The 56,007-nt window shown below is 70.3% G+C and carries 51 protein-coding genes (2 of these 51 only partly in view); 25 read left to right on the top strand and 26 right to left on the bottom strand.

The features are described 5' to 3' along the window. Together ABE438_RS09010 and ABE438_RS09005 are read right to left on the bottom strand one after the other, a co-directional pair. Window positions 1-16, bottom strand: partial view of a type I restriction endonuclease gene (locus ABE438_RS09010; protein WP_346502263.1) — the beginning only. 1,100 nt of this gene lie to the left of the window's left edge; the window shows 16 of its 1,116 coding nt (coding positions 1-16); the start codon lies at window positions 14-16; the stop codon falls past the left edge of the window. Between the two features lie 293 nt (window positions 17-309). Next, a complete protein-coding gene (locus ABE438_RS09005) occupies window positions 310-1,281 on the bottom strand; it encodes an L-threonylcarbamoyladenylate synthase (protein WP_346502262.1) in 972 nt (323 codons plus the stop codon). Window positions 1,282-1,442: 161 nt separating this feature from the next. On the opposite strand from ABE438_RS09005, the gene ABE438_RS09000 reads away from it, so the two are divergent. Next, window positions 1,443-3,218, top strand: a complete 1,776-nt coding sequence (locus ABE438_RS09000; protein ID WP_346502261.1) for an acyl-CoA dehydrogenase — start codon at window positions 1,443-1,445, stop codon at window positions 3,216-3,218. 23 nt (window positions 3,219-3,241) lie between these two features. On the opposite strand, the gene ABE438_RS08995 is transcribed toward ABE438_RS09000, so the two are convergent. Further along, complete coding sequence (locus ABE438_RS08995; RefSeq protein ID WP_346502260.1) at window positions 3,242-4,030, bottom strand: class I SAM-dependent methyltransferase; 789 nt, start codon at window positions 4,028-4,030, stop codon at window positions 3,242-3,244. Window positions 4,031-4,137: 107 nt separating this feature from the next. Here ABE438_RS08995 and ABE438_RS08990 point away from each other — a divergent pair, with 107 nt between their 5' ends. The 4 genes from ABE438_RS08990 (at window position 4,138) to ABE438_RS08975 (ending at window position 8,779) form a co-directional block, all read left to right on the top strand. Beyond that, a complete protein-coding gene (locus ABE438_RS08990; protein ID WP_346502259.1) occupies window positions 4,138-4,983 on the top strand; it encodes an SDR family NAD(P)-dependent oxidoreductase in 846 nt (281 codons plus the stop codon). A gap of 34 nt (window positions 4,984-5,017) precedes the next feature. Continuing rightward, window positions 5,018-5,878 carry an SDR family oxidoreductase gene (locus ABE438_RS08985; RefSeq protein ID WP_346502258.1) on the top strand — a complete coding sequence of 287 codons (861 nt, stop codon included), beginning with the start codon at window positions 5,018-5,020 and terminating at the stop codon, window positions 5,876-5,878. 92 nt (window positions 5,879-5,970) lie between these two features. Continuing rightward, complete coding sequence (locus tag ABE438_RS08980) at window positions 5,971-6,960, top strand: magnesium transporter CorA family protein (protein ID WP_346502257.1); 990 nt, start codon at window positions 5,971-5,973, stop codon at window positions 6,958-6,960. A gap of 40 nt (window positions 6,961-7,000) precedes the next feature. Next, entirely contained in the window at window positions 7,001-8,779 is a 1,779-nt protein-coding gene (locus ABE438_RS08975; RefSeq protein ID WP_346502256.1) for an SLC13 family permease, read from the top strand. 4 nt (window positions 8,780-8,783) lie between these two features. On the opposite strand, the gene ABE438_RS08970 is transcribed toward ABE438_RS08975, so the two are convergent. Next, entirely contained in the window at window positions 8,784-9,827 is a 1,044-nt protein-coding gene (locus tag ABE438_RS08970; protein WP_346502255.1) for a cysteine synthase A, read from the bottom strand. A gap of 187 nt (window positions 9,828-10,014) precedes the next feature. Here ABE438_RS08970 and ABE438_RS08965 point away from each other — a divergent pair, with 187 nt between their 5' ends. From ABE438_RS08965 to ABE438_RS08955, 3 genes are all read left to right on the top strand, one after another. After that, a complete protein-coding gene (locus tag ABE438_RS08965) occupies window positions 10,015-11,274 on the top strand; it encodes a class I SAM-dependent RNA methyltransferase (protein ID WP_346502254.1) in 1,260 nt (419 codons plus the stop codon). Between the two features lie 16 nt (window positions 11,275-11,290). Then, complete coding sequence (locus ABE438_RS08960) at window positions 11,291-12,694, top strand: FAD-binding oxidoreductase (protein ID WP_346502253.1); 1,404 nt, start codon at window positions 11,291-11,293, stop codon at window positions 12,692-12,694. 130 nt (window positions 12,695-12,824) lie between these two features. Beyond that, window positions 12,825-14,036 (top strand): FAD-dependent oxidoreductase, encoded by a 1,212-nt coding sequence (locus ABE438_RS08955; protein WP_346502252.1) that lies wholly within the window; start codon window positions 12,825-12,827, stop codon window positions 14,034-14,036. A 9-nt stretch (window positions 14,037-14,045) separates the two neighbouring features. Here ABE438_RS08955 and ABE438_RS08950 read toward each other — a convergent pair whose 3' ends face one another. Then, window positions 14,046-14,807 carry an SOS response-associated peptidase gene (locus ABE438_RS08950; RefSeq protein WP_346502251.1) on the bottom strand — a complete coding sequence of 254 codons (762 nt, stop codon included), beginning with the start codon at window positions 14,805-14,807 and terminating at the stop codon, window positions 14,046-14,048. Window positions 14,808-14,894: 87 nt separating this feature from the next. On the opposite strand from ABE438_RS08950, the gene ABE438_RS08945 reads away from it, so the two are divergent. Further along, window positions 14,895-15,389, top strand: a complete 495-nt coding sequence (locus ABE438_RS08945; RefSeq protein WP_346502250.1) for a hypothetical protein — start codon at window positions 14,895-14,897, stop codon at window positions 15,387-15,389. Here ABE438_RS08945 and ABE438_RS08940 read toward each other — a convergent pair. The 3 genes from ABE438_RS08940 to ABE438_RS08930 all read right to left on the bottom strand — a co-directional run bounded on the left by ABE438_RS08940 (window position 15,386) and on the right by ABE438_RS08930 (window position 19,071). Then, window positions 15,386-16,135 (bottom strand): TlyA family RNA methyltransferase, encoded by a 750-nt coding sequence (locus tag ABE438_RS08940; protein WP_346502249.1) that lies wholly within the window; start codon window positions 16,133-16,135, stop codon window positions 15,386-15,388. The genes ABE438_RS08945 and ABE438_RS08940 overlap by 4 nt on opposite strands. Continuing rightward, window positions 16,132-18,042 (bottom strand): 1-deoxy-D-xylulose-5-phosphate synthase, encoded by a 1,911-nt coding sequence (dxs, locus tag ABE438_RS08935; protein ID WP_346502248.1) that lies wholly within the window; start codon window positions 18,040-18,042, stop codon window positions 16,132-16,134. Before dxs ends, ABE438_RS08940 begins: the two co-directional genes overlap by 4 nt. Before the next feature lie 108 nt (window positions 18,043-18,150). Beyond that, complete coding sequence (locus tag ABE438_RS08930; RefSeq protein ID WP_346502247.1) at window positions 18,151-19,071, bottom strand: pirin family protein; 921 nt, start codon at window positions 19,069-19,071, stop codon at window positions 18,151-18,153. Between the two features lie 134 nt (window positions 19,072-19,205). Between ABE438_RS08930 and ABE438_RS08925 the strand changes: the two genes are divergently transcribed. Both ABE438_RS08925 and ABE438_RS08920 read left to right on the top strand, forming a co-directional pair. Further along, entirely contained in the window at window positions 19,206-19,889 is a 684-nt protein-coding gene (locus ABE438_RS08925; protein WP_346502246.1) for a GntR family transcriptional regulator, read from the top strand. A 93-nt stretch (window positions 19,890-19,982) separates the two neighbouring features. Beyond that, window positions 19,983-20,567: a biotin transporter BioY gene (locus ABE438_RS08920; RefSeq protein WP_346502245.1), complete on the top strand. Its 585-nt coding sequence runs from the start codon at window positions 19,983-19,985 to the stop codon at window positions 20,565-20,567. A gap of 106 nt (window positions 20,568-20,673) precedes the next feature. Here the strand turns inward: ABE438_RS08920 and ABE438_RS08915 are convergent, their stop codons facing one another. From ABE438_RS08915 to ABE438_RS08895, 5 genes are all read right to left on the bottom strand, one after another. Continuing rightward, entirely contained in the window at window positions 20,674-21,267 is a 594-nt protein-coding gene (locus ABE438_RS08915) for a hypothetical protein (protein ID WP_346502244.1), read from the bottom strand. Between the two features lie 11 nt (window positions 21,268-21,278). Further along, complete coding sequence (locus ABE438_RS08910; protein ID WP_346502243.1) at window positions 21,279-22,526, bottom strand: YcxB family protein; 1,248 nt, start codon at window positions 22,524-22,526, stop codon at window positions 21,279-21,281. Between the two features lie 16 nt (window positions 22,527-22,542). Next, complete coding sequence (locus tag ABE438_RS08905) at window positions 22,543-22,800, bottom strand: exodeoxyribonuclease VII small subunit (RefSeq protein ID WP_346502242.1); 258 nt, start codon at window positions 22,798-22,800, stop codon at window positions 22,543-22,545. Between the two features lie 64 nt (window positions 22,801-22,864). Beyond that, window positions 22,865-23,329 (bottom strand): Lrp/AsnC family transcriptional regulator, encoded by a 465-nt coding sequence (locus tag ABE438_RS08900; protein ID WP_346502241.1) that lies wholly within the window; start codon window positions 23,327-23,329, stop codon window positions 22,865-22,867. A 213-nt stretch (window positions 23,330-23,542) separates the two neighbouring features. Continuing rightward, the gene (locus tag ABE438_RS08895) at window positions 23,543-27,115 is read right to left on the bottom strand and encodes a hybrid sensor histidine kinase/response regulator (protein WP_346502240.1); all 3,573 of its coding nucleotides are present in this window, start codon (window positions 27,113-27,115) and stop codon (window positions 23,543-23,545) included. A gap of 186 nt (window positions 27,116-27,301) precedes the next feature. Here ABE438_RS08895 and mscL point away from each other — a divergent pair, with 186 nt between their 5' ends. The 3 genes from mscL to ABE438_RS08880 all read left to right on the top strand — a co-directional run bounded on the left by mscL (window position 27,302) and on the right by ABE438_RS08880 (window position 30,207). Further along, the gene (gene mscL, locus ABE438_RS08890) at window positions 27,302-27,727 is read left to right on the top strand and encodes a large conductance mechanosensitive channel protein MscL (protein WP_346502239.1); all 426 of its coding nucleotides are present in this window, start codon (window positions 27,302-27,304) and stop codon (window positions 27,725-27,727) included. 133 nt (window positions 27,728-27,860) lie between these two features. Next, the gene (locus ABE438_RS08885) at window positions 27,861-29,048 is read left to right on the top strand and encodes a pyridoxal phosphate-dependent aminotransferase (RefSeq protein WP_465248586.1); all 1,188 of its coding nucleotides are present in this window, start codon (window positions 27,861-27,863) and stop codon (window positions 29,046-29,048) included. Between the two features lie 91 nt (window positions 29,049-29,139). Then, entirely contained in the window at window positions 29,140-30,207 is a 1,068-nt protein-coding gene (locus tag ABE438_RS08880; protein WP_346502238.1) for an AbrB family transcriptional regulator, read from the top strand. Between the two features lie 16 nt (window positions 30,208-30,223). Here the strand turns inward: ABE438_RS08880 and ABE438_RS08875 are convergent, their stop codons facing one another. Both ABE438_RS08875 and ABE438_RS08870 read right to left on the bottom strand, forming a co-directional pair. Beyond that, entirely contained in the window at window positions 30,224-31,150 is a 927-nt protein-coding gene (locus ABE438_RS08875; protein WP_346502237.1) for an SMP-30/gluconolactonase/LRE family protein, read from the bottom strand. 111 nt (window positions 31,151-31,261) lie between these two features. Continuing rightward, a complete protein-coding gene (locus ABE438_RS08870) occupies window positions 31,262-32,167 on the bottom strand; it encodes a LysR family transcriptional regulator (protein WP_346502236.1) in 906 nt (301 codons plus the stop codon). A 119-nt stretch (window positions 32,168-32,286) separates the two neighbouring features. Between ABE438_RS08870 and ABE438_RS08865 the strand changes: the two genes are divergently transcribed. From ABE438_RS08865 to glcF, 4 genes are all read left to right on the top strand, one after another. Beyond that, window positions 32,287-33,723 (top strand): FAD-binding oxidoreductase, encoded by a 1,437-nt coding sequence (locus tag ABE438_RS08865; protein ID WP_346502235.1) that lies wholly within the window; start codon window positions 32,287-32,289, stop codon window positions 33,721-33,723. 168 nt (window positions 33,724-33,891) lie between these two features. Next, window positions 33,892-34,179 carry a GIY-YIG nuclease family protein gene (locus ABE438_RS08860; protein WP_346502234.1) on the top strand — a complete coding sequence of 96 codons (288 nt, stop codon included), beginning with the start codon at window positions 33,892-33,894 and terminating at the stop codon, window positions 34,177-34,179. A 166-nt stretch (window positions 34,180-34,345) separates the two neighbouring features. Further along, complete coding sequence (locus ABE438_RS08855; protein ID WP_346502233.1) at window positions 34,346-35,533, top strand: FAD-binding protein; 1,188 nt, start codon at window positions 34,346-34,348, stop codon at window positions 35,531-35,533. 259 nt (window positions 35,534-35,792) lie between these two features. After that, entirely contained in the window at window positions 35,793-37,157 is a 1,365-nt protein-coding gene (gene glcF, locus ABE438_RS08850) for a glycolate oxidase subunit GlcF (RefSeq protein WP_346502232.1), read from the top strand. Window positions 37,158-37,259: 102 nt separating this feature from the next. Here the strand turns inward: glcF and ABE438_RS08845 are convergent, their stop codons facing one another. Both ABE438_RS08845 and ABE438_RS08840 read right to left on the bottom strand, forming a co-directional pair. Continuing rightward, on the bottom strand, window positions 37,260-38,135 hold the full coding sequence (locus ABE438_RS08845; RefSeq protein ID WP_465248585.1) for a L,D-transpeptidase: 876 nt from the start codon (window positions 38,133-38,135) through the stop codon (window positions 37,260-37,262). Window positions 38,136-38,306: 171 nt separating this feature from the next. Next, window positions 38,307-39,731 carry a lipopolysaccharide biosynthesis protein gene (locus ABE438_RS08840; RefSeq protein WP_346502231.1) on the bottom strand — a complete coding sequence of 475 codons (1,425 nt, stop codon included), beginning with the start codon at window positions 39,729-39,731 and terminating at the stop codon, window positions 38,307-38,309. A gap of 168 nt (window positions 39,732-39,899) precedes the next feature. Here ABE438_RS08840 and ABE438_RS08835 point away from each other — a divergent pair, with 168 nt between their 5' ends. The 3 genes from ABE438_RS08835 (at window position 39,900) to ABE438_RS08825 (ending at window position 42,046) form a co-directional block, all read left to right on the top strand. Continuing rightward, window positions 39,900-40,373 carry a GNAT family N-acetyltransferase gene (locus ABE438_RS08835; RefSeq protein WP_346502230.1) on the top strand — a complete coding sequence of 158 codons (474 nt, stop codon included), beginning with the start codon at window positions 39,900-39,902 and terminating at the stop codon, window positions 40,371-40,373. Continuing rightward, window positions 40,370-41,212, top strand: a complete 843-nt coding sequence (locus ABE438_RS08830) for a DMT family transporter (RefSeq protein WP_346502229.1) — start codon at window positions 40,370-40,372, stop codon at window positions 41,210-41,212. Before ABE438_RS08835 ends, ABE438_RS08830 begins: the two co-directional genes overlap by 4 nt. A 153-nt stretch (window positions 41,213-41,365) precedes the next feature. Continuing rightward, entirely contained in the window at window positions 41,366-42,046 is a 681-nt protein-coding gene (locus ABE438_RS08825) for a DUF930 domain-containing protein (RefSeq protein WP_346502228.1), read from the top strand. A 22-nt stretch (window positions 42,047-42,068) separates the two neighbouring features. On the opposite strand, the gene ABE438_RS08820 is transcribed toward ABE438_RS08825, so the two are convergent. Both ABE438_RS08820 and ABE438_RS08815 read right to left on the bottom strand, forming a co-directional pair. Then, window positions 42,069-42,548, bottom strand: coding sequence for a PaaI family thioesterase (locus ABE438_RS08820; RefSeq protein ID WP_346502227.1), 480 nt, complete (start codon window positions 42,546-42,548; stop codon window positions 42,069-42,071). 67 nt (window positions 42,549-42,615) lie between these two features. Beyond that, complete coding sequence (locus tag ABE438_RS08815; RefSeq protein ID WP_346502226.1) at window positions 42,616-43,098, bottom strand: MarR family winged helix-turn-helix transcriptional regulator; 483 nt, start codon at window positions 43,096-43,098, stop codon at window positions 42,616-42,618. Between the two features lie 221 nt (window positions 43,099-43,319). On the opposite strand from ABE438_RS08815, the gene groES reads away from it, so the two are divergent. From groES to ABE438_RS08800, 3 genes are all read left to right on the top strand, one after another. Further along, window positions 43,320-43,607 carry a co-chaperone GroES gene (gene groES / locus ABE438_RS08810; protein WP_346502225.1) on the top strand — a complete coding sequence of 96 codons (288 nt, stop codon included), beginning with the start codon at window positions 43,320-43,322 and terminating at the stop codon, window positions 43,605-43,607. Window positions 43,608-43,654: 47 nt separating this feature from the next. Beyond that, window positions 43,655-45,292, top strand: a complete 1,638-nt coding sequence (gene groL, locus ABE438_RS08805) for a chaperonin GroEL (RefSeq protein WP_346502224.1) — start codon at window positions 43,655-43,657, stop codon at window positions 45,290-45,292. A gap of 217 nt (window positions 45,293-45,509) precedes the next feature. Next, window positions 45,510-47,609, top strand: a complete 2,100-nt coding sequence (locus ABE438_RS08800; RefSeq protein WP_346502223.1) for an ABC transporter ATP-binding protein/permease — start codon at window positions 45,510-45,512, stop codon at window positions 47,607-47,609. 118 nt (window positions 47,610-47,727) lie between these two features. Here the strand turns inward: ABE438_RS08800 and ABE438_RS08795 are convergent, their stop codons facing one another. The 7 genes from ABE438_RS08795 to ABE438_RS08765 all read right to left on the bottom strand — a co-directional run bounded on the left by ABE438_RS08795 (window position 47,728) and on the right by ABE438_RS08765 (window position 55,572). Then, window positions 47,728-48,174, bottom strand: a complete 447-nt coding sequence (locus ABE438_RS08795) for an META domain-containing protein (RefSeq protein WP_346502222.1) — start codon at window positions 48,172-48,174, stop codon at window positions 47,728-47,730. A gap of 209 nt (window positions 48,175-48,383) precedes the next feature. After that, complete coding sequence (gene hisG / locus ABE438_RS08790) at window positions 48,384-49,358, bottom strand: ATP phosphoribosyltransferase (RefSeq protein ID WP_346502346.1); 975 nt, start codon at window positions 49,356-49,358, stop codon at window positions 48,384-48,386. A gap of 23 nt (window positions 49,359-49,381) precedes the next feature. After that, on the bottom strand, window positions 49,382-50,509 hold the full coding sequence (locus ABE438_RS08785; RefSeq protein ID WP_346502221.1) for an ATP phosphoribosyltransferase regulatory subunit: 1,128 nt from the start codon (window positions 50,507-50,509) through the stop codon (window positions 49,382-49,384). 121 nt (window positions 50,510-50,630) lie between these two features. After that, window positions 50,631-52,214, bottom strand: coding sequence for a histidine--tRNA ligase (gene hisS / locus ABE438_RS08780; protein ID WP_346502220.1), 1,584 nt, complete (start codon window positions 52,212-52,214; stop codon window positions 50,631-50,633). Between the two features lie 183 nt (window positions 52,215-52,397). Next, window positions 52,398-53,168: a DUF2076 domain-containing protein gene (locus ABE438_RS08775; RefSeq protein ID WP_346502219.1), complete on the bottom strand. Its 771-nt coding sequence runs from the start codon at window positions 53,166-53,168 to the stop codon at window positions 52,398-52,400. Window positions 53,169-53,266: 98 nt separating this feature from the next. Then, entirely contained in the window at window positions 53,267-54,571 is a 1,305-nt protein-coding gene (locus tag ABE438_RS08770) for a UDP-glucose dehydrogenase family protein (RefSeq protein ID WP_346502218.1), read from the bottom strand. Between the two features lie 245 nt (window positions 54,572-54,816). Continuing rightward, window positions 54,817-55,572, bottom strand: coding sequence for a L,D-transpeptidase (locus ABE438_RS08765; protein ID WP_346502217.1), 756 nt, complete (start codon window positions 55,570-55,572; stop codon window positions 54,817-54,819). Window positions 55,573-55,948: 376 nt separating this feature from the next. Here ABE438_RS08765 and ABE438_RS08760 point away from each other — a divergent pair, with 376 nt between their 5' ends. Beyond that, a protein-coding gene (locus tag ABE438_RS08760; protein WP_346502216.1) for a methyl-accepting chemotaxis protein crosses the window boundary here: on the top strand, window positions 55,949-56,007 show its 5' end (the start). Its footprint extends 2,053 nt past the window's final position; 59 of the gene's 2,112 nt are visible here — the first part of the coding sequence; its start codon is at window positions 55,949-55,951; the stop codon falls past the right edge of the window.

Below are 56,007 nucleotides of genomic sequence, written 5' to 3'. Positions count from 1 at the left end.
CGTTGATCGTCGCCATCGTGACATCCCCCCGGATACTGTTCCGGCGAGCATAGCAATCCGCAGGATGAATTCTCAACCGCTCTTCCCACCAAATCGGAGCGTGCGACTTTGCGTCATTCAACAGGTGGTTCGGCCGGATCCAACGAAATACTTGTTCCGCCGAAGCAGGCGCGCCTGAGGAATACTCTTCGTTATCGGCCGGCGACGACACACGCGTTGAAGGCCCGAAGTCTCTCAGGCACCTGCTTCGGAGGGCATCGTCGCCGCTTCGCGCGAGGGAGTTCGTTTCGCTGCGCGGCGGTCTCGCCCTTACCGCGGGGCGGCGGCGCGGCGGAGGCGGTCGTTGATTGCGTCGCCCAGGCCGCTGGCGGGAATGGGGGCGACGGCGATGACCTGCGGGGCGCCGTCGTCGAGGGCGCGCATGAAGGCGAAGAGGTTGGCGGCGGCTTCGGCGAGATCGCCCGCGGGGCTGAGATTGCGCGCCAGCGCCGGCAGGGGCGCGCCGGCGGGCTCGGGGCCGAAGCCCAGCCAAGCCTCGCCGGGCAGGGGCGCTGCGGCGTCGATGCGCATATGGGCCTCCGGCGCGTAATGCGAGGCGAGCAGGCCCGGCGCGATCGGCGCGGCGCCGCCCTCCTCGTCGACGGCGAGCGGCCGGCCGAGCACCGCTTCCAGCGCCGAGCGGGGTACGCCGCCATGGCGCAGCAGGCGCGGGCCGTCGGCGAGGCAGGCGACGATGGTCGATTCCACCCCGATCGCCGTTGGCCCGGCGTCGAGCACCGCGTCGATGCGGCCGTCGAGGTCGGCCAGGACGTGCTGTGCACTGGTCGGGCTGATGCGGCCCGAGCGGTTGGCCGACGGGGCGGCGACGGGCCGCCCGGTCGCGGCGAGCACGGCCTGCGCCACTGGGTGGGCTGGCACGCGCAGCGCCAGCGTCTCGAGCCCGGCACGTGCCAGCTCGCTGACGCTGCACGCCGCCGAGATAGGCACGACCAGCGTCAGCGGCCCCGGCCAGAAGGCCTGCGCCAGCGCCTGCGCGTCGGCGTCGAAACGGCCCTCGCGCAGCGCGCTCTCGGTGTCGGGAAGATGGGCGATCAGCGGGTTGAAATGCGGCCGGCCCTTGGCCTCGTAGATGGCGGCGACGGCGCGGCCGTCGGTCGCGTCGGCGGCGAGCCCGTAGACGGTCTCGGTCGGCAGGCCGACCAGGCCGCCTTCGCGCAGCAGCGCGGCGGCCTCGGCGATCGCCGCCGCGTCGGCGCCGAGCAGGCGGGTGTGGCGCGGCATCGTCAGGCTCGCTCTTGATTGTTCATATGTGAACTCTCAAACTGCCCAGGCGGCATGCGTCCTAGGGTGCATGGCGAAGCGCATAGTTCGTCGTTAACATCGCCGTCAAACGCAGCCATGCCTGAAGCCCGCGATTTCGCGGGTGTCGAGTGGAGACCGCCATGTCGTATCGCGCCCCCGTCGAGGACATTCTCGCCACCATGCGCCATGTCGCGGGGCTCGACGCGCTGATCGAGGACGGGCTGACGCCCGAGCTCGCCGACGGCGTCACCGAGGCGGTGGTCGAGGAGGCGGCGAAGTTCGCCGGCGACGTGCTGGCGCCGCTCAACGCGATCGGCGACCGGCACGGCTCGGCCCTGAAGGACGGTGTCGTCGTCACGCCGCCGGGCTGGAAGGAGGCCTATCACGCCTGGGCCGAGGGCGGCTGGAACGCGCTGCCGGCGCCTGAGGCCTATGGCGGGCAGGGCCTGCCGACGCTGGTGCAATCGGCCTGCACCGAGATGTGGAACTCGGCCGCCTTCGCCTTCGCGCTCGGCCCGCTGCTGACGGTCGGCGCCATCGAGGCGCTCAACGCCCATGGCTCGGATTATCTCAAGCAGACCTATCTCGCCCGCCTCGTCTCCGGCGAGTGGATGGGCACGATGAACCTGACCGAGCCGCAGGCCGGCTCCGACCTCAACGCGCTGCGCGCCAAGGCCGAGCGCACCGGCGACGGCACCTACCGCATCTCCGGCCAGAAGATCTTCATCACCTATGGCGATCACGAGATGACGGAGAACATCGTCCATCTCGTGCTGGCGCGCCTGCCCGAGGCGCCGGCCGGCACGCGCGGCATCTCGCTCTTCCTCGTGCCGAAATATCTGGTGAACGCCGACGGCTCGCTCGGCGCCCGCAACGACGTGCGCTGCACCGGCGTCGAGCACAAGCTCGGCATCCACGCCTCGCCGACCTGCGCGATGAGCTATGGCGACGAGGGCGGCGCGATCGGCTGGCTGATCGGCGAGGAGAATCGCGGCCTCGCCTGCATGTTCACCATGATGAACAACGCCCGCCTCAACGTCGCGGTGCAGGGCGTCGCCATCGCCGAGCGCGCCTATCAGCAGGCGCTCGCCTTCGCGCAGGAGCGCAGGCAGGGCACGGCGCTCGATGCGCCCAAGGGCGCCGCCATGAGCCCGATCATCGTGCATCCCGACATCCGCCGCATGCTGATGGAGATGCGCGCCAAGACCCAAGGTGCGCGTGCCCTGACCATGCTGCTCGCCGCCAGCCTCGACCGGGCCCATCGCGAGAGCGACGAGGGCCGGCGCAAGGCGGCCTCCGAGCGCGCCGCGATCCTGACGCCGGTCGCCAAGGCCTATGCCACCGATATCGGCGTCGAGGTCGCCTCCACCGGCGTGCAGGTCCATGGCGGCATGGGCTATGTCGAGGAGACCGGCGCCGCCCAGCATCTGCGCGACGCCCGCATCGCCCCGATCTACGAGGGCACCAATGGCATCCAGGCCATCGACCTCGTGCTGCGCAAGCTGCCGCTTTCCGGCGGTGCCGCGGTCGCCGCGCTGATCGGCGAGATGCGCGAGGCCGTCGAGGCGCTGCGCGAGTCCAATACGCCGGGCTTCGGCCATGCCGCCGACAGGCTGGGCGCGGCGGTCGACGCGCTGGAGCGCGCGACACAGTGGATGCTGAAGACCATGGGCGCTGACCAGGCGAGCGTGCTCGCCGGCGCGACGCCCTATCTCAAGCTGTTCGCGCTGGCGCAGGGCGGCACCGGGCTGGCCCGCAAGGCGCTCGGCCTGCGCGGCGAGGGCGAGGCTGCGGCCGCGATCGCCACCGCGCGCTTCTATGCCGAGCATCTCGCCACCGAGGCGCCGGCGCTGGAGCTGGCGGTCACCGAGGGGGCGGGCGCCGTCGCCGACGCCGCGGCGGTCTTCGCCGCGTGAGCCGCCGGGCCGCGCCCGCTCGGTCAGGCCGGCTTGCGTACCCTGACGTGCAGGAACAGCGGCGCCACGCGCGTGTCGTCGAGATAGGGCAGGCGCCGCGCCGTCTCGGCGTCGCAGCCCGGTTCGTGCAGGTGCTCGATGACGAAGCCGGCGGCGATCAGCAGGTTGAGCCAGGCGCTGAGCGTGCGGTGGAAGCGCGGCACGCGGAAGGGCGCCACGCGCGCCTTCTCCTCGGCCGGCGCCGCGCCGAAGCGCCAAGTCTCGACCTCGCCATCCGTCAGGTCGAAATAGGCGCGCACCTCGATGGCGGTGGTGCGGCCCTCGGCATCGCGCACCACCTGTCGCCCGGGCGTGGCGAAGCAGGGATGCAGGATCGAGAACTGCAGGAAGCCGCCGGGCTTCAGCACGCGCAGCGCTTCGGACACGGCGCGCTCGGGCCCGGGAACGTCCATCAGCGACATGAAGGCGGTGGCGAAATCGAAGTGTGCCGCGGGGAAGGGCAGCGCCATCGCGTCCGCGACCTGGTAGGCGATGCCGAGCGGCTGCGCCTCCTCGGCCTCCCGCGCATGGCGGATGAAGGTCGGCGCCACGTCGATCGCGCTCATCCGGGCGCCGGCCTGCGCCAGCTTGCGGGTGTTGCCGCCTTCGCCGCAGCCGATGTCGAGGCCTTCCAGCCCGGCGACCGGCGGCAGATGGGCGAAGAAGGCGGGCGTGTTCTGGGCGTCCCTGTACAGGTCGTAGCCGGCGCGCGCATGGCGCGTCCACACCTCGGCATTGGCCTCCCAGCAGGCCGCGACGTCGTTGGCGTCCATCGTCTTTCTCCGGTTGCGGGGGACGGGGCTTCTAGCGCGGGCCGCTGCCGCGCGGAACCCCCGAAGCGACCTCGTGGCGACCGCCGTGGCCGGCCGGGCGGGCGACCATGACCGAACCTGCGCTTTCGGGCCGCGTCTGCCTCGTCGCCGGTGCCTCGCGCGGTGTCGGGCGCGGCGTGGCGCGGGCGCTGGGCGAAGCGGGCGCGACGGTGATCGTCAGCGGCCGCTCCAGCGAGGCCGGGCCGCGCACCGAGCAGCGCCTGGAGAGCATCGAGGATGCGGCGCGCGAGGTCGAGGCCGCCGGCGGCTCGGGCCATCCCTATCGCTGCGACCACACCAGCGAGCGCGAGGTCGACCAGCTCACCGCCTGGGCGCTCAGGCGCTTCGGCCGGCTCGACTGCGTGGTCTGCGCCGTCTGGGGCGGCAATGAGGGCTATGACGGCGAGCGCTATCGCGACGGCTCCGGCTTCGGCACGCCGTTCTGGCGGCGCCCCGCCGCGCGCTTCGGCACGGTGCACGAGAGCGGCGTCTATGCGCAGCTGCTGCTGGCCCGCTCGGTCGCGCCGGCCATGGTGCGGCTCGGCGCTGGGCTGTTCGTCACGCTCGGCTTCGACACGCAGGAAGGCTATCTCGGCGACGTCTTCTACGATCTCGCCAAGGCCGCGGCGAACCGGCTGACGCTCGCCATGGCGGCGGAACTCTCGCCGCATGGCGTCACGGCGCTCGGCCTGTCGCCGGGCCATGTCCTGACCGAGCGCGTCCGCGAGGCGGGGCTCGCCGACCTCGCCACCGAGACGCCGCTCTATGCCGGGCGCGCGGTCGCGGCGCTGGCCGCCGATCCGCAGGTGGCGCGCCATGCCGGGCAGGTGCTGGCGGTCGCCGATCTGGCGCGGCTCTACGGCTTCACCGATGCGGACGGATCCCGGCCCGGGCGCTTCGCGCTGCACGGCTGAGGGGCCAAAAGGACACAACAGGGAGGAGACCACCATGTCGCTCAAGGGCAAGACGCTCTTCATCACCGGCGGCTCGCGCGGGATCGGGCTCGCCATCGCGGTGCGTGCCGCCCGCGACGGCGCCAACGTCACCATCGCCGCCAAGACGGCCGAGCCGCATCCCAAGCTCGAGGGGACGATCTACACCGCCGCCGCCGAGATCGAGGCGGCTGGCGGACAATGCCTGCCGCTGGTCGTCGACGTGCGCGAGGAGCAGAGCGTCGCCGAGGCGATCGCCAGGACGGCGGAGACCTTCGGCGGCATCGACATCGTCGTGAACAACGCCAGCGCGATCTCGCTGACCAACACGCAGACGACCGACATGAAGCGCTTCGATCTGATGCAGCAGATCAACACGCGCGGCACCTTCATGGTCTCGAAATACGCCATCCCGCATCTCGAGAAGGCGCAGAACCCGCATATCCTGATGCTGTCGCCGCCGCTCGACATGAAGACGCGCTGGTTCGCGCCGCATCTGGCCTACAGCATCGCGAAATATGGCATGAGCCTGTGCGTGCTCGGCCTGTCCGGCGAGCTCGCGCCGAAGGGCATCGCGGTCAACGCGCTCTGGCCGCGCAGCACGGTCGCGACGGCGGCGGTGCGCAACCTGCTCGGCGGCGAGAAGATGGTGCAGGCCAGCCGCACGCCGCAGATGCTGGCCGAGGCCGCCCGGATGGTCTTCAACAAGCCCGCCCGCGCCTTCTCGGGCCAGTTCCTGATCGACGACAGCTTCATGGCCGGCGAGGGCGTCACCGACTTCACGCCCTACCGCGTCGACCCGTCGGTGCCGCTGATGCCGGATTTCTTCGTGCCGGAGGACGATCTGCCGCCGCAGGGCGTCAAGGGCGGCTTCTAGTCCCCGTCGCCATGGCGGGACGGCGCCGGAGGGTTTGACAGCGCGCGCCGCTTCGGCGTTTTTGTGCGCGCTGCCGCCGGAACGGGACCGCCATGCTGCTGATTCACCGGATCTGCCCCGAGCATGGAGACCGGCTCGCCCATGGCGGCCTCGCAGCCGACGCGCCCATCCCCGAGGGCGCGATCTGGATCGACCTCGTCGCGCCGACGCCCGAGGAGGACGCCAAGATCGAGGCGCATCTCGGCATCGCCATCCCGACGCGGGAGGAGATGCGCGACCTCGAGCCCTCGGAGCTGATCTACACCGAGGGCGGCGCCCATTACATGACGGCGCGGGTGATCTGCCAGTCGGACACCATCGTGCCCAAGCTCGCCGACGTCACCTTCATCCTGACGCCGCAGGCGCTGGTCACGGTGCGCTATGACGAGCCGGGCGCCTTCCGCATTTTCGCCAACCGCGCCGCCAAGCCCGGCGGCTGCGGGCTGGTGCCGCAGGCGGTGATCGCCGGGCTGATCGAGGCGATCGGCGACCGTGCGGCCGAGGTGCTGCGCGGCGTCGGCGACGAGATCGACACCGCCTCGCGCCGGCTCTTCGCCGGCCGCGCCCGCGATGTCGAGCAGGGCGGCGCCTATCAGGGCGTGATCCAGCGCATCGGCCAGCACGAGCACATCATCTCCAATGTGCGCGAGAGCATGGTCTCGGTCGAGCGGGTGCTGCTGTTCCTGTCGGCCGCCTATCCCAAGCCGAAGAAGCCGGAGGCCGGCGCCGTCGCCGAATGGCGCGTGGCGCTGCGCGACGTGCAGGCGATCGAGCAGCATGCGGCCTTCCTCTCCAACAAGCTGCAGTTCATGCTCGACGCCACGCTCGGCCTCGTCAGCATCGAGCAGAACAAGATCATCAAGCTTTTCTCGGTCGTCTCGGTGGCGCTGATGCCGCCGACCCTGATCGCCTCGATCTACGGCATGAACTTCAAGGCGATGCCGGAGTTGGACTGGAGCCTCGGCTACCCGATGGCGCTCGGGCTGATGGTGCTGTGTGCGGTGCTTCCCTATCTGTTCTTCAGATGGAAGAAGTGGCTGTAGGCGGGGCGCGGCCGGCCATGCTTGCGACGAACGGGCTTCCATGACGCTTCCCCAGATCCTCTCCTGCGCTCTGGTCTGCGCCATGATGGGCGCCTTTCTCTGGGGCAGGCTGCGCTACGACGTGGTGGCGCTGATCTCGCTGCTGGTCGGTATCGTCATCGGCGTCATCCCGGCGCAGGACGCCTTCAAGGGCTTCTCCGACGACATCGTCATCATCGTCGCCAGCGCGCTGATCGTCAGCGCCGCGGTGGCGCGCTCGGGCCTGGTCGAGAGCGCGCTGGGACGCATCGCGCCCTCGCTGCGCTCGACTCAGCTCCAGGTCACCGTGCTGGTCTTCACCGTCGCGATCATGTCGGCGATCATCAAGAACATCGGCGCGCTGGCGATGATGCTGCCGATCGCCTACCAGCTGGCGCGCCGCGACGGGAAGTCGCCCTCCGTCTTCCTGATGCCGATGGCCTTCGCCTCGCTGCTCGGCGGCATCGTCACCCTGGTCGGCACCTCGCCCAACGTCATCGTCTCGCGCGTTCGGCAGGAGCTCGGCGGCGAGCCCTTCGCCATGTTCGACTTCACGCCGGTGGGCATCGGCATCGCGGTGGCGGGCTGCCTCTTCCTCGGCGTCGCCTATCGCCTGCTGCCCAAGGATCGCCAGGGCGCCCGCTCGCTCGACGAGGCGCTCGACATCAAGGACTACGTCACCGAGGCCCGCATCCCGGAGAAGGCGCCGGTCTCGGGCCGCACCGTCGCCGGGCTGAAGAAGCTGGTCGACGGGGGCGTCGAGGTCGTCGCCATCATGCGCTCGGGCGAGCGCCGCCGTGCGCCCCTGCCGGACGCCAGCCTGCATGCCGGCGACCTGCTGCAGCTGCGCGGCGACCCGAAGGCGCTGGAGCGCGTCGTTGCCGAGGGCGGGCTCGAACTCGTCGGCCAGGACCGGCCGATCGAGGCCGAGGGCTCGATCGATCCCGTCCGCACCGGCGAGGCCATCGTCACCCAGGGCTCGATCCTCGAGGGCGCCAGCGCGGCCGAGATCGATCTGCACGCCCGCTATCGCGTCAACCTGCTCGGCATCAGCCGCGCCGGCGAGCGCTTCACCGAGCGCCTGCGCGATATCCGCCTGCGGGCCGGCGACGTGGTGCTGCTGCGTGGCGACGAGGCCTCGCTGCCGGAGCGCCTGCGCGAACTCGGCCTGCTGCCGCTCGCCTCGCGCAGCCTGGCGCTGGGCAGCACGCGCCGGCGGCTGATCACCGGCACCATCGTCGTCGCGACGGTCGCCGTGGTGGCGCTCGGCCTCGTGCCGGTGGCGATCGCCTTCTTCGCGGCAGCCGTCCTGCTGCTGGCGACGCGGGCGCTGTCTCTGCGCGACGCCTACGAATCCGTCGAGGCGCCGATCCTCGTCATGCTGGCGGCGCTGATCCCGGTCTCGGACAGCCTGCGGGCGACCGGCACCACCGATCTCTTCGCCGGCTGGCTGGCGCAGGCGGGCGCCGGGCTGCCGGGCTGGGGCGCGGTCGGGTTGATCCTGATCGCCGCCATGGCAGTGACGCCCTTCCTCAACAACGCGGCGACGGTGCTGGTGATGGCGCCGATCGGCGCCGGCTTCGCCACATCGCTCGGCTACCGGCCGGACGCCTTCCTGATGGCGGTGGCGATCGGCGCGGCCTGCGATTTCCTCACGCCGATCGGTCACCAGTGCAACACGCTGGTGATGGGCCCCGGCGGCTATCGCTTCGGCGATTATGCCCGGCTGGGCGCGCCGCTCTCGCTGCTGGTGATCCTGCTCGCGGTGCCGCTGATCCTCTGGGTCTGGCCGCTACGCTGAAGGCTCAGCCGAGCACGCGCGCCATCACCGCGTCGAGCCCGCCCTTGCGCTCCAGCCAGCCCGGCACCGGCAGGTTGCGCGCCCGGAGGAAGGCGGGGTCGAACAGCTTCGACTGATAGCGCGTGCCGGAATCGCACAGGATGGTCACGACCGTGTGGCCGGGGCCGAGCTCGCGCGCCAGCCGGATCGCGCCGGCGACGTTGACGCCGGACGAGCCGCCGACGCAGAGGCCTTCCTCCTCCAGCAGCCCGAACACGATCGGTAGCGCTTCCTCGTCCGGGATGCGGAAGGCGGTGTCGATCGGCGCGCCGGCGATATTGGCGGTGATCCGGCCCTGGCCGATGCCCTCGGTGATCGAGGAGCCTTCCGACTTCAGCTCGCCGGTGGTCACCCAGGAATAGAGCGCCGCGCCCATCGGATCGGCCAGCCCGATGCGGATCGACGGGTCGAACCCCTTCAGCGCCATGGCCGTGCCGGCGAGCGTGCCGCCGGTGCCGACCGCGCAGACGAAGCCGTTGATCCGGCCGCCGGTCTGGGCCCAGATCTCCGGCCCGGTGGTCTCGGCATGGGCCTGCCGGTTGGCGACATTGTCGAACTGGTTGGCCCAGACGGCGCCGTTCGGCTCGCTGGCCGCCAGCTCCTCGGCGAGGCGGCCGGAGACCTTCACATAATTGTTGGGATTGGCGTAGGGCACGGCCGGCACCTCGACCAGCGTCGCGCCGGCCAGCCGCAGCATGTCCTTCTTCTCCTGCGACTGCGTCTCGGGGATCACGATCACGCTGCGATAACCGAGCGCGTTGCCGACCAGCGCCAGCCCGATGCCGGTATTGCCGGCGGTGCCCTCGACGATCACGCCGCCGGGCTCCAGCGCGCCGCGGCGCTCGGCGTCGCGGATGATGCCGAGCGCCGCCCGGTCCTTGACCGACTGGCCCGGATTCATGAACTCCGCCTTGGCGAGGATGGTGCAGCCGGTCTCGCGGGAGGCGCGCTCCAGGCGGATCAGCGGTGTCTGCCCGATGGCCTCGACGACGCCGTTGCGGATTGTCATGCTGCTGCTCCTGCGGCCTTCGGGCCGCCCGCCTTGCCGGGCCGCCATGCTGTTTGCGCTAGCATAGCGGCCGGCACGAAGTCTTCATCCGCAGGCCGTTCCAAATCGCGCGCGCGACGAGGATGAGTATTCTTTCGGGGGCAGGGCTGGTAGGGCAACCCTCCGAACCCACGGAGCCGCGAACCGAATGCCCGCTCTCGCCATGAACGAAACGCTTGCCGTCACCCGGCTGGGCCAGCGCGGCGACGGTGTGGCCGAGACTGCGGACGGCCCCGTCTTCGTGCCCTTCGCCCTGCCGGGCGAGAGCGTGCGCGTGGTGCGCGACGGCGATCGCGGCCAGCTCGTCGAGATCCTCGCGCCGGCCGCCTCGCGCATCGCCGCGATCTGCCCGCTCTTCACCCGCTGCGGCGGCTGCGTCGCCCAGCACATGGACGCTGCGCTCTATGCGGGCTGGAAGCGCGGGCAGGTCGAGACGGCCCTGTCGCGTGCCGGCCTCGCCACGGAGCTGGCGCCGCTGCTGGACGCGCATGGCGAGGGGCGCCGGCGCGTCACCTTCCACGCCCGCCGCGGCGAGGACGGCCAGATGCGCGTCGGCTTCATGGCGGCGCGCAGCCATGATCTCGTCGAGGTCGAGCAGTGCCCGGTATTGGCGCCGGGGCTGGTGCGCGCCCCCGCGGTGGCCCAGCACCTCGCCAACCGCCTGCGCGGCTCGGCCAAGCCGCTCGACATCCAGGTCACCACCTCGCAGGCCGGGCTCGACGTCGATATCCGCGGCCATGGCCCGGCCGGCGGCGCCCTGCGACGCGCCCTGACCGAGGCGGCCGAACGGCTCGACCTCGCCCGGCTCGCCCTGCACGGCGAGATCATCGTCGAGCGGCGTGCGCCCTTCCATCTGATGGGCGCCGCCTCGGTGGTGCCGCCGCCCGGCGGCTTTCTGCAGGCGACCGTCGCAGGGGAGGAGGCGCTGTCGGCGCTGGTGCTGGCGGCGCTGCCCAAGGCCAGGCGCGTCGCCGATCTCTTCGCCGGCTGCGGCACCTTCACGCTGCGGCTCGCGCAGCGCATGCAGGTCGCGGCCTTCGAGAGCGATAAGGCGGCGGTGCAGGGACTGCTGCGGGCCGCCCATCGCGCCCAGGGCCTGAAGCCCGTCACGGCCGAGGCGCGCGACCTCTTCCGCCGCCCGCTGCTGGAGCACGAATTCGCCGGGCTCGATGCGGTGGTGCTCGATCCGCCGCGCGCCGGTGCCGAGGCGCAGATCCGCCGGCTCGCCGCCGCCAAGGTGCAGCGCGTCGTCTACGTTTCCTGCGATCCGGCGAGCTTCGCCCGCGATGCCGGCCTGCTCGTCGCCGGCGGCTATCGGCTGGAGCGCGTGACGCCGGTCGACCAGTTCCGCTACTCCGCCCATGTCGAGCTGGTCGGCGTCTTCGTCAGAGGCGGCCGGGCCGGCTGAGCAGGAGGAGGGCGCCATGAGCACGGACATCGCGGCGCTCGGCGCCATCGTCGGAGCGCGCAATCTCGTCAGCGATCCGCAGGAGATGGCGCCCTATCTGCGCGAGATGCGCGGCCTGTTCCACGGCCGGGCGCTCGCCATCGTGCGGCCGGGCAGCACCGCCGAGGTCGCCGAGGTGCTGCGCTGGGCCGCCAGGACCGGCACGCGCGTCACGCCGCAGGGCGGCAATACCGGGCTCGTCGGCGGCCAGATCCCGGTGGCGGAGGGGCGCCAGATCATCCTGTCGCTGCAGCGGCTCGACGCGATCCGCGCGGTCGATCCCGAGGGCAACACCATGACGGTGGAGGCCGGCGTCACGCTGCTGCGGGCGCGGGAGGCGGCGCAGGCGGCCGGGCGTCTCTTCCCGCTCTCGCTGCCTTCGGAAGGCTCCTGCACCATCGGCGGCAATCTCTCGACCAATGCCGGCGGCACTGCGGTCATCGCCTATGGCAATGCGCGCGAGCTCTGCCTGGGGCTCGAGGTCGTGCTGGCCGACGGCCGGGTCTGGAACGGTTTGCGCCGCCTGCGCAAGGACAATACCGGCTATGATCTGCGCAATCTCTTCATCGGTGCCGAGGGCACGCTCGGCGTGATCACCGCCGCCGTGCTGAAGCTCTGGCCGCTGCCGGCGGCGCGCACCACCGCCTTCCTGGCCGTTCCCAGCCCGGCGGCGGCGGTCGCGGTGCTGAACCGCGCCCGTGCGGGCGCGGCCGGCACGCTCGTCACCTTCGAGCTGATCCCGCGCATCGGGCTCGACTATGTGCTGCGCCATGCGCCGGATACGCGCGATCCGCTGGCGGAGACCTCGCCCTGGTATGTGCTGATGGAGGTCTCGGCCCAGGCGGAGGCCGGGCTGGAGGATGCGGTTTCGGCGGTGCTCGCCGAGGCGATGGCCGACGGGCTGGTCGGCGACGCGGCGATCGCCGGCTCGCTCGACCAGCGCAACGCCTTCTGGCGGCTGCGCGAGATGCTCTCGGAGGTGCAGCGCCTCGAGGGCGGCTCGATCAAGCACGACGTCTCGGTGCCGGTGCATGCGGTCCCGGCCTTCCTGGAGCGGGCGAGCGCGGTCTGCGAGGCGCTGGTGCCAGGCGGGCGGGTCGTCGCCTTCGGCCATCTCGGCGACGGCAACATCCATTTCAACCTCAGCCAGCCGCCGGGGGCCGACAAGGCGGCCTTCCTGGCGCGCTGGGAAGAGGTCAATGCGGCGGTCCATGCCGTCGTCGCGGCGATGGAGGGCTCGATCTCGGCCGAGCACGGCATCGGCCGGCTGAAGCGCGACCTGCTCCCCCACGTCAAGGACCCGGTCGAACTCGACCTGATGCGCACGCTCAAGGCGGCGCTCGATCCGCAAGGCCTGCTCAATCCGGGTGCGGTGCTGTAGCGCAGGCGCGAGCGGCCGCGCAGGGCCCGGCCGGGGTTGGCTTCCGCGCTGACCGGACGTAAGCCCTCCGCATCCGGTCCGGCCCGTGGCGCGATCACGGAGCGGCCTCCGGCAGCGAGGGACCAGGCGCATGGCGACGAGCGTGACGACCGGCTGCGCGATCGTCGGGAGCGGCCCGGCGGGATTGATGCTGGGCCTGCTGCTGGCACGCGCCGGGATCGAGGTGGTGGTGCTCGAGAAGCACGCCGATTTCCTGCGCGATTTCCGCGGCGACACCATCCATCCCTCGACACTGGAGGTGCTGCACGAGCTCGGCCTGCTCGATGCGCTGCTGGCGCTGCCCCACACCCAGGCGCCGCGGCTCCATGCCGAGATCGGCGGGCGCGACGTCACCATCGCCGATTTCTCGCGGCTGCCGACCCGCTGCCGCTTCATCGCCTTCATGCCGCAATGGGACTTCCTCGCCTTCCTGGCGCGCGAGGCCGGCCGCTATCCGAATTTCCGCCTGCTGATGGAGACCGAGGTCACGGGCCTGCTGCGCGAAAGCGGGCGCATCACCGGCCTGCGCGCCCGCACCCCCCATGGCGAGATCGACCTCGGCGCCCAGCTGGTCGTCGGGGCGGATGGCCGCAATTCGCGCATCCGGGCCGAGGCGGAGCTGGAGGTCGAGAGCTTCGGCAGCCCCAGCGACGTGCTCTGGATGAAGCTGTCGCGGCAGCAAGACGACCCGCCCTACACCATGGGCCATGGCGGGCCGCGCCAGGGCTTCGTGATGATCGACCGTGGCGATTACTGGCAATGCGGCTTCGTGGTGCGCAAGGGCAGCTTCGCCGATCTGCGCGCGCAGGGGCTGGAGGCCTTCCGCGCGGCCGTGGCCGCCGTCTCGCCGCTGCCGGCGGAGCGGATGCGGGAGGTGCGCGGCTGGGAGGACGTGCACCTGCTCAGCGTCCGCATCGACCGGCTCAGGCGCTGGTGGCGGCCGGGGCTGATCTGCATCGGCGACGCCGCCCACGCCATGTCGCCGATCGGCGGCGTCGGTGTGAACCTCGCCATTCAGGACGCGGTCGCCGCCGCCAATATCCTGTCGGTGCCGCTGCTCACCGGCGGCGTCTCCGACCGCCATCTTGCGGCGGTCGAGACACGGCGCGGCTTCCCGACACGGGCGACGCAGAAGCTGCAGCTGATGATGCGCCGCCGCCGGCGCCGCAGCGATCGCGACGAGGCCACGCGCTCCGGCCCGCCGGCCTTCATGCGCTCGATCGCGCGCTGGCCGCTGCTGGCGCATCTCTCGGGGCGGATCATCGGCCTCGGCTTCCGTCCGGAGCATGTCCGCAACCGCTGAGGCCGGGTCTCAGAACAGGCTGCCCTGGCCGTCGTCGGGCGTGCTGCGCGGCCGGCGGGGCCGTGGCGCGGGCGATGTTGCGGGAGACGCCGCTGCGTCGGCGCGTGGGGCCTGCAGCTCCGGCCCGTCATGCGCCACCGCATTGACCGCGCTGCCGACCGCCAGCATCTCCAGCGCCTCCTCGCGCGGGGGCTTCAGCAGCGTCGCGGCCTCGTCGGGGCTCGTCTCCGGAGCGAGCCAGCGCGCATGGTCCTCGGGCGGCAGGAGCACCGGGCAGCGCTCGTGGATCGCCGACATCAGCCCGTTGGCCGGGCCGGTGAGCAGCGCGACCGTGTCGATTTCCGAGCCGTCCGCGCCGTGCCAGCTCTCCCAGAGCGAGGCGAAGGCGAAGACGCCGCGATCCGGCCGGCGGAACAGCCAGGGTTCGCTCGGCCGGCGGCTGCCCCCGGCTTGGCGCTGCCATTCGTAGAAGCCGTCGACCGGCATCAGGCAGCGCCGGCGCATGAAGGCGGCGCGGAAGGAGGGCTTCTCGCGGGCGCTCTCGCCGCGAATGTTGATGACCAGCGGATAGTCGCGCGGATCCCGCACCCAGCCGGGCAGGAAGCCCCAGCGCATCAGCACGAATTCCGGCGCGCCCGCGTTCAGCCGCACCACCGGCACCGGCTGCGTCGGCGCGATATTGTAGCGCGGCGGGAAATTCGGCTGCTCGCGATAGCCGAAGGCCTCACGCACGGCCTCGGGCGGGCTGGTCTGGGCATAGCGGCCACACATGGCCCCGATGTCCTATGCCGATGGCGCCCGATCAAGACTTTGTTTGCGTTTCGCTCGGCATGATCGCGCCTCTTTCGGGGCCTGTTCATGTCCGCTTCCGCGACCGATCCTGCGCTGACGGCTGCGGACTCATCGTCTCCGGAGCCGGGAGACGCACTCTCGACCGACTATCTCAATCGCTACAGCGAAGCGCTGATGCTGCTCGAGATGACGACCTGTGACCGCTCGATGCTAGCCGAGCTGAAGGCGTGGCGCGCGGTCGGCTATCTTGAGCATTTCCGCCAGTCGAGGCTGCGCTGCGCCGAGGAGGCGCAGCGCGCCTATCGCACGCTCGGCCCGGCCCAGGCGGAACGCTTCGAGGAGCTGTGCACCGCGATGAACCGGCTGGTCGCAACGGTGAGCGCGCTGCTCGACGACGTGCCCGAGCAGGATGTCGCGCTGGTGGTCGAGGTGGCGGCGCGCGCCCTGCGCCGGCTGATCGGCCAGGCGGCGACCTTCATCAACGCCAATGGACGCATCGAGCTGGCACGCGTCGACGTCGACGCGCTGCAGGCCGAGATCGACCGGCTGCTCGCCAGCTAACCCTGCCGGCGCGTGGCGCCGATCAGGAATTCGCGGTTGCCGTCCCCGCCCTCGATGGGCGAGGGGATCGTCCCCAGCACGGCGAAGCCGAGTTCGCCGACCAGTGCCGCGATCTCGTCGCAGATCTGCGCCTGCAGGGCCGCGTCGCGCAGGACGCCCTTCTTCAGCGCCGAGCGGCGCGCCTCGAATTGCGGCTTGATCAGCGCGACCAGCCCGGCCGCGGGCGCCAGCAGCGAAGCGACCGCCGGCAGCACCAGCTTCAGCGAGATGAAGCTGACATCGATCACCGCCAACGCCGGCCGCACCGGCATCAGCGCCGGATCGAGCGTGCGGATGTCCTGCTGTTCAAGGCTGGTCAGGCGCGGATCGCCGCGCAGGCTGTCATGCAACTGCGACTGGCCGACATCGACCGCGTGGACATGGGCGGCGCCGCGCCGCAAGAGCACGTCGCTGAAGCCGCCGGTCGAGGCGCCGACATCGAGGCAGGCCTGGCCCGCCGGATCGAAGCCGAAGGTGTCGAGCGCCGCCGCCAGCTTCACCCCGCCGCGCGAGACGTAAGGATGGGGCGCTTCGGCCGTAATCGCGGCGGTGTAGGGAACCGTTTCGGAGGCCTTGCGCAGCACCGTGCCGTCGGCCGTGACCAGGCCCGCGGCGATCGCGGCCTGCGCCCGCGCACGGCTTTCGAACAGGCCGCGCTCGACGAGCAGCAGATCGGCCCGGACCCGGCGGGGATGCGGGTTGCTCACGCGCTGCGGGCTGCGCTCGTGCTGCCGAGCGCCTGCTCGACGCTGCGCACGATCCCGGCGGCGTCGAGCCCGGCGGCGGCATACATCGCCTCCGGCTTGCCGTGGTCCTGATAGAGGTCGGGCAGGGTCAGCGTGCGCACCTTGAGCCCGCGGTCCAGCGCGCCCTCGCGGGCGAGCAGGTGCAGGACATGGCCGCCGAAGCCGCCAGCCGAGCCTTCCTCGACGGTGATCAGCACCTCGTGCTCGCGGGCGAGACGCAGGATCAGCGCCGAGTCGAGCGGCTTGGCGAAGCGGGCGTCGGCGACGGTGGTCGAGAGCCCGCGTTGGCCGAGCTGCTCGGCGGCGCGCAGGCAGTCCGCCAGCCGCGTGCCGAGCGAGAGCAGGGCGATGCGCGTGCCTTCGCGCACGATGCGGCCCTTGCCGATCGCAAGCGGCACGCCGGCCTGCGGGATCTCGACGCCGACGCCCTCGCCGCGCGGATAGCGGAAGGCGATCGGCCCCTCGTCGAAGGCGGCGGCGGTGGCGACCATATGGGTCAGCTCGGCCTCGTCGGCCGCGGCCATCACCACCATGTCCGGCAGGCATGCGAGATAGGCGATGTCGAAGGCGCCGGCATGGGTCGCGCCGTCGGCGCCGACCAGCCCGGCCCGGTCGAGCGCGAAGCGCACCGGCAGCTTCTGCAGGGCGACGTCGTGGACGATCTGGTCGTAGGCGCGCTGCATGAAGGTCGAGTAGATCGCGCAGAACGGCTTGAAGCCCTCGGTCGCCAGCCCGGCGGCGAAGGTCACCGCATGCTGCTCGGCGATGCCGACGTCGAAGGTGCGCCCGGGGAATTCCTTGCCGAAGGCGTCGAGCCCGGTGCCCGACGGCATGGCGGCGGAGACCGCGACGATCCTGTCGTCCTCGCGGGCGGCCTTGATAAGCGCGTTGGCGAAGACGCCGGTATAGCTCGGCGCATTGGCCGGCGCCTTGGCCTGCTGGCCGGTGACGGGGTCGAACTTGACCACGCCGTGATACTTGTCGGCGCTTGCCTCGGCCGGGGCATAGCCCTTGCCCTTCTGCGTCACGACATGGACGAGGATGGGCCCGTCCTGCGCGTCGCGGACATTGCGCAGCACCGGCAGCAGATGGTCGAGGTTATGGCCGTCGATCGGCCCGACATAGTAGAAGCCCAGCTCCTCGAACAGCGTGCCGCCGGTGAAGAAGCCGCGGGCGAATTCCTCTGTGCGCTTGGCCTTCTCGTGGAAGAAGCGCGGCAGCCGCTCGGCCAGGTGCTTGCCGATCTCGCGCAGCGAGCGATAGGTCCGTCCCGAGACCAGCCGCGCCAGATAAGCCGACATCGCGCCGACCGGCGGGGCGATCGACATGTCGTTGTCGTTGAGGATGACGATCAGCCGCGAGCCCAGCGCGCCGGCATTGTTCATCGCCTCATAGGCCATGCCGGCCGACATCGCGCCGTCGCCGATCACCGCCACGACGTTGTTGCGGCCGCCCTTGAGGTCGCGGCCGACCGCCATGCCGAGCCCGGCCGAGATCGAGGTCGAGGAATGGGCGGCGCCGAACGGGTCGTAGGGGCTTTCGGCGCGGCGGGTGAAGCCGGAGAGCCCGCCGGGCTGGCGCAGCGTGCGGATGCGGTCGCGCCGACCGGTGAGGATCTTGTGCGGGTAGGCCTGGTGGCCGACATCCCAGATCAGCCGGTCGTCCGGCGTGTCGAAGACATGATGCAGCGCGACGGTGAGCTCGACCACGCCGAGCCCGGCGCCGAGATGGCCGCCGGTCACCGAGACGGCGTCGATGGTTTCGGCCCGCAACTCGTCGGCGAGCTGCCGCAATTGCGCGTCGTCGAGGCGGCGGAGCGCGGCCGGATCGGCGATCTGGTCGAGGAGCGGAGTGTGGGGACGGGCCACGGTCTGCCTCAGGCCGAGTGTTCGCAAAGCATGGGCGCCGGAATACGCCCTCCCGGCCGCTCTGGCAAACGCCGGTGCGGCCGGGAGGGCGGCGGCGCGGCGCGCGGTTCAGCGCTCCGGCAGGGGGATGAACTCCTCAGCGTCGCCCGGCACGGTGTCGAAGCGGCCGGATTTCCATTCGGCCTTGGCCTGGTCGATCCGCTCCTTCGAGGAGGAGACGAAGTTCCACCAGATGTGGCGGGGGCCGTCCATCGGCTCACCGCCGATCAGCATCAGGCGGGCCTGGTCGACGGCGAGGATCGAGATGCGGTCGCCGGGCTTGAAGATCAGCAGCTGGCCGGCGCCGAATTCGTCGCCGGCGATGTCGATCTTGCCGGTGACGATGTAGACGGCGCGCTCGTGATAGCCGGGATCGAGCGGCAGGATCGCGCCCGGCGCCAGCACGGCCTCGGCATAGAGCGTGTCCCAGGGGAACTGCACCGGCGAGGTCTCGCCGAAGGCCGAGCCCATGATCAGGCTGACGCGCTTGCCCTCGCCGACGATGCGCGGCAGCTCGGGCGCGGCGTGGTGCATGAAGGCGGGCGCGATCTCCTCATGCGTCTTCGGCAGAGCGAGCCAGGTCTGGATGCCGTAGAGCTTCGGCGCCTTGCTGCGCTCCTCCGGCGCGGTCCGCTCGGAATGGACGATGCCGCGCCCCGCCGTCATCAGGTTCACCGCGCCGGGCCGGATCGGCAGCGCCGTCCCCAGCGAATCGCGGTGCATGATCTCGCCGTCGAACAGGTAGGTCACGGTCGACAGGCCGATATGTGGGTGCGGGCGCACGTCGAGCCCCTCGCCGAGATGGAACTCGGCCGGGCCCATCTGGTCGAAGAAGATGAAGGGGCCGACCATCTTGCGGCCGATCGAGGGCAGGGCGCGGCGCACTGAGAAGCCGCCGAGATCATGCGCGCGTGGCACGATCACCTGTTCGAGCGCCTCGCAGGAGCGGGTATCGCCGGGAATCGGATCATGGTCTGGCAGCTGGGACATGGCGGGGCTCCCGGGGAGGATTGGGGCATGAAGCGGCGAGCCTGCCGGGCGACCACGGCGCTGGCAAGGCGAAGGCACGCCGTGTGCGCTCCGGCGGGCTCGACGAAAGCCGGGCCGGATCGTATCGGTAGCGCATGGCCAGGACGACATCAGCCTCCGCGACCGCCGACACCCTGGCGGTCCGCATCAGCCGTGCGCTCGCCGACCGGATCATCTCCGGCGCGCTGGAGCCCGGCACGCGGCTGCGGCAGGACCATGTCGCGGCCGAGTTCGGCGCGAGCCATGTCCCCGTGCGCGAGGCCTTCCAGCGGTTGGAGGCGCAAGGGCTGGCGGTGAGCGAGCCGCGCCGCGGCGTCCGGGTCGCCGCCTTCGACCTGCGCGAGGTCCGCGAGGTCGCGCAGATGCGCGCGGCGCTGGAGGTGCTGGCGCTGCGCCATGCCGCGCCGCATCTCACCCGCGCCATGCTCGACGAGGCGGAGGAGGCCACCCGCGCCGGCGACAACTCGCCCGACGTCCGCTCCTGGGAGGAGGCCAATCGCCGCTTCCACCGGCTGATTGTCACGCCCTGCGGCATGCCGCGCCTGCTCGCCGCCATCGACGACCTGCACGCGGCCAGCGCCCGCTTCCTGTTCTCCGCTTGGCGCTCCGACTGGGAGAGCCGCACCGATCACGACCACCGCGCCATCCTCGCCGCCCTGCGCGCCGGAGATGTCGAGGAGGCGGAGGCGGTGCTGCGGCGGCATGTGCAATGGATCGGCAGCAAGCCGATCCCCACCGCGTCCGGCGGGACGCGCGACGCCTTCTCGATCATCGGCTGAACCGGACTTGCATTTTCGGGCGAGTTATGGAGTTCATCGTAGATCGACGTTCAGAATTATAGATAATTTTGAATCGACCACGGAGATGAAGAGATGACCCCTGTGAGCTATGCCCAGCCCCGCGCCGGTCTCGGCCTTCTCGGCCTGGGCGCGCGTCCCGCCACGGTGCAGGCCTTCGCGGTCCTGGCCGGCACGATCCTGCTGACGCTCTCGTCCTATGTCGCGGTGCCGATGTATCCGGTGCCCGTCACGATGCAGACGCTCGCGGTGACGATGGTCGGCGCGCTCTATGGCTGGCGCCTCGGCGCGCTCACCGTGCTCGCCTGGCTCGGCGAGGCGGCGCTCGGCCTGCCGGTGCTCACCAACGGCCAGGGCGGCCTCGCCTACATGGCCGGCCCCACCGCCGGCTACCTCGTCGCCTTCCCCTTCGCCGCCGCCCTGGTCGGCTGGCTGACGGAGCGCGGCTTCACCGGTGCGCGCCCGGTTCTGGCCTTCTCGTCGATGCTGCTCGGCAACGCGCTCTGCCTGGCCTTCGGTGCGCTCTGGCTCTCGACGCTGCTCGGCTTCGAGAAGGCGCTGATGGTCGGCGTCGTGCCGTTCATCATCGGCGGCGTGCTGAAGTCGGCGCTCGGCGCCTCGCTGCTGATGGCCTTCGGCCGTCTGCGCCGCCAGGGCTGAGGCCCGGCGCAGCCAAGGCAGGACTGCCGCGAGGCGTCCTGCCTTGCGGCACCATCAGAGACGATCCTGCGGCCGGGGCGGCTTCGTCGCTCCGGCCGTTTTCCGTTCAGCGGATGGCGGCCGCGGCGCGGAAGCCGGAGGATGTCAGGCTCGAGATCAGGGCGCGCCCGCCCGCGTGCCGGTCGCTGCCGGTTTCGCAGGTCTTGCAGATAACCCCGACATAGCGGGTGTCGACCACGGTCTCGGCGAAAAGCCCGGACTTGTAGTTGTGCCGCGCATCGGTCTCGATCGACCACCAATCGCGCGCGCCATAGCGCACCAGCGCCAGCGGCTTCAGCACCTCGGCATCGCGGCTGGTGTTCTTCAGCGCCGCACGCAGCCGCGCATAGCGGTCCATCGGCTTGGCATAGAGCGAGGCCAGCCGGGCGGCGTCGTCCGGGCCTTCGCCGCCGCTGGGGCGCATCAGGACGGTGCAGGTCTCCTGCGTGCGCTTGCAGGCTTCGGTCTCGCAGACCAGCTGGATCCGGCGCAGGCCGGTCTTGCTGACCGTGCCGTCCGGCGAGCCTTCGAGACGCCAGCCCTCGGGCAGCGTCATGGCCAGCCCGTCGGGAAGCGCCAGGGTCTGCGGCCCGGCCTGCGCAAATGGCGCCGCGGCGAGCAGCGGGGCGATCAGGGCGAGGGTGGCGAGGCCTGCTTTCATCGGTCGTCCTTTCAGGCGGTCGTCGGCGGGGCGACGTGACGCGCGACGAGACGATCGAAGACGGCAATCTGGTCCGAATTGAGGGCGCGCAGCGGAAGATAGAACGTCTGGCCGACCCGTAGGTGCAGAGCGATCTGATCCGGCAGGCGCTCGACACGCGCGATCAGCGGCCAGTTGATCCGGCTGACGATGCCGCGCTGCCGGCTGACCAGCCCTTCGTCCGTGAGCGACCATGCCAGCCGGGTCTCGGGCAGCTTGGCGTCGGCCATCGCGGCCAGCCCCTTCGCTTGCTGGCGCAGGAACCATGGCCGCGCCAGCGCGATCAGCATCACGGCGGCGCAGAGCGTGGCGGTGATCATCCAGTAGGTGCGGAACGAGGCCTCGAGCAGCAGCGGCAGCGCATAGGCGATCGGCACGCGATAGGGATCGACGCTCCACACCGCCAGCAGCGTGACCGGGACGACGAGTAGCGCGACGAGCAGGCGCAGGCCGACCCCGATCCAGTGCAGGTGGGCGGGCCAGATCACCTTCTGCTGCTCGCGCATCTGCGCGATCCGGTCCTCGGGCGTCAGCGTGTAGGCCAGCACGACGGTGTCGCCGGGGCCTTGCGGCAGCGCATCCGCCGGCGGCGTCTGTTCGGGCTCGGTCGCCGTCGCCAGCCAGTAGGCCGACCAGTCCTCGATCGCGCGAATCTGCTCGGGTGTCAGCGCGGCGCGCGGCAGCGGCACCGTGTCCTCGGTGCCCTCGATGTCGATCATCACATGGCTGCGGGTGGTGACCGGCTGCTTGAGGCGCGCCGCCGGGAAGCGCGTGCGCACATGCTCGCTGGCGGTATCGAGCCTGTCAGCTTCGAAGCGGTAGGTGCAGGCAATCGGCGCATCGAGCCCCTGCGACTTGAGCCAGCGCCGCCAGCGGCGCCGCCGCGCGATCGGCTGAGAGAGCGCCGACAGCGCACCCATCAGCAGCAGGACGGTGATCGCGGCGCCGAGCGGGCCGGCCAGCGAGTCCAGCAGGTTGGTCCAGAGCAGGGCCGGCCGGCGCTGCCCGCCTTCGCCCCAGGAGGTGGCGAGCTGTGCCAGCACCGCCACGAAGATCAGCGCGCCCGTCAGCCAGACAATGGTGCGGTGCTGCCGGCGAATCAGGTCGCGATAGAGATGCTCGAAACCGGCGATGCGGTCGGCGCCCGTGAGATCGACTGCGATCTCCAGAGGGGCCGGCGGCGCGACGGGGCGGGCGGTGACGGAAGGGGTCGTCCGCATGCCGGAGCGTCCCGCCTCAGGACTCGACGTCCAGCGGTGCTGCCCCCGTGGGCTTGCCGCCGGTGGAGAGCGTGATCTTCTCGATCCGCGCTTCCGCCTGCTTGAGCAGGGCGTCGCAGCGAGCCTTCAGCGCCTCGCCGCGGGTGTAGATGTCGATCGATTCCTCGAGCGCGACGTCGCCGCGCTCCAGCCGGGCCACGATGGCCTCGAGCTGCTTCAGGGCGTCCTCGAAGGGCAGCGTGGCGATGTCGGCGTTCGGCTTGGCGTCGGTCACGGAGGCGATTCCTGTTGGGCGCCCGTTATCGGCGCTGACGCCGGTGCGGGCAACCCCGCACGGCTCAGACCGGCAGGGCCGAGGTCTTCTTGATCGTCCGCAGGGTCAGCGTCGACTGCACGCGGGTGACACCCGGAAGCTGGGTCAGGATGTCGGTGTGGATGCGTTCGAAATCGGCCGAGTCGCGGTAGATCACCCGCATCAGATAGTCGTGCGCCCCGGCGAGAAGATGGCATTCGAGAATCTCCGGCAGGCCTTGCACCGCCTGCTCGAAGCTCTCCAGCGAGGCGCGGCCCTGCTGGTCCAGCGTCACGAAGACGAAGGCGGTGCCGGGGAAGCCGGCGATCTTCTCGTCGAGCAGCATGGCGTAGCTGCGGATCAGCCCGCTCTCCTCGAGCTGGCGCACGCGGCGCAGGCAGGCCGAGGGCGAGAGATGCACCTGCTCGGCGAGGTCGGAATTGGTGATCCGCCCGTCGCTCTGGAGAATGCGCAGGATCGCCTTGTCGCGCGTGTCGAGTTCGATGGACATCGGGGTCGCAGGCCTTTCGGGCGGCGCGGGCGGGTCCGCGCTGGGGTCGGCGAGGCGGAGTTTTCTGCGAGGCAAGCCGTTCAGGCAAGTCGTTTCTTGCGTGCAGTCACCGAAACCGCGTCGCTCCTGCCGCAGTGCGTCGGGCGCGGCGCATGATCCTGCGTCCGGTTCGCGCGCGAGCGGGAGGGGAGGCTGGTGCCGAGGGCGCCGCCGTCACTCGGCGGCGAGGCGGGTCGCCCGCCATTGCGCCAGAAGCGCCCGCAAGGCGCCCGGCTTCAGCGGCTTGTTGAGCACGTGCACGTCGAGCGCCGCGGCGGCGTCGCGCACCTCCGGCGAGCGGTCGGCGGTCAGCAGGATCGCCGGCAGGCCGGTGCCCATGCGCTCGCGCAGGCTCGAGATCGCCGAGAGCCCGTCGCCATCGTCGAGATGATAGTCGGCGATGATCACGTCCGGCTTGGCGCCGGCGCGCAGGGAGCCGAGCGCCTCGTTGATCCCCGCCGCGGTGATCACCGAGCAGCCCCAGCCGCCGAGCAGCAGCCGCATGCCGTCGAGGATCGAGGGCTCGTTGTCGATCGCCATCAGCCGCAGCCCGGCGAGCTGGCCGTTCGAGGCGGCGCGCGAGACGGCGGGCGTCGCCATCGCCGGCAGCGGCGCGGCGCGCGGCACCTGCACCGAGAAGCGCGAGCCGCGCCCCGGTGTCGAGGCGAGGGCGAGCTTGTGGTTGAGCGTGCGCGCGATGCGCTCGACGATCGAGAGCCCGAGGCCGAGCCCGCGCGCCACCTTGGCGCCCGGATCGAGCCGCAGGAACTCGCGGAAGACGATCTTCTGCTTGGCCTGCGGGATGCCCAGGCCGGTATCGAGCACCTGGATCACCAGGTTCTCGCCGCGGCGGCGGCAGCCGACCAGCACCTTGCCGTTGGGCGTGTACTTGATCGCGTTCGAGATCAGGTTCTGCAGCAGGCGGCGCAGCAGGCGCCGGTCGGAGCGCACGCTCACCGTGGTCGGCGCGAAGACCAGAGTCAGCCCCTTCTCCTGCGCGCTCGGCTCGAACTCGCGCTGCAGCTGCCGCATCAGCTCGTCGAGGCGGAAGGTGCCGATCTCCGGCTTGAGCGCGCCGCCGTCCAGCCGCGAGATCTCCAGCAGCGCGGTCAGGATCTCTTCGACCGCGTCGAGCGAGGCGTCGATGTTCTCCGCCAGGTCCGGCCGCCCGCTGGCGCGGTCGCGCTCGACCAGCGCCGAGGCATAGAGGCGCGCGGCGTTGAGCGGCTGCAGGATGTCGTGGCTGGCGGCGGCGAGGAAACGGGTCTTGGAGGCGTTGGCGTCCTCGGCCTCCGCCTTGGCGCGCTGGAGCTCGGTGTTGACGCGCTGGAGCTCCTCGGTGCGCTCGGCAACGCGCTTCTCCAGCGTCTCGTTGGTGCGCGCCAGCTCCTCCTCGGCCGCGACCGAGCCGGTGATGTCGGTATAGGTCGTGACCAGGCCGCCATCCGGCAGCGGGTTCGAGCGGATCTCGATGACCTTCTTGGAGGGGAAGAGCTTGAGCCGGACGGGCGCGCGGTCGTTGACGAAGCTCTCCAGCCGCGCCGCCATCAGCACGTCCTGAGCGCCGTCGCCATAGGCACCGCGCGCCGCGTTGTAGCGCACGATCTCGTCGAGTCCGGTGCCGAAGCGCACCAGCGAGGCCGGCAGGTCGTAGAGCTGGATGAAGGCCTTGTTCCAGGCGAGCAGGCGCAGGTCGCGGTCGAGCACCGTGATGCCCTGGCCGGCATGGTCGAGGCCGTTCTGCAGGACGTCGCGATTGTATTGCAGTGCCGCCGAGGCGTCGTCGAGCAGCTTGAAGGCGGCCTCGGTCGAGAGGTTGCGCCGGCGCAGCAGCAGCGACAGCACCAGCCGCGACGAGGCCGCGCCGATCGCCGAGGAGAGCAGATGCTCGCCGAATCGCAGCAGGTGGATGTCCGCCTCGCGGCTTTCAGAGATCACCTCGCCGCGCGAATGGGCGAAGCTCTCGAAGGCGCGCTGCGTGCGCTCGCGCCCGAGATAGCGGCCGATGGTCGATTGCAGCTCGCCTTCGGTGACGCTGGAGCGCCAGAGGGAGAAGGACTGGGCCATGGTGACCCGGTCGGAATCGATGAAGGCGTTGGCCTGCAGCCGCTCCATGGCGCTGGCCGGGCGCAGCAGCGAGAAGCCGAGATAGCAGGCGAGGTTGACGCCGAGGCTCCAGAGCACGCCATGCGGCAGGGAGGGCAGCGACAGGCCGAACAGCGCCTCCGGCCGCAGCAGGCCGATGCCGAGCGGCCCCTCGCGCACCACCTCGCTCCAGAAGCCGCCGGGCTGGGCGAGGCTCGGCATCAGCAGCGTGTAGAGCCAGGTCAGCAACCCGGCACCTAGGCCCACCACCGCTCCCAGAGCCGTGCCGCGCCGCCAGATCAGCCCGCCGATGAAGGCCGGTGCGATCTGGGCCGTGGCGGCGAAGGAGAGCAGGCCGATCGAGACCAGCGCCGCTTCGCCCGAAACGCGGTAATAGGCGTAGCCGAGCAGGATCACCGCGATGATCGCGCCGCGGCGGATATGCACGACCTGCGAGCCGAGATCGCCGCCGATCGAGCTCTCGCCGCGGCCCGTCCCGGCTCCGGCCTGGGCCATGGCGGCCGGGTCGCTCGTCAGGCTGCGCCCGCGCAGCAGCAGCGGCATCACCAGATGGTTGGAGATCATGATCGCCAGCGCCACCGAGGCGACGATCACCATCGCGGTCGCCGCGGAGAGCCCGCCGATGAAGACCAGCAGTGCCACCAGCCCCGCCTTGTGCTCCAGCGGCAGCAGCAGAACCGTCATGTCCCGGTCGATCCCGGCGCCCGGGATCAGGATCTCGCCGGCCGCCGCCAAGGGCAGCACGAACAGGTTGATCAGCACCAGATAGAGCGGGAACATCCAGGCGGCGCGCCGGATGTCGCGCACGTCGCGGTTCTCGACGATCGCCATGTGGAACTGCCGCGCCAGCAGCAGAGAAGCGAAGGAGGAGAGGACCGTCAGCGTCAGGAAGGTCGGCCAGTTCGAGGTCCGCTCCCAGATCGGCGGCAGGCCGCCGGGCGGATTGGCCGCCTTGGCCAGCAGGTCGCCCGCCCCGTCGAACAGCCCGTAGACGACGAAGATGCCGATCGCGAGGAAGGCGATAAGCTTGATCAGCGATTCCACCGCGATGGCGAGCACCAGCCCGTCCTGGTGCTCCGTGGCGTCGATGTGCCGCGTGCCGAAGGCGCAGGCGAAGCCGGCCAGCACGAGCGCGACGAGAAGGGCGAGGTCGCTCAGCACCGGGATGTCGCCGGTCGGCGAGGCGCTGCCATTGGCGGCGAAGAACACCGAGAGCGAGTTGGCGACGGCCTTCAGCTGCAGCGAGATATAGGGCAGCGCGCCGATCACCGCGACGATGCAGACCATGGCGGCGACGCGTTCGCTCTTGCCGTAGCGGGCCCCGACGAAGTCGGCGACCGAGCTGATGTTCTGCGATTTCGCGATCTCGGCGATGCGCGCCACGAAGCGGTGCCCGAGCCCGATCACCAGGATCGGCCCGACATAGATGCCGAGGAAGTCGATGCCGGCGCGATGGGCGAAGCCGACCGAGCCGTAGAAGGTCCAGGAGGTACAGTAGACCCCGAGCGCCAGCGCGTAGATCGTCGTGCGGGCCGGGCCGCTCATCAGGCGCCGGCCGGAGGTGTCCGCCGCATGGGCGATGGCGAACAGCGCGCACAGATAGACCAGCGCCGCCAGCACCACCGACCAGCTCTGGATCATGCGCGCTCCCCATCGTCCCGCAGGGGAGCCTAGCGCCGTCGCGCCGCCCCCGCCACCGGCCATTCGGATGGGGGCGAGGGCGCATTCCCGCTTCAATTCGCCGCACGACTCCTCTAGCGTCCGAAGCGGGAGGCGCGCGGCCCGCGGCGGCGCATCCAAGCGGCAACCGATCTGGAAAGGGGCGCCATGCTCAAGGAATTCAGGGAATTCGCGCTGAAGGGCAACGTGGTCGACCTCGCCATCGGCGTGGTGATCGGTGCCGCCTTCGGCCGGATCGTCGACTCGCTCGTCGCCGATATCATCATGCCGCTGATCGGCGCGCTCGGCGGCGTCGACTTCTCGAACTACTTCTTCGGCCTCAACAGCGCCGTGACCTCGCCCGTGCTCTCCGAGGCGCGCAAGCAGGGCGCGGTGCTGGCCTATGGCAACTTCGTCACCATCGCGGTGAACTTCATCATCATCGCCTTCGTGCTGTTCCTCGTCGTCAAGGCGATCAACCGGCTGAAGCGTTCCAAGGCCGCCGAGGCCGAGGCGGCGGCCCCGGCCGCCCCGCCGCAGGACGTCGTGCTCCTGGCCGAGATCCGCGACCTGCTGAAGCAGAAGCAGGCCTGACGGCCGGGGCGGCGGCGCCCCGATCCATCACTGCGACCGATCGGGTCGATCTCGCGATTTCATGGCGCGGGATCGGCCCGATTGCGTTATGGAAGCCGGCATATCGCGTCGGGGATCGCTCGAAAGGCCGCCCATGAATATGCATGCCCAGGCTGACAGCCTGCTCGCCAGCCTTCGCCCCGAGGCGCGCAACGCTCCCGAGAGCGGCATCGTCGAGGTGATGAACCACGGCCGGCTCAAGCAGGGGCTGATCCCGCTCTGGGTGGGCGAGGGCGACCTGCCGACGCCGTGCTTCATCGTCGAGGCGGCCAAGCGCTCGCTCGACGCCGGCGAGACCTTCTACACTTGGCAGCGCGGCATCCCGGAACTGCGCGAGGCGCTGGCCCGCTATCATGCGGCGCTCTATGGCCGGCCCTTCTCCTCGGAGCGCTTCTTCGTCACCGGCTCGGGCATGCAGTCGGTCCAGATCGCCGTGCGGATGATCGCGGGCGCCGGCGACGAGGTCGTGGTGCCGTCCCCGGCCTGGCCGAACGTGCCGGCCGCCGTCGGCGTCGCCGGCGCCGTGCCGGTCTCGGTGCCGCTCGAATTCCGCGACGGGCGCTTCGTGCTCGACATGGGCCGTCTCGAGGCGGCGATCACGCCGCGTACCCGTGCCCTGATGATCAATTCCCCGGCGAACCCAACCGGCTGGACCGCGCGTCGCGAGGAGCTCGCCGAGATCCTGGCCCTGGCGCGCCGGCACGGGCTCTGGATCGTCGCCGACGAGATCTATGCGCGCTTCGTCTATGACGGTTCGGCCCGCGCGCCCTCCTTCCACGATGTGATGGAGGATGAGGACCGCATCGTCTTCGTCCAGACCTTCTCGAAGAACTGGGCGATGACCGGCTGGCGCCTCGGCTGGATCGAGGCGCCGCCGGCGCTCGGCCAGGTCATCGAGAACCTGGTCCAGTATTCGACCTCCGGCTCGCCGGTCTTCGTGCAGCGCGCCGGGATCGCCGCCCTCGACGAGGGCGAGCCCTTCATCGCCGAGCAGATCGCGCGGGCCGCCGAAGGCCGCCGCATCGTCTCGGAGGGGCTGAAGGCGACCAACCGCGTCTCGCTGCATGCGCCGGACGGCGCCTTCTACCAGTTCTTCGCCGTCGACGGCCGCACGGATTCGCGGGCATTGGCGCTGGAGCTGGTCGAGACCGCCAATGTCGGCCTCGCGCCGGGCGCAGCCTTCGGAGCCGGCGGCGAGCAGGGCTTGCGCCTGTGCTTCGCCCGCAACTCCTCCGATCTGGTCGAGGCGGTGGCTCGTCTGCAGAGGGCGCTGTCGGCCTGAGCGCATGGCCGGTCGCCGTTTCCGGCGTTTGACCTGACGGCAGGCATGGGCCTTGATGGCGCGGCGCGCGCTTCCGCGTGCCCCGCCAGCCATGCCGAAATCGTCCTATCTCCCCTATCGCCTGAGAACCCTGTCCCGCGAGGCGCTGGTCATCGGCTGCGCCGCGGCCGGCGGTCTGCTGTTTTCGCTGCTCGACGTGCCGGCGGCCTGGCTGTCGGGCTCGATGCTGTTCGTCTCGGTGATCGGGGTGATGCGGCCGCTGCCCGAGCTGCGCCGTCCCTGGTTCGATTCCACCATGATCATGTCGGGCGCGCTGATCGGCTCGGCCACCACGCCCGAGGCGCTGGCGGCGACGGCGCGCTATCCGGGCTCGCTCGCGGTGCTGGTCGTCGGGCTGGCGGCGATCATGCTCGCCACCGGCGCCTATCTGCGCTTCGTCGCGCGCTGGTCCTGGATCGATTCCCTGCTGGCGGCCGCGCCCGGCGCGCTCTCGGCGGTGATCGCGGTGGCGCAGGACAAGGGCGCCAATATCGGCCGCATCGCGGCGATCCAGCTCTTCCGCATCCTGGTGCTGGTGGCGCTGCTGCCGAGCATCATGAAGCTCAGCGGCACCACGGTCTCGCAACTCCCCCCGCCGCCGGTGGTCGCCTCCGTGGGCGACACGGCGCTCGTGCTCGGCGCCTCGCTGCTGACCGGGTTGCTGTTCGAGCGCCTGCGCGTCACCGCACCCTTCATCCTCGGCGCGACCTTCGCCAGCGCCGTGCTGCACGGCACCGGGCTGGTGCACGGCACGCTGCCGCCCGAGATCGCCGTCGTCGTCATGGTGATGCTGGGCGCTGCCATGGGCGGGCGCGTCTCGACGCTGAAGCGCAACGAGATCGCGGCGCTGTTCCCGCTGGCGATCGGCGGCTTCTTCGTCTCGATGGGCGTCGCCTTCCTCTTCGCCTGGCCGGCGGCGGTGCTGGCGGGGGTCTCCTATGCCAGCGCGCTCGCCGCCTTCGCGCCCGGCGGGCTCGAGGCCATGGCGGTGCTCGCCTTCGCCATGGGGCTCGACCCGCTCTATGTCGGCGCCCACCACCTGACGCGCTTCATGCTGCTCGGCCTGGCGATGCCCTTCGTCGTCGGGCGGATGAAGCCCGAGAAGCCGCCGCCGGACTGAGCGGCGGGCACAGGCCTCAGACGGTGCCGTTGGTGTGGGTCATCAGCGCATAGAGCGAGGTCGTGCCGCAGATGAACAGGCGGTTGAGCTTCGGCCCGCCGAAGCAGAGATTGGCGATGACCTCCGGGATCAGGATGCGGCCGATCAGCGTGCCGTCGGCATGGAAAACGTGGATGCCCTCCGCCGAGCTGCTCCACAGCCGGCCCTCCCGGTCGAAGCGGAACCCGTCGAACAGTCCCGCCGTGCACGCCGCGAAGACTTCGCCGCCGCGCAGCGTGCGCCCGTCGCTGCCGAGCGAGAAGCGCCTGATATGGCGCGGCCCGTTCTCCGGATCGTGGCTGGCGCCGGTATCGGCGATGTAGAGTTCGCGCTCGTCCGGCGAGAAGGCGAGGCCGTTCGGCTTGACGAAGTCGCCGGCTGCGATGGCGAGCTCGCCCGACTGCGGATCGATGCGGTAGACGTTGCAGCGGCCGATCTCGCTCTCGGCCCTGTCGCCCTCATAGTCGCTGAGGATGCCGTAGTCGGGATCGGTGAACCAGATCGAGCCGTCCGACTTCACCACCACGTCGTTGGGGGAATTGAGCCGCTTGCCCTGCCAATGGCTGGCCAGCACCGTGACCGAGCCGTCATGCTCGGTGCGGGTCACCTGCCGCCCGCCATGCTCGCAGGTGACGAGCCGTCCCTGCCGGTCGACCGTGTTGCCGTTGGCATTGCGCGCCGGCTGGCGGAAGACGCCGACATGGCCGCTGAGCGCGTCGTAGCGCAGCATGCGGTCGTTGGGGATGTCCGACCAGACCACGGTCTGGTGCGCCGGGAACCAGGCCGGCCCCTCGCACCAGCGCGCCCCGGTCCACAGGCGCTCCAGCCTGGCCGTGCCCGGGATGATGCGATGGAAGCGCGGGTCGAGCACCTCGACGCGAAAACCCTCGATGACTCCGAACATGCACGTGCTCCCCGAGATCCGGGCGGCGGGCCGGATCGAATCCGCCGGCAAGAATGACGAAGCGCGGCGTGGCCGCAAGGCGAACCGTCGCTGTCCGGCTACCACCAGAGGCTAGAGCACCAGCCCTCGATCCCAATAGGGCGTGGCGCCGTAGAGCTCGGCGAGATAGTCGACGAAGACGCGGACCTTCTGCTCCATGTGGCGGCGGCTGGGATAGACGGCGTAGACCGCGACCCGCCGGCCGACCGAATAGGCGGGCAGCACATGGGTCAGCGCGCCCGATTGCAGCTCGGCGCCGATGTCCCAGGTCGAGCGCAGCGCGATGCCGACCCCGGCCAGCAGCGCCTCGCGCACCACCTCGCTCGAATTGGTCCGCAGCGGCCCGGCGATCCGCACCGAGACCGGCCCATCCGGCCCGTCGAGCCGCCATTGGTCGGTGTTGTGGGCGATGAGCGTGTGGCGCTCCAGGTCGGTAAGGCTTTCGGGCACGCCATGCCGGGCGAGATAGTCCGGCGTGGCGCACAGCATGCGGTGATTGGGCGCAAGCCGCTTGGCGACGAGGCTGGAATCCCGCAGGTCGGCGATGCGCACCGCGAGATCGAAGCCTTCAGCGACGATATCGACGAAGGTGTCGGTCAGGATCAGCTCGACGCTGACCATCGGGTTGGCGTCGAGGAAGGGCTTGAGATGCGGGGCGATGTGCAGCCGCCCGAACGAGGTCGGCGCCGAAACCCGCAGCGTGCCGCGCGGCTGGCCGGAGCCGCTGGCCACCCAGGATTCGGCTTCCTCGACCGAGCCGAGGATCGCCACCACGCGTTCGTAGAAGCCCTGGCCGGCCTCGGTCAGCGAGAGCTGGCGCGTGGTGCGCTGGAGCAGGCGCACGCCCAGCCTGTCCTCCAGCCGCCGGATCCGCTTGGAGATGACGGCCGGCGACAGGTTGAGCTCGCGGCCGGCGGCCGACATGCTTTTGGCGGTGACGACGCGGGCGAAGACGTCGAGGTCGCCGAACCGGTCCATGCACACTCCATCTTTTCCATTTTGGAAATAATCATGGACGGTGCTCGCGCTGCAAGCCCGGTGGAATTATTCTAGGGTCGCTGGCGGCACGGCCCGCGACGCCCGCCGAGGAAACGACCATGAGCGCGATTGCCTTTCCCGATCCCGATCCGAGCATTCTCGCGCGGCGCGACGCCATCGTCGCCGGGCTCGCCGGCCTCGTCGCGCCAGAGGCTCTGATCACCAGCGAGGACGAGCGCCGCCCCTATGAGACCGACGCGCTCACTGCCTATCGCCGCATGCCGCTGGCCGTGGTGCTGCCCTCGACGACGCAGGAGGTCGCGGCGGTGCTGCGCTATTGCTCGCAGGCCGGCGTCCCGGTGGTGCCGCGCGGCGCCGGCACCTCGCTCGCCGGCGGGGCGATCCCGCAGGAGGACGCGGTGGTGATCGGCGTTTCCAAGATGAACCGCATCCTCGAGATCGACTATGCCGACCGCGTCGCGCGGGTGCAGGCGGGCGTCACCAATCTCGCCGTCACCGGCGCGGTCTCGGCCGACGGCTTCTTCTACGCGCCCGATCCGTCCTCGCAGCTCGCCTGCTCGATCGGCGGCAATATCGGCATGAACTCCGGCGGGGCGCACTGCCTGAAATACGGCGTCACCACCAACAATGTGCTCGGCGTCACCATGGTGATGCTCGACGGCAGCATCGTCGAGATCGGCGGCGCGCATCTCGACGCGCCGGGCTACGACCTGCTCGGCCTCGTCGTCGGCTCGGAAGGGCAGATCGGCATCGTCACAGAGGCGACGGTGCGCATCCTGCGCGCGGCGGAGGGCGCGCGGCCGGTGCTGTTCGGCTTCCCGACCAGCGAGGAGGCGGGCGCGGCGGTCGCCGCCATCATCGGCGCCGGCATCATCCCGGTGGCGATGGAGTTCATGGACAAGCAGGCGGTCGAGATCTGCGAGGCCTTCGCCAAGGCCGGCTACCCGATGGATTGCGGCGCGCTGCTGATCATCGAGGTCGAGGGCTCGGATGCCGAGATGGGCGCCCAGCTCGCCCGCATCGTCGCCATCGCCCGCCAGCACGGGGTGACGACCGTCAAGGAAAGCCGCTCGGCCATGGAGGCTGCGGCGATCTGGAAGGGCCGCAAATCCGCCTTCGGCGCCACGGGCCGCATCGCCGACTATATCTGCATGGACGGCACGATCCCGACCGGCCAGCTGCCTTATGTGCTGCGGCGCATGGACGAGATCGTCCAGGGCTACGGCCTGCGCGTCGCCAACGTCTTCCACGCCGGCGACGGCAACCTGCACCCGCTGGTGCTCTACAACTGCAACGACCCGGTCGAGGCGCAGAAGGCCGAGGACGCCGGCATGGACATCCTGCGCCTCTGCGTCGAGGTCGGCGGCTGCCTCACCGGCGAGCACGGCGTCGGCATCGAGAAGCGCGACCTGATGACCGTCCAGTTCAACGAGGCCGACCTGCACCAGCAGATGCGCGTGAGAGCCGTCTTCGACCGCGACTGGCTGATGAACCCGGCCAAGGTGTTCCCGCTGGAAGGCAGGGTGGCGGCGTGAGGCAACCCTCCGTCCTTCCGGTACGCTCTGCGGCGAAGAGCTGGGAAGCCATGAGTATGACGTTCGAGAGAAAAGCTGTCAGCGTATCGCTCGATCAATCAGATGTCGTGTTCATGGATTCCGGGCTCATGCCTTCGGCATGCCCCGAAATGACGGGGGAGGGGTGTTTTGCCGTTTCACGTCTATCTGCTCGCCTCCCGCCGCGACGGAACGCTCTATCTGGGAATGACTCGCGATCTCGCGCGCCGCGTCCACGAGCACAAGAGCAAGGTGCTTCCCGGCTTCTCGCGGAAATACGGTGTCGATCGTCTCGTCTGGTACGAGGAACACCAGACCGCGATGGAGGCGATCGAGCGCGAGAAGGACATCAAGGCCTGGCGCCGCCAATGGAAAGTCAATCTGATAGAGGACGGAAACCCCGATTGGATGGATCTCTATTCGTTGCTCGCGCGATGACCCTCCACCGTCATTCCGGGGCATTGCGAAGCAATGAGCCCGGAACCCATGACCGCGACGCTGTTCGAGATACACCACGGCTGTGTCATCGTGTTGCCGATCTGCGCCCCGCCGTGGGTTCCGGGTTCTTCGCTGCGCGAAGCCCCGGAATGACGGAGATTGGCGCGTGATCGTGCACACCCCCACAACCGAAGCCGAAGCCTGTGACCTCGTCCGCGCGGCGGCGGATGCGCGCCGGGCGCTGTCGATCACCGGCGGCGGGACGCGGGCCGGGCTCGGGCGGCCGGTCGCGGCGCAGGCCACGCTGTCGGCCGCTGGGTTGAGCGGCATCACGCTCTACGAGCCGGCCGAGATGGTCGTCAGTGCGCGCGCCGGCACGCCGCTGGCGCTGATCGAGCAGACGCTCGCGGCGCGCGGGCAGATGCTGCCCTTCGAGCCGATGGACCATCGCAGCCTGCTCGGCACCCGCGGCGAGCCGACGATCGGCGCGGTCGCTGCCGGCAACGTCTCCGGCCCGCGCCGGATCAATGCCGGCGCCGCGCGCGACTCCCTGATCGGCATCCGGCTGGTCAACGGCCGCGGCGAGGCGGTGAAGTCCGGCGGGCGGGTGATGAAGAACGTCACCGGGCTCGACCTGGTGAAGCTCGTCGCCGGCAGCTACGGCACGCTCGGGCTGCTGACGGAGGTGACCTTCCGCGTGCTGCCGCGCCCGGAGCGTGTGGTGACGCTGGCCTGGCCCGGCCTCGCCGACGCGGCGGCGGTGACGCTGCTCTCGGCCGCGCTCGGCTCGCCCTACGAGCCGATGGCGGCGGCGCATCTGCCGGCGGGCATCGCCGGCGAGACCGCGCTGACGCTGTTGCGGCTGGAGAACGTCTCCGCCTCGATCGACTATCGCGGCGCCGAACTCGCCCGGCTGCTCAAGCCGCACGGCCGGCCGCGGCTGATCGAGGGGCCGGAGGGCGACGCGCTCTGGCGCGGGCTGCGCGACGCGCAGGCCTTCGCCGGCACGCCGGAGGCGGTCTGGCGCCTGTCGCTGGCGCCGAGCCGCGGCCCGGGCGCCACGGCCGCCATCGCCGCAGCGATCCCCGCAGCCCGCTGGTTCTACGACTGGGGCGGCGGCCTGGTCTGGCTGGCGGTCCCGGCGGAGGGCGATGCCGGCGCGCAGGCGATCCGCGCCGCGCTCGGCCCGCTCGGCGGCCACGCCACGCTGGTGCGCGCGCCCGAGGCTGTGCGGGCCGCCGTCCCGGTCTTCGAGCCGCTGGCCGAGCCGCTGATGCGCGTCAGCGCCGGCGTCAAGGCGAGCTTCGACCCGCAGGGCATCTTCGAGCCGGGGCGGATCTATGCAGGGATTTGACGTGAGTTCGCGACTTTATCGCCTCTGTCCCAAAACCGGGGCCCGGCAGTTCGCTATCCGAGATGCGCAGGGGTTTTACGTTCTGGGTTCGCCGGCTCGGGGTGCGGAGAAGCACTACGAGAAGAACAAGGTACTCACGAAGAGTGAGGATGAGATGATCGATCTGGTGGCGAAGGGTTATTCGGTTCGCGTGAGAACGGACGCAGCGCCTTCGCTCGTCCGCTTAAATCTCCATCTGGATGGTGTGAAGTTCACATAAATGAAGACCAGCTTCACCCCCGAGCATCTCGCCTCCGATCCGCGCCTGCCGGCGTCGGAGAAGATCCTGCGCAGCTGCGTGCATTGCGGCTTCTGCACCGCCACCTGCCCGACCTATCTGCTGCTCGGCGACGAGCTCGATTCCCCGCGCGGCCGCATCTACCAGATCAAGGACATGCTGGAGAACGCCCGCCCGGCGACGGCCGAGGTGGTCAAGCATGTCGACCGCTGCCTTTCCTGCCTGTCCTGCATGACGACCTGCCCGTCGGGCGTGCACTACATGCACCTCGTCGACCATGCCCGCGCGCATATCGAGGAGACCTATGAGCGGCCCTGGCACGACCGGGTGCTGCGCCGGGTTCTGGCGGCGATCCTGCCCTATCCGGGCCGCTTCCGGCTCGCCATGCTGGCGGCCCAGCTGGGCAAGCCCTTCGCCGGGCTGCTCGGGGCGCTGCCGCTCGCCGGCACGCGGCTGAAGGCGATGCTGGCGCTGGCGCCGTCCGCGCTGCCGGGGCGCTCGGCGATGGAGGGGCCGCAGCGCTTCGTCGCCGAAGGCCCGCGCCGCAAGCGCGTCGCCATGCTGTCGGGCTGCGCCCAGCCGGTGCTCGATCCCGGCATCAACGAGGCGACGATCCGCCTGCTGACCCGCCATGGCGTCGAGGTCGTGCTGCCGAAGGGCGAGGGCTGCTGCGGCGCGCTGGTCCATCATATGGGCCGCGAGCACGACGCGCTCGCCTTCGCCCGCGCCAATATCGACGCCTGGACGGCCGAGATCGACGGCGAGGGACTCGACGCCATCCTGATCACCGCCTCCGGCTGCGGCACGACGATCAAGGATTACGGCTTCATGTTCCGCAACGAGCCGGCCTATGCCGCCAAGGCGGAGCGCGTCGCGGCGCTGGCCAAGGACGTGACCGAATTCGTCGAGACGCTGGAGATCGCGCCGGCGCGCGGCTTCGACCTCACGGTCGCCTATCACTCCGCCTGTTCGATGCAGCATGGCCAGCAGCTCAAGGACGGGCCGAAGCGCCTGCTCGCCCGCGCCGGTTTTCGGGTGAAGGAGGTGCCGGAGGGCCATATCTGCTGCGGCTCGGCCGGTGTCTACAACATCCTGCAACCCGAGATTGCCGAGCAGCTGCGCGAGCGCAAGGTCGGGAATATCGAGCGCACCCGGCCCGATCTCGTCGCCACCGGCAATATCGGCTGCATCACCCAGATCGCCAAGGGTTTCGCCGATCGCGGGGCGCGGACGCCGGTGCTCCACACCGCCGAGCTGCTCGACTGGGCGACCGGCGGGCCGATCCCAGAGAAGCTCGCCAACGCCGGGCTCGGCGAGGCGATGCCGGCGCCGCTGGCGGCGGAGTAGGGCGGGGCTCGCCCGGTCATGACGGGGGCGCGCACCGCGAAGCGGTTATGACCCCCGAGCCGCAGCAAGTCAGACCGGCCGCCAGGGCGGCCGGTCGTCCGGCTACATCACCACGACGCGGGCGCCGACGCGGACGCGGCCATAGAGGTCCATCACGTCGTCATTGGTCATGCGGATGCAGCCCGAGGACACCGCCTGGCCGATCGTGTGCGGCTCGTTGGTGCCGTGGATGCGGTAGAGCGTCGAGCCGAGATAGAGCGCGCGGGCGCCGAGCGGGTTCTCCGGGCCGCCGGGCATGAAGCGCGGCAGGTCGGGGCGGCGCTTCAGCATGCTTGCCGGCGGCGTCCAGCTCGGCCATTCGGCCTTGCGCGAGACGGTCTGCGTGCCCTTCCAGCTGAAGCCCTCGCGGCCGACGCCGATGCCGTAGCGCAGGGCGCGCCCGCCGGGCTGGACCAGATAGAGGAAGCGGCTGGAGGTATCGATCACCACCGTGCCCGGCCGCTGCGGCCCGTCATAGGCGACCTCCTGCTTCTGGAAGCGGGCGGGGATGGCGCGCTGGATCGGCGTGTCGGCCATCATCGGCTGGCCGAGCGAGGCGCTGCGGCGCTCCTGACGGGGCGACGGCGGCGGCGGATAGGCCTCGCCGCCATAGACGTCGCCACGCGAGATCTGCCCGCGCGAAACCTGCCCGCGATAGATCGGGTCGCCGTCGAGCGGCACCGGGGCCTCGTAGTCGGAGAGGCGGCGATAGCGCTGCGGCTGCTGGCCATAGGCCGGGCGCGAGGGCTGGTTGTAGACGGCGCGGCCGCGGCCGTAATCGCTCGGGTCCTGGCCCGTCATCAGCATCTCGATGAAGCCGCCGCCATATTGGCCGCGCGCCGCCTGGTCGACGGGCCGGCAATAGGTCTGGGCCAGCGCCGGCACGGCTGGCAGGAGCATGCCGGCCAGCGCCAGCGGAAGGATGCGGATCGCAAGCATGACGCAACTCTCTCGACGAAACCTGCCGGGACGCTGCGCTTATGGTTGAAATGAATGGTGAATCGCGGGCGCCCGAAGCGCTTAACCGCCCGAAATGCGGCGAAATCCCCGCATTAACCTTATCGAGCCGCAAGCAAACGCGGTAAACCGAACCTTGCGGCAGGCCGGCCTTCAGCGCTTGCCGCGGCGGGCCGAGCGCCAGCCGCGCAGCGCCGTGCGGCAGCCCGCCGTGTCGCAGGCGAGCAGCACGGCGACGTAGACCAGCGCGCCGAGAGCCGCCATCGCCGCGAGCTCGATCGCCGGCGTCATGGTGCGGCGCAGCGGCAGCAGGCAGGCGGCCATCGCCGCGGTGGCGAGGATCGGCGCCAGCAGCTCGCGTGCCGGGGGCAGGGCGGGCAGGCTGCGGAGCGCCAGCACGCCGGTGACGGCCAGCACGAGCAGGAAGGCGGCGACCTGGCCGATGGCGAAGCGCTCCGCCCCGAGTGCGCCGGCGCAGAGGATGACCGCCAGATTGAGCGCCAGCCCGGCGAGCGCGGCCAGGGTGACGAGCCCGGTACGCTTGCCGAGCAGGAAGACCGGGTAGAGCCCGGCGATGAACAGGCACAGCGCCAGGAAGCCCGGCAGCAGCAGGGTGAGATAGACGCCGAAGCGCCCGCGGAACTCCGCCGGCACCAGCAGCGCCTCGAAGGCCGGCAGCACGAGGTAAAGCCCGGCGGCGCAGGGCAGGGCGACCATCAGCACGATGACCAGATTGTCCGAGATGCGCCGCAGCGCCGCCTCGCGCCCCACGGTCTCGTCGAGCCGCAGCACCTCGCGCAGCAGCACGATCTCGAGGCCGGCGCCGAGCATGCCGAACAGGCGCAGGCCGAGATCGGCCGCCAGCGAGAACTGGCCGGCCTCGGCATAGCCGTAGCCATCCGCCATCAGCGAGCGGTTGATCAGCGGGATCAGCGAATAGATCGCGTTGGCGCCGACCAGCGGCAGCGCGTAGCGCGCGAAGTCGCGCGCCAGCGAGCGACGCCAGCCGCCGGGCAGGCGCGGCGCGTCAGCCAGCGCCCGGCGCACGGTGAGCAGGGCGGCCCCGACGCTGATCACGCTGCCGAGCAGCACGACCGCCGCGTCGCGCGTCCACCAGGCCCCGCCGACCATCAGCACCAGCGCCAGCAGGTTCTTGACCATGACGAGCCGCGCGTAGGCGGCGTCCATGAAGCGGGCGCGGGCGATGGCGCCGTGATAGTCGAACAGACCGGCGCCGATGCCGGCGGCGACGGCTGCCGCCACCAGCATGGTCGGCAGGCGGAAATCGACGCCGGAGGCGACCGCGGCGAGCAGGATGCCCGCCAGCGCCAGCGTCATACCCGCCAGCAGCAGGTCCAGCGTCGCGCGGATCTCGGGCTGCTCCAGCCGGGCCTTCTGCGAGTAGAAGCGCACCGCCGAGATCCGGATCCAGTCGAGCAGCGCGGTGTTGAGCAGCACAACGATCGCCGCGCCGATGGCGTAGCGGCCGAACTCGGCCGGGCCGAGGAAGAAGGCGATCAGCAGCCCCAGCGCGAAATTCAGCGCCGAATTGACGATGAAGGGCAGGATGACGCTCATGCGGGGGCTCGCCGAACGCCGGCAGACCCATACCATGCCGGGCCGCGGCGCGAAAAGCGGGCCAGTTCCGCTGCGCGGGAAGCATGGGGGAGGGGCGAGACGGACATCTATCCACCCTAGCGCAATGGTCCTAATCGCTCGTTCATGACGCCTCCTACGCTTCGCGCCGTGACCGATGAGGATTCAGAGCCGCTGGCGGCGCTGATCGCCGCGAGCTTCGCCGAATATCCCGGCTGCCTGTTCGACTGGTCGGAGTTCCCCGAGCTGCGCCGCCCGGCCTCGCATTATGCGGCGCGCGGCGGCGCGCTCTGGGTGGCCGCCATCGAGAACGGGCGCATCGTCGGCTCGCTTGCCGCCGTGCCGGTTCCTGAGCAGGGCGCGGTCGAATTGTTCAAGGTCTATGCCGATCCGGCCTATCGCGGCTCCGGGCTCGCCCAGGCCCTGTTCGGGCGGGCGCTCGCCTTCGCCGCGGAGCGCGGCATGGCCGAGCTGATGCTCTGGTCCGACACGCGCTTCACCCGCGGCCACCGCTTCTACGAGAAGCTCGGCTTCCGCCGCTGGCCGGGCGAGCGCTACCTGGCCGACGTCTCCGCCAGCTGGGAATACCACTACCGCAGGCCCGTCGCCGCCGAGGCACCATGACCCTGCCGGCCCCGCTCCTCGCCGTCCTCGGGATCGCCTTGCTGACCGGTATGGACGCCGTGGTGAAGGGGCAGATGCAGCAGCATCCCTTCATCGTCGCGCTGTTCATGCGCTTCGCCGCCGGCAGCGTCTTCGCGCTGGCCGCGGTGGCGATCACTCGCCCGCCGGCGCCGACGCGCGCCAGTGTCATGGGCAATCTGGCGCGGGTGCCGGTGGTGGTGATGACAGCCGGCTCCTTCTTTTACTCGGTCTCGGTGCTGCCGCTGGCCGAGGCGCTGACGCTCTCCTTCCTCGCCCCGGTCTTCGTCGCCCTGATGGGCACGCTGATGCTGGGCGAACGGCTCGACAGGCGCATCCTGCAGGCGCTGGGCTGCGGGCTCGCCGGCATGCTGGTCATGGTCTGGCCGCGGCTGCAGGGCGAGGTCTCGGGCGCCGGCCTCGGCGTCGCCGCGGCTTTGTTCTCGGCCGTGACCTATGCCTTCAACCTGGTGCTGCTCCGGCGCATCGCCCTGCGCGAGCGGCCGGCGGTGATCGTGCTGTTCCAGAACGCCGGGCCGGCGCTGTGCCTCGCCATCCCCGCCTTCCTTTACGCGGTGCCGCTGAGCGGGGCCGATCTCGTCGCCTATGCGCTGGCGGGCGCGCTCGGCGTCGCCGGGCATTTCCTGCTGACGACGGCCTTTGCCCGCGCCCCGGCCTCGCGGCTTGCGCCGATCGAATATACCGCGCTGATCTGGGCGAGCCTGCTCGGCTGGCTGCTCTTCGCCGAGGTGCCGCCCTGGACGACCTATGCCGGCGCGGTGCTGATCGTCGCCGGGGCGGTCGCGGTCAGCCGGCGCTGAGGCGCAGGCGACGTCAGCCGCAAATTCGCCGGTTTCGCCGGGCTAGAGCTCGGCGAACCATGCAGAGGCGAGACCGCCTGAATACGGCAGGGGCAGGGTCGGGGCAGGGGGCAGGCGATGACGGCATTTCCCTTCCTCACGGCCTAAGCGGAGATGCGGCGCGCCCCTTCCCCGCGGAACGGCCTCGACGCGTGCGCCATCGGTCTCGCCCTCTTCCTTCACGCCGCCCTGCTCGGCGCCCTCATGCTGGCGGCACGTCCTTCACGCTTCGAGCCGATGCCGGAGGAGGCGATCGAGTTGGAACTCCTCAGCCCCGCGCAACTGCCTCTCTCCGCGGCGCGCCCGGCCCCGATGGCTCCGGCCGCCGTCGTGCCTTCCCCCGCGCCGCCGGAGATGCCGGCTCCGGCCCCGGAAGCCGCCGCGCCGGCCCCCGCGCAACCATTCGACACGATGGTCGAGGCGCGGCAGCTCATGTCGGCGGATGTGCTGGCCCATCCGCGCAGCCGCGAGGCGCGGGAGAGCCTGAAGCGGCTCGATCACGCCGAGCGTGTCGAGCAGATCTGCAACCTCGAGGCGATGAGCCAGATCCGGGGCTGGAATGGCGCCTTCGAGCCCGACCGCGTCGTCGCCTTCGCATTGGAGGATGTGCATCTGTCGCGCGCCGGGCTGGAGGCGAACGGCGCCGCCTTCCGCAGCCGACGGCGCTGGTACAGCCTGCGCTATCGCTGCGAGGTGACGCCGGATGGGACAAAGGTCGCCGGCTTCCGGTTCAGCGCCGGCGACGCGATCCCCCGGGAGCTATGGGCCTCGCTCGGGTTGCCTCCCGTGCATTGAGCGGCAAGGGCCGCATCCGCCCTCAGCCCGCTGGCTTCGCGCCGAAGATCATGCAGGTCTCGGTCCCGTGCGCCAGCAGCTTGCCCCGTGCATCGAGGAGCCGGCTCTCGCTGGTCGCGATCGAGCCGCCGCGATGGATGACGCGGCCCTCGCAGCGCACCGGCCCGCCATCGGGCAGCACCGGGCGCACATAGTTCAGCTTCATCTCGAGCGTGGTGTAGCCCTCGCCGGCCGCGAGCGTCGCATGGACGGCGCAGGCCATGGCGGAATCGAGCAGCGTCGCGGTCCAGCCGCCATGCACCGTGCCGAGCGGGTTGAGGAAGCGTGCGCCGGGCTGGCCGGTGAAGACCACGGCCCCTTGCGCGACCTCGCTCAGGGTGAAGTCGAGCGTCTCGGCGATGGGCGGACCGGGGTGGCGCCCTTCCAGCATGGCGCGCAGGAAGCTCAGCCCGTCCTCGGCGAGCAGGACATCGCGGCTGACGACGCCATAGGCAGGCTGCATCGCGGAAACTCCCTCATCGTGTATCTGCACGTTATGAGGTGCCGACGCGCAGCGTCAAGGCGGAGGCTCAGCCGGCTGCGTCGGGCGCGGGCAAGGGCGCGACGTCGCGGATGGCGCGGCGGATGGCGCGCAGCCCGTCGCGCGTCTCGCTCCAGCGCTCGCTGCCTAGCGCGGTCTCGATCCGCTCCTGCGCCAGGCGCCAATAGGGGATGGCGTTCTCGATCGCGGCGCGGCCCTTCTCGGTGACGAGATAGGTCTGTGCGCGCCCCTTGCACTCGCAGCGCTCGATCAGCGCCTCGGCGGCGAGCAGCTGGAGGTTGCGCGTGAGCGAGGTCCGTTCCAGCGCGAAGCGTTCCGCGAGTTCGGTCACCGAACGCCACTGCCCGGTCGAGAGTGCCGAGAGCAGCACGAACTGGGTGATCTTCAGCCCGCTCGGCCGCATCGCCTCGTCATAGGCGCGGGTGACGGCGCGCGCCGTCATGCGCACATGCAGCACGACGCAGGACCGGCCGATATCGTCGAGGCGGGGATCGGGGATGGGGGTGGTCATCGCCACAGGATAGCCGGTTTGTGCGGCTACCGCAGCAGGACAAGGCGCCTATCCCCGCGCCGCTAACCTTTGCGCGCGGCGCTCCTTGACTCCCCCACGGGGGCGACCTATCTCCCCGACGTCGCTTGGCACTCGATGATCGAGACTGCTAACAGACATCCAGCGGGACGCCTCCCGGTGAGGCACCGTCAAGAATTTACGAGCGAGAGGAAGACAGAACCATGAAGTTCCGTCCGCTGCATGACCGCGTTGTGGTCCGTCGCCTTGATAGCGAAGAGAAGACCAAGGGCGGCATCATCATCCCCGATACCGCCAAGGAAAAGCCCCAGGAGGGCGAGGTGGTCGCGGTCGGTCCGGGCGCCCGTGATGAGGCCGGCAAGCTCGTCGCCCTCGACGTCAAGCAGGGCGATCGCGTCCTGTTCGGCAAGTGGAGCGGCACCGAGGTCAAGATCGACGGCCAGGATCTCCTGATCATGAAGGAATCCGACATCATGGGCATCGTCGGCTGATCAGCCCGCAGACCGCCCTTCCGTAACGTTCAATCAGGAGTAGTCTCATGGCTGCCAAAGAAGTTCGCTTCTCCACCGACGCCCGCGACAAGATGCTGCGCGGCGTGGAGATCCTCGCCAACGCCGTGAAGGTCACGCTGGGTCCGAAGGGCCGCAACGTCGTGATCGAGAAGTCGTTCGGCGCTCCCCGCATCACCAAGGACGGCGTCACCGTCGCCAAGGAGATCGAGCTCGCCGACAAGTTCGAGAACATGGGCGCCCAGATGGTGCGCGAAGTGGCCTCGAAGCAGAACGACGCCGCCGGTGACGGCACCACCACCGCGACCGTGCTGGCCGCCGCCATCGTCCGCGAGGGCTCGAAGGCCGTCGCCGCCGGCATGAACCCGATGGACCTGAAGCGCGGCATCGACCTCGCTGTCGAGGCGATCGTCGCGGATCTGCAGAAGAACTCGAAGAAGGTCACCTCCAACGCCGAGGTCGCCCAGGTCGGCACGATCTCCGCGAACGGCGACAAGTCGGTCGGCGAGATGATCTCGACCGCGATGCAGAAGGTCGGCAACGAGGGCGTCATCACGGTCGAGGAGGCCAAGACGGCCGAGACCGAGCTGGACGTCGTCGAGGGCATGCAGTTCGACCGCGGCTACCTCTCGCCGTACTTCATCACCAACGCCGAGAAGATGGTCGCCGAGCTCGAGGATCCCTACATCCTCGTCTTCGAGAAGAAGCTGTCGTCGCTCCAGGCGATGCTGCCGATCCTCGAGGCCGTCGTGCAGACCGGCAAGCCGCTGCTCATCATCGCCGAGGACGTCGAGGGCGAGGCCCTGGCCACGCTCGTCGTCAACAAGCTGCGTGGTGGCCTGAAGATCGCCGCCGTCAAGGCTCCGGGCTTCGGTGATCGCCGCAAGGCCATGCTCGAGGACATCTCGATCCTGACCGCCGGCCAGATGATCTCGGAAGACCTCGGCATCAAGCTCGAGACCGTGACGCTCGACATGCTCGGCCGCGCCAAGAAGGTGCGCATCGAGAAGGAGAACACCACGATCATCGACGGCGCCGGCGCCAAGGACCAGATCGAGGCCCGCGTTTCGCAGATCAAGGCGCAGATCGAGGAGACCACCTCGGACTATGACCGCGAGAAGCTGCAGGAGCGTCTGGCCAAGCTCGCCGGCGGCGTCGCGGTCATCCGCGTCGGCGGCGCGACCGAGATCGAGGTCAAGGAGAAGAAGGACCGCGTCGACGACGCCCTGAACGCCACCCGCGCTGCGGTGGAAGAGGGCATCCTGCCGGGCGGCGGCGTCGCCCTGCTGCGCTCGCTCGGCGCCCTGAAGTCGCTCACGACCCAGAACGACGACCAGAAGACCGGCGTCGAGATCGTCCGCAAGGCCATCACCTCCCCGGCGAAGCAGATCGTCGACAACGCCGGCGATGACGGCGCGGTCGTGGTCGGCAAGCTGCTCGAGGCCACCGACTACGCCTACGGCTACAACGCCCAGACCGGCGAGTTCGGCGACATGGTCAAGGCCGGCATCATCGACCCGACCAAGGTCGTGCGCACGGCGATCCAGGACGCGGCTTCGGTCGCCGGCCTGCTGATCACCACCGAGGCGATGATCGCCGAGCTTCCGAAGAAGGAAGCCCCGATGCCCCCGATGGGCGGCGGCGGCATGGGCGGCATGGACTTCTGATCCAAGCCATCCGGCAAGACCAGGAAGGCCCGGCGCAAGCCGGGCCTTTTCCGTTGGGGCTGCCGCTGCGTCCGGCGCGCCGGCACCGGGCGCTTCACAAATCGCTGAGCGGCGCCGCGAAGCCTTATGCAGGGCGTCCTTGTGTGCGGTGCTGGCCTGCATCATCCTCCGCGAATCGCGGCGTCCGCCGCGCGCCCAGCCGAACCGGGATTACGCCATGCGCCTGTTGAGTTTCGCCGTCGCCCTGATGGCCGTGATCGCGCTCGCGGTGGGCGTGCGCAGCGGCGATGCCGGGACGATCGGCATGGGCGTGATCGGCGCCCTGCTCGCCGTCGTTACCTTCCGCGCGCCGACGCTGGCCTTCTTCCTGAAGATCTTCTCGGCGGTCTTCGCCATCGAATACGTAGTCTTCGGCGGCAGCGCGCTGCTCTCGCAGCTCGGCTGGTGGACGGCGGCTTTGCAGCTGCCGGCGGTGCCGACCAGCCTGCCGACCACGGTCGGCGTCTTCGGCATCCTGATCTACGCGATCTCCTTCGTGCCGGTGATCGCCCGCATCGCCCGGATCGCCTCGCCCTATTTCGAATCCGAGGAGATCACCACCGCCAATCTCTGGCCGATCGGCCCCTTCAAGATCCGGCTCGGCCGGCTGGCGGTCTCGCTCTTCGTCTTCCTGATCGTGCTGAACCAGCTGCAGGTCGGCATCACGCTGCGCCTCTCCTTCTTCAACCGCGACATGTACGATGCGTTGCAGAACAAGGATGCTGCGGCGTTCTGGTACCAGCTCTTCTACGTCTTCTGCGTCTGGGCCTTCGTCTGGGTGGTCTCGAACCTGATCGAGATGTTCGCGCAGCTGACCCTGCTCATCCGCTGGCGGCGCTGGATGGCGGAAGCCTACAATGCCCGCTGGCTCGGGCGCGGCACGCATTACCGGCTGGCGCTGGCCGGCACGGTCGACAACCCCGACCAGCGTATCGCCGAGGACACCCGCTCCTTCGTCAACCAGACCTACAGCTTCGCCCTGCCGCTGCTGACCCAGGTCTCGACGCTTGTCTCCTTCTCGATCATCCTCTGGAACATCCAGGTCGCCTTCACCATTCCCGGCACCGCGATCGCCGTGCCGGGCTACATCTTCTGGGTCGCCTTCATCTATGCCGTGGCGGCGACCTGGATCACCCATCTGATCGGCCGGCCGCTGATCGGGCTCGAGTTCGAGCAGGAGCGCCGCGAGGCGAATTTCCGCTTCTCGCTCGCCCGCCTGCGCGAATATTCCGAGCAGATCGCGCTGATGCGCGGCGAGCCGGTCGAGGGGCGGCATCTCTCCCGCCGTTTCGGCGACATCGTCGAGAACTTCTACCGGCTGGTCTGGCGCCGGCTGAAGCTGACCAGCTTCACCCTGTCCTACAACCAGCTCAGCGTCGTGCTGCCCTACATGATCCTGGCGCCGTACTACTTCGCCGGCACGATCACGCTCGGCATCATGATGCAGGTCGCCGGCGCCTTCGACCGGGTGCAGACGGCGCTCTCCTTCATCATCAACAGCTATGCGACGATCGCCTCCTACCTCGCCTCCATCAACCGCCTGACCTCCTTCGAGGCGGCGGTGGCGCAGGCGGAAGCCGAGCATCCCGACCAGGACGGCGCCGCGATCGCCCATGGCGTCTCGGAAGGCGGCGACACCCGCATCCACGACATGACGCTGAGCCTGCCCAGCGGCCAGCCGATCGTACAGGTCGACGACCTCGCGCTGGCCAAGGGCCGCTCGACGCTGGTCGTCGGCCCCTCGGGGTCCGGCAAGTCTACGCTGTTCCGCGCGCTGGCGGGCATTTGGCCCTTCGGCCAGGGCAAGGTCTCGGCCCCGGCCGGCACGCGCATGCTGGTGCTGCCGCAGCGGCCCTATCTGCCGCAGGGCACGCTGCGCGCCGCGCTGGCCTATCCGGCCGATCCGGATGCCTTCGGCGACGAGACCATCCGCGACGTGATGGCGAAGGTCAGCCTCGGCCATCTCACCGAGCGGCTGGACGAGGTCGATCTCTGGGGCCAGCGCCTCTCCGGCGGCGAGCAGCAGCGCCTCGCGGTGGCGCGCGCGCTGCTGGCGAAGCCGGACTGGCTCTTCCTCGACGAGGCCACGGCCTCGCTCGACGAGAAGCTGGAGGGCGAGATCTACGCGATGATCCGGCGCGAATTGCCGCAGACCAGCATCGTCTCGATCGGCCACCGCTCGACGCTGCGCGAGATGCACGATGCGCTGGTGGCGATGGAGCGCAATCCCGACGGCACCTTCAGCCCCAAGCCGCGCGACCTCGCTTCCTGGGGCTGAGGCGCGCCGCCACGGCGAAACAAGCGCCGCGACGAAAAAAGACCGGCGCGCTGGGCGTGCCGGTCTTTTTTATGGTCGTCCTATGGGGCGGGAGGCGGCGAGGCGTCCCGAGCGGGCCTCAGATGCCGCGCTCGAAGGTGAGGTCGCCCTGGCCGGTCTTGAGGACGAGGCGGCCCTGGACGAGGTCCCACTGCTTGGCGGAGCGCAGCGCCAGCAGGAAGCTGCGCTCGAACCCCATCGCGCCGCTGTCGCAGGCCTTCTTGGTCACCGCGATCGGCCCGACCGCGAAGCCCTGCTGGCGCAGCGGGTAGGCGGCGGCCGAGAAGTTGTTGCAGCCCGAGAAGCCGGTGCCGCGCAGGTTGGAATCCACCTTCAGCGTGATGCGATAGCCGGAGGCCTGCTTGCCACCGGCCTGGAGCAGGGTCCAGGACGCGTCGAAGGGGAAGTTCTTCTCCGGCTGCGCGGAGGTCGGCGGACGGCCCTGCGCGAAGGCGCCGCTGGAAACGGCGGGAGCCAGGGAGAGGGCGATGGCGGCCGCGAGGCCGAGGCGCAACTGCGTGTTCAACTGATCCAGACCCCGGATTCGACAGAGCGGCAGACGCATAGGAAAGCGTAATCCCTCCACTGCACCGATCGCGGGGGAAAGCGCAAGCCTCGATCGCATGACGCGACCATGGTCCGCTTGGCTTCACCAGGCACGAAATCGCTGCGGGCAGGGGCGACGCTTGGCTTCGTCCCTGCTCCTAGCGCGATTTCGTGTCGGGAATCCGGCGCTCAGAGACGTGCGAGCAGCTTTTCGATCAGCGGGTTGCTGCGGCGGAAGACATAGTCCAGCGCGCGCACCGTCACGTCGTCGGCACCGGCGGCCGTCAGCGCCTCGACCAGGGCAAACACGCCCTTGCGCGGGCAGTGCAGCGTCACCACGCCGTCGCTGGCGCTTGCGCCGAAGGGCAGGCGGGCGCCATGCGCCGCGGCCAGGCTTTCGAGCGTGCCGGCCGGGAGATCGCGCAGCAGGGCGCGGACCTCGCGCAGCGAGCGGGCCTCCTCCTCGGCGGCGACGCGGCCGAGGATGGCGGCGGCGGCCTTGCGGGCGCGCTCGCCCCAGGGCGCGCGCACCGAGGCGACGAGATTGGCTTCCGAGGCCAGCATCACGCCGTCGTCGAGCACCTTGAGCGCATTGGCGGTCAGCGTCGCGCCGGTGGTGGTGATGTCGACCACGATCTCGGCGGTGCCGGCGGCCGGCGCGCCTTCGGTCGCGCCAAGGCTCTCGACGATGCGGTAGTCGCTGAGCCCGTGGCTGGCGAAGAAGCGCCGGGTCAGGTTCACGTATTTGGTGGCGACGCGCAGCTTGTTGCCGGTGCGGGCGCGCATGGTGGCGGCGACGTCGTCGAGATCGGCCATGCAGCGCACGTCGATCCAGGCCTGCGGCACCGCGACCACGACATTGGCGTGGCCGAAGCCGAGCGGGGTCAGCAGCTCGACGGCGGCGTCGGCGTCCTGCACCTGCTCGCGCACCAGGTCCTCGCCGGTGATGCCGAGATGTGCGGCGCCGGAGGCGAGCTGCGCCACGATCTCGGAGGCAGAGAGGAAGGCGACCTCGGCCCCGTCGAGGCCGGCGATCTGGGCGCGGTAGTCGCGCGAGCCGCGCGCCTGCACGAAGGAGAGCCCGGCGCGGCCGAAGAAGGCGGTGGCGTTCTCCTGCAGCCGGCCCTTGGAGGGGACGGCCAGGACGAGGGGCATGTCGTTCATCGCGCTATCCGTGGTCGTCGTGCTCATGCCGACGCTCCCGCCAGCCGGTCGAGCCAGAGCGAGGCGCCCACCGCGGCCACCGGGCCGGGTGCGCCCAGCCGCTGCAGCACGCCGTCATAGCGGCCGCCGCCGGCGATCGGCTTGAGGTCCGGCCGGGCCGGGTCATGCAGTTCGAAGATGAAGCCGGTGTAGTAGTCGAGATTGCGGGCGAAGGCGGCGGAGAAGGCGATGGCGCCGACATCGACGCCGCGCGCCGCCAGGAAGCCGGTGCGCTCGTCGAAGGCGTCGAGCGTCGCGCCGAGGTCGAGCCCGGCCTCGTCCGACAGCGAGCGCCAGGCGGCCGAGGCCGCGTCCGGGTCACCGCCGATGGCGAGCGCCTTGCCGAGCACGGCGCGGACCTCGTCATTGACCGGATTGTCGCGTTCGGCCGCCCGCGCCAGGAAGCGCTCGGCGATGTCGCCGGCCGAGCGGCCGCCGACCGAGGAGATGCCGGCGATCGACAGAACGTCCTCGACGAAGGCGCGCGCGGCGGTCGGATCCTGTCCTTCCAGCGCCTTGAGCAGCCCGGCATGGGCGTGGTCGACCTCGCCGGTGGTCTCGCTCAGCGCCGCGACGGCCTCGCTCGCGGTCTTGCCCTGCACCACGGCGCGCAGCAGGCGCCGGCGGGCGGCGGCCGGCACGGCGAGCCGGTCGAGCAGGCCCGACAGCAGCGCGACATCGCCCATCAGCAGGCGCGGGCCCGTCAGGCCGAGCGCCGCGGCGGCCTCCACCGTCAGCGCCATGATCTCGGCGTCGGCGGCGGTCGCGTCGCTGCGGCCGAAGGATTCGATGCCGGCCTGCGCGAACTCATTGGGCTCGCCCACCCGCATGCGGAAGACCGGGCCGGCATAGGCGTAGGAGGCAGGCTCGCCGGCGCGCTCGGCGATGTGCGCCAGCGCCACGGGAATGGTGTATTCGGGCCGCAGGCAGCATTCGCGGCCCTCGCCGTCCTGCGTCAGGAAAATGCGGCGGCGGATGTCCTCGCCCGAGAGATCGAGGAAGGGCTCGGCCGGCTGGAGGATCGCCGGTTCCGCGCGGGCGTAGCCTTCGCGCCCGAACAGGGCGATCACCGTCTCGAATTTGGAGCGCATTTCCGCAGCCACGTCGTCCATCCTGTTGCGGCGTCGGTCTAGCAGGCGCGGCCGCGGTTTTCGACGGCTTTCGCCGAATTGGGTGAACGGGAATCGCGCTCGCTGCCGGCCGCAGCCGGGGCGACCCCGCCCTTCGCGCCGTTCAGCCGTGGCGGGCGATGACCTTGCGCACGCCCTCGACCAGCCCGTCGACCGGCACCGCGAACTGGGCCTGGGCCTGCCGCTCCTTGTGCTCGGCCGAATCCTTGATCTCGCGGCTGGCGGCGGCCAGCTCGGCGCCGAGGACCAGGTCCTTGATCACCACCGTGCCGGCCTCGCGCTCCGAGGAGCCCTGGATCACCGCGCAGACCGCGCCGCGCCGGTCGGCATATTTCATCTGGGCGTTGAAGCCAGAGGCGCCGAGATAGAGGTCGGCGCGACAGAGCGCCTTGCCCGCCTCGTCCTTCGCCTGCCGGAGCTGCGAGACCATCGCCTGATAGCTTGGCATGAACTCCGGCGACTTGTTGTCCATCGCGGTGACGACGACCAGCGGCAGTTCGGCCCTGGTGTCGACGATCGGCGACTTTACCGCCTTCAGCGCCGAATAGAGCCGCGAGACGCCGATCGAGAAGCCGGTCGCCGGCACCGGCTCGGGCCGGAAACGGCCGACCAGCCCGTCATAGCGCCCGCCGCCCGCGACCGAGCCGAAGCGCACCACCTGCCCGTCATCGTTGGTGACCGGGAAGGTCAGCTCCACCTCGTAGACCGGGCCTGTGTAGTATTCGAGCCCGCGGACGACGGAGGGATCGATGCGGATGCGGTCTGGCTCATATCCTGCTTCCCGAACCGCCTTCCTTATCTGCTCGACCTCCTGAAGTCCCTCCAAAATTGGCGTCGGAAGCACTGATACGCCGAGAACTCGTCTGAGCTTTTCTTCATACTTCCTGATCGTGAACGGCTTTGTGTACTTTCTCCCAAAGAAGCGAACAAAACGCTCGATGTCACCTGCTGACTCGATAACTCGCAGGATGATTTCGGCATCTTGTGGACACAACTGTGCACCTTTGGTGTAGTCTCCGCTCTCGTCGCGGCGACCTTCTCCAAGCAGCTTACGAATTTCCTCCGCTGGGAATTTATCCGCCTTGTCTATGGCGCGCAGCACGGTCAGCCGGCGGGCGGCATTCTCCTCGCCGCCGAGGCCGATCGCCTCCATCACCCCGTCGAGCACCTTGCGGTTGTTGACCTTCACGACATAGTCGCCGCGCCTGATGCCGAGCTTCTCCATCGTGTCGGCGGCGAGCATGCAGATCTCGGCATCGGCCGCGACCGTGCCGCTGCCGACGATGTCGGCGTCGAACTGCATGAACTGGCGGAAGCGCCCGGGGCCGGGCTTCTCGTTGCGGAAGACGTAGCCGGCGCGATAGCTGCGATAGGGCTTCGGCAGCGCGTCGAAATTCTCCGCGACATAGCGGGCGAGCGGCGCCGTCAGGTCGTAGCGCAGCGACAGCCACTGCTCATCGTCGTCCTGGAAGGAGAACACGCCTTCATTCGGGCGGTCCTGGTCCGGCAGGAACTTGCCGAGCGCGTCGGTATACTCGACGAAGGGCGTCTCCACCGGCTCGAAGCCGTAGATCGCGAAGCTCTCGCGGATCACGGCGAGCATGCGCTCGGTCGCGGCGACGTCGGCGGGGCCGCGGTCGACGAAGCCGCGCGGCTGGCGGGCCTTCAGCTTGGCAGGGGCGGACATGGGCTGGAACACTCTGGAACGGATGGCGAAAAGGCGCGTCGCGCCGGGTTAGCCCGCGCGGGCGCGGCGGGCAAGCGCGCGCCGTCCATGCCGTTCGCGAATGGCGCTGTTTCGGGGGCCTTCGCGCATGAAAAACCCCGCCCGTCGCCGGGCGGGGCTGGTCTTCCCGGCGGAGGCGGGCGTTCAGGCCCAGTCGCCCCCGTCGAAACCGTCGTCGAAGCCGCCATCCTGATAGCCGGCGTCGTGGTAATCGGCCTGCGGCTCGGCGTAGTCCTGCGTATCGGCCGCCGGCTGGGCGTTGGCGGCGTCGTTCTGCGTGCCGGTCTCGTCGGCCTTCGCCGTCTCGGCCGGCTTCTCGCCGCTCTCGCCCTTGAAGGCGTTCATCAGCACGTTGCCGAGCATCATGCCGCCGGCGACGCCGGCTGCCGTGGTCAGTGCGCCGGCAAGAAAGCCGCCGCGGGCCGGAGCCTGCTGCTGGCCGGTCTGGTTCTGCCAGGGACCGGAGGCGGGCTGCTGGCCCGGCGCGGCGTTCTGCGCCAGCCCGGGACCGGGGGCCGCCTGCGGCTGCGAGCCCCAGGCGGGGGAGGCGCCCTGCTCGGGCGCCGCGGCGCGCTGGGGGAAGGCGGGCACCGAGCGCGGGCGCGCCGGCTGGCTGCCGCCGAACAGGCCGCCGAAGATGCCGCCGCCCTGCTGGCCGGCCTCCTCGCGCGCCGGCTGCGGCGGCTGGCTGCGCAGGCGCTGGACCTCGGCCTGCAACTGCTCTACCTGCGACTGGAGGTTGGTCAGCGCCTGTTCCTGCACATAGATCGACTGCGCCATCGCATAGGCGGCATAGGGCTGCGCCCTGAGCTGCTCCTGGATGAAGCGGTCGGCCTCGGGGTCTCGCGGCTGATCGGCCACCTGACGCAGGCGATCGAAAATCCCGGCGATCACGTCGCGTTCCTGCGGCGTCATCGTCATCTCCTCTCTGTGGTGCGAGGAGGATTCCCCGCCCGCAGAGAGGTGGGAGGGCGATATGACCTAATCAAGGCGCAGGGGCGTGCGCGATCGTCTCAGGCGTTGCCGACATTGACGTAATGGAAGCCGCGCTGCCGCATCTCGCCGGAGCGGTAGATGTTGCGCAGGTCGACCACCACCGGCGTGCGCAACGCCGCCTTGACCCGGTCGAGGTCGAGCGCGCGGAAGGCGTCCCACTCCGTCACGATCACGAGAGCGTCGGCGCCTTCGATGCAGGACCAGGCGTCGGGCGCGTAGTCGATCTCTGGCAGCAGGGGCTTGGCGCTCTCCATGCTCTCGGGGTCGAAGGCGACGATCTGCGCGCCGGCATCCGCCAGGGCGGTGACGATGGCGAGCGAGGGCGCCTCGCGCATGTCGTCGGTGTTCGGCTTGAAGGCGAGGCCGAGCAGGGCGATGCGCTTGCCGCGCACCGAGCCGCCGCAGGCGGCGATGACCTTGCGGGCCATGGCGCGCTTGCGCTGGTCGTTCACCGCGACGACGGTCTCGACCAGCCGCAGCGGGCTTTCCATGTCCTGCGCGGTCTTGATCAGCGCCAGCGTGTCCTTCGGGAAGCATGAGCCGCCATAGCCCGGGCCGGCATGCAGGAACTTCGAGCCGATGCGGTTGTCGAGGCCGATGCCGCGCGCCACCTCCTGCACGTTCGCGCCGACCTGCTCGCAGAGATCCGCGATCTCGTTGATGAAGGTGATCTTGGTCGCGAGATAGGCGTTGGCGGCGTATTTGATCAGCTCCGAGGTCCGCCGCGCCGTGAAGAGCAGCGGCGCCGCGTTGAGATAGAGCGGGCGATAGAGGTCTTCCATCACCTTGCGGGCGCGGGCGTCGTCGGTGCCGACCACGATGCGGTCCGGCCGCTTGAAATCGGCGATCGCCGCGCCTTCGCGCAGGAATTCCGGATTGGAGACCACGGCGAAGTCCGCGTCGTGCCTGGCCTCGCGCATGATGCGCTCGACCTCGTCGCCGGTGCCGACCGGCACGGTCGACTTGGTGACGACCACGGTGAAGCCGTCCAGCGCCGCGACCACGTCGCGCGCCGCCTGATAGACATAGGAGAGATCGGCATGGCCGTCGCCGCGCCGCGAGGGCGTGCCGACCGCGATGAAGACCGCGTCCGCCTGCGCGACGGGAGCCGCCAGCTCCGTGGTGAAGGAGAGCCGGCCGGCGCGGACATTGCTGGCGACCAGATCGTCGAGGCCGGGCTCGTAGATCGGGATCTCGCCGCGGTTCAGGGCGGCGATCTTGCCAGCGTCGGTGTCGACGCAGATCACCTCATGGCCGAAATCCGCGAAGCAGGCACCCGACACCAGGCCGACATAGCCCGAACCGATCATCGTCACGCGCATGGGCGGCGCACTTTCGTCAACTCGACCGGCCGAACCGCCGGCCGGGCAGGCCTATCGCATTTCGCGCGTCGCGCACAGCCGGGCCGCGCACGCCGCCGACCGGCGCCTTGTCGCGGCCAGCGATGACGCCGCGATGACCGTCGCGGTCGCGCAACAAGACCCGAACGCGAAACGCCGCAGCCGGCTGGCGGCTCGCGGCGTCTGCGAAGCGGAACAGGGGAGGCGGGGACGGCTCCGCCGGCCTGTCAGATCGTGTCGTCGGGCGAGAGCGCCTCGGTCTCGTCGAGCGACGGATCGGTGAGCGGATTGCGGTTCAGGACCACGACGGTGGTGCCGGTGGGCACGCGGCTATGCAGGTCGATGATGTCCTGGTTGAACATCCGGATGCAGCCGGAGGAGACCGCCTTGCCGATCGACCAGGGCTCGCTGGTGCCATGGATGCGGTAGAGCGTGTCGCGGCTGCCCTGGTAGAGATAGAGCGCGCGGGCGCCGAGCGGGTTCTCGAGGCCGCCGGGCATGCCGCCCGCCCAGGGGGCGTTGCGCTCCGGCTCGCGGGCGATCATGGCCTGCGTCGGGGTCCAGCGCGGCCAGGCCGCCTTGCGGCCGACCGTGGCGCGACCGCGCCACGACATGCCCTGCTTGCCGACGCCGATGCCGTAGCGGATGGCGCGGCCGTTCTCGCGGACCAGGTAGAGATAGCGCGCGGAGGTGTCGACGACGATGGTGCCGGGCGCCTCGCGGGTCGGATAGTTGACCTCCTGGCGCAGGAAGCGCGAGTCGACTTCGGAAATGTCGGTCGCCGGCATCGGATGCAGTTCGTCAGGCCGCTCGTCATACATCGAGAGGAAGGCGGCGTTCTGGTGCATCGGCGCCCTGACCTCATAGGGCTGCTGGGGCGTGCTGACGCAACCCGCGAAAGCCAGCGGCAGGCAGATCGCCGCCAGGCCGGTACGGAACGACGAGACGAGGCGCAGGCAGGCGGAAGACAGGGAGCGGAACATGAACGGGCTCTTGGGGACGCAGGCTCTGGAAACATCGCGGTCTGGCACTGACAACAGCGCAAAACCGCAGGGGTTCCCGATGAAGAGGACTGATCGTCCTTACACGGCGCGGGATGGCGCCCGGGTGAAAACGATGTGGCGAAATCAAGGCCGGCGCGGAGCGTGGCTTTGGGGCAACAGCTGGGCCTCGGGCGAGGCCCAGGGCGTTTCCGCGCCGGTTCGCGCGAATTTTGCCGTGTTTTCCAGCAGTTTAAGCACGCATTAAGTCTTCGCCCTAAAATATCTGTCGATACCGCGTCATCGGACCCAGATCCGCAGCGCGGAATGGGGATCGCCGATGCCGCAGATGCCGGCGGAGGCCGACGGGGCTGGCTCGATGAAATCCATTCGCTTCAAAATTCTGGCGATGCTCGGCATCGTCGCCGCCGGTGCGGT

It is taken from the genome of Allobosea sp. TWI1241, assembly GCF_039673065.1.
In the GTDB taxonomy this organism is placed as follows: Bacteria; Pseudomonadota; Alphaproteobacteria; order Rhizobiales; family Beijerinckiaceae; genus Allobosea.
This window is presented reverse-complemented; position numbering and strand designations above follow the sequence as displayed.

Bases quoted from the DNA above. Each gene is read 5' to 3' on its own strand.
- ABE438_RS08915 (WP_346502244.1), bottom strand. From the start codon at position 21,267: ATGAAAGCAGGCCTCGCCACCCTCGCCCTGATCGCCCCGCTGCTCGCC.
- ABE438_RS08910 (WP_346502243.1), bottom strand. From the start codon at position 22,526: ATGCGGACGACCCCTTCCGTCACCGCCCGCCCCGTCGCGCCGCCGGCC.
- ABE438_RS08825 (WP_346502228.1), top strand. From the start codon at position 41,366: ATGCGGCGCGCCCCTTCCCCGCGGAACGGCCTCGACGCGTGCGCCATC.
- ABE438_RS08775 (WP_346502219.1), bottom strand. From the start codon at position 53,168: ATGACGCCGCAGGAACGCGACGTGATCGCCGGGATTTTCGATCGCCTG.
- ABE438_RS08980 (WP_346502257.1), top strand. From the start codon at position 5,971: ATGCTGCTGATTCACCGGATCTGCCCCGAGCATGGAGACCGGCTCGCC.
- ABE438_RS08770 (WP_346502218.1), bottom strand. From the start codon at position 54,571: ATGCGCGTGACGATGATCGGTTCGGGCTATGTCGGCCTGGTGTCGGGT.
- ABE438_RS08875 (WP_346502237.1), bottom strand. From the start codon at position 31,150: ATGTTCGGAGTCATCGAGGGTTTTCGCGTCGAGGTGCTCGACCCGCGC.
- ABE438_RS08870 (WP_346502236.1), bottom strand. From the start codon at position 32,167: ATGGACCGGTTCGGCGACCTCGACGTCTTCGCCCGCGTCGTCACCGCC.
- mscL (WP_346502239.1), top strand. From the start codon at position 27,302: ATGCTCAAGGAATTCAGGGAATTCGCGCTGAAGGGCAACGTGGTCGAC.
- ABE438_RS08815 (WP_346502226.1), bottom strand. From the start codon at position 43,098: ATGACCACCCCCATCCCCGATCCCCGCCTCGACGATATCGGCCGGTCC.
- hisS (WP_346502220.1), bottom strand. From the start codon at position 52,214: ATGTCCGCCCCTGCCAAGCTGAAGGCCCGCCAGCCGCGCGGCTTCGTC.
- ABE438_RS08955 (WP_346502252.1), top strand. From the start codon at position 12,825: ATGGCGACGAGCGTGACGACCGGCTGCGCGATCGTCGGGAGCGGCCCG.
- ABE438_RS08950 (WP_346502251.1), bottom strand. From the start codon at position 14,807: ATGTGTGGCCGCTATGCCCAGACCAGCCCGCCCGAGGCCGTGCGTGAG.
- ABE438_RS08965 (WP_346502254.1), top strand. From the start codon at position 10,015: ATGCCCGCTCTCGCCATGAACGAAACGCTTGCCGTCACCCGGCTGGGC.
- ABE438_RS08765 (WP_346502217.1), bottom strand. From the start codon at position 55,572: ATGTTCCGCTCCCTGTCTTCCGCCTGCCTGCGCCTCGTCTCGTCGTTC.
- ABE438_RS09005 (WP_346502262.1), bottom strand. From the start codon at position 1,281: ATGCCGCGCCACACCCGCCTGCTCGGCGCCGACGCGGCGGCGATCGCC.
- ABE438_RS08830 (WP_346502229.1), top strand. From the start codon at position 40,370: ATGACCCTGCCGGCCCCGCTCCTCGCCGTCCTCGGGATCGCCTTGCTG.
- hisG (WP_346502346.1), bottom strand. From the start codon at position 49,358: ATGAACGACATGCCCCTCGTCCTGGCCGTCCCCTCCAAGGGCCGGCTG.
- ABE438_RS08985 (WP_346502258.1), top strand. From the start codon at position 5,018: ATGTCGCTCAAGGGCAAGACGCTCTTCATCACCGGCGGCTCGCGCGGG.
- ABE438_RS08945 (WP_346502250.1), top strand. From the start codon at position 14,895: ATGTCCGCTTCCGCGACCGATCCTGCGCTGACGGCTGCGGACTCATCG.
- ABE438_RS08990 (WP_346502259.1), top strand. From the start codon at position 4,138: ATGACCGAACCTGCGCTTTCGGGCCGCGTCTGCCTCGTCGCCGGTGCC.
- ABE438_RS08925 (WP_346502246.1), top strand. From the start codon at position 19,206: ATGGCCAGGACGACATCAGCCTCCGCGACCGCCGACACCCTGGCGGTC.
- ABE438_RS09000 (WP_346502261.1), top strand. From the start codon at position 1,443: ATGTCGTATCGCGCCCCCGTCGAGGACATTCTCGCCACCATGCGCCAT.
- ABE438_RS08800 (WP_346502223.1), top strand. From the start codon at position 45,510: ATGCGCCTGTTGAGTTTCGCCGTCGCCCTGATGGCCGTGATCGCGCTC.
- ABE438_RS08895 (WP_346502240.1), bottom strand. From the start codon at position 27,115: ATGATCCAGAGCTGGTCGGTGGTGCTGGCGGCGCTGGTCTATCTGTGC.
- ABE438_RS08840 (WP_346502231.1), bottom strand. From the start codon at position 39,731: ATGAGCGTCATCCTGCCCTTCATCGTCAATTCGGCGCTGAATTTCGCG.
- ABE438_RS08785 (WP_346502221.1), bottom strand. From the start codon at position 50,509: ATGGACGACGTGGCTGCGGAAATGCGCTCCAAATTCGAGACGGTGATC.
- groES (WP_346502225.1), top strand. From the start codon at position 43,320: ATGAAGTTCCGTCCGCTGCATGACCGCGTTGTGGTCCGTCGCCTTGAT.
- ABE438_RS08880 (WP_346502238.1), top strand. From the start codon at position 29,140: ATGCCGAAATCGTCCTATCTCCCCTATCGCCTGAGAACCCTGTCCCGC.
- ABE438_RS08900 (WP_346502241.1), bottom strand. From the start codon at position 23,329: ATGTCCATCGAACTCGACACGCGCGACAAGGCGATCCTGCGCATTCTC.
- ABE438_RS08975 (WP_346502256.1), top strand. From the start codon at position 7,001: ATGACGCTTCCCCAGATCCTCTCCTGCGCTCTGGTCTGCGCCATGATG.
- glcF (WP_346502232.1), top strand. From the start codon at position 35,793: ATGAAGACCAGCTTCACCCCCGAGCATCTCGCCTCCGATCCGCGCCTG.
- ABE438_RS08920 (WP_346502245.1), top strand. From the start codon at position 19,983: ATGACCCCTGTGAGCTATGCCCAGCCCCGCGCCGGTCTCGGCCTTCTC.
- ABE438_RS08820 (WP_346502227.1), bottom strand. From the start codon at position 42,548: ATGCAGCCTGCCTATGGCGTCGTCAGCCGCGATGTCCTGCTCGCCGAG.
- ABE438_RS08930 (WP_346502247.1), bottom strand. From the start codon at position 19,071: ATGTCCCAGCTGCCAGACCATGATCCGATTCCCGGCGATACCCGCTCC.
- groL (WP_346502224.1), top strand. From the start codon at position 43,655: ATGGCTGCCAAAGAAGTTCGCTTCTCCACCGACGCCCGCGACAAGATG.
- ABE438_RS08960 (WP_346502253.1), top strand. From the start codon at position 11,291: ATGAGCACGGACATCGCGGCGCTCGGCGCCATCGTCGGAGCGCGCAAT.
- ABE438_RS08995 (WP_346502260.1), bottom strand. From the start codon at position 4,030: ATGGACGCCAACGACGTCGCGGCCTGCTGGGAGGCCAATGCCGAGGTG.
- ABE438_RS08865 (WP_346502235.1), top strand. From the start codon at position 32,287: ATGAGCGCGATTGCCTTTCCCGATCCCGATCCGAGCATTCTCGCGCGG.
- ABE438_RS08885 (WP_465248586.1), top strand. From the start codon at position 27,861: ATGAATATGCATGCCCAGGCTGACAGCCTGCTCGCCAGCCTTCGCCCC.
- ABE438_RS08845 (WP_465248585.1), bottom strand. From the start codon at position 38,135: ATGCTTGCGATCCGCATCCTTCCGCTGGCGCTGGCCGGCATGCTCCTG.
- ABE438_RS08970 (WP_346502255.1), bottom strand. From the start codon at position 9,827: ATGACAATCCGCAACGGCGTCGTCGAGGCCATCGGGCAGACACCGCTG.